This window comes from Azospirillum brasilense (assembly GCF_007827815.1).
In the GTDB taxonomy this organism is placed as follows: Bacteria; Pseudomonadota; Alphaproteobacteria; order Azospirillales; family Azospirillaceae; genus Azospirillum; species Azospirillum brasilense_C.
Map to the genome: position 1 here is coordinate 340740 of NZ_VITH01000003.1, position 56080 is coordinate 396819.

The window sequence follows — 56080 nt, forward strand, 5'->3', positions numbered from 1 at the left end:
CGGTCATGGCGGCCTCGTTGACGGTCGCCTCTCCGCTCAGCACCGTACCGTCCACCGGGATCACCGTCCCGGCGCCGATGACCACGCTGTCGCCGACCAGGACGGTGTCGGCGGGCACCTGGATTTCCACGCCGTCGCGCAGCAGCCACACCTGATCGCTCGACGGGCGCAGCAGCCGCTTCAGCAGCGCGTCCGACCGGCGGGCGATGGAGTCCTCCATATACTCGCCGAGCGCCAGCATGAAGACGGTGGTGTTGGCCGCGGTGAAATCCCGTCGCGCCAGGGAGATCGCCACCGCCGCCGCTTCCAGCACGTGCGAGTTGACGCCCTCCCGCCCGTAGATCGCCATGCCCTCGCGCAGCATCGGCAGGGCGACGGCCAGCGACAGCGGCAGGCGCAGCGGCATGGGCAGAAGGAAACCGCCGGCCAGCGTGGCGAGGCTGCGGACCAGCGTCGCACCGTGATTGTCCCCGCCCTCCGCCGCCGTGGCGGGCGGCGCCGGTTCCGGAATCGGCAGGGCGGCCAGCGCGAGGCACAGCGCCGTGGCGTCGGTCACCGCCGGATCGTAGCGGACGGCCAGCGACCGCGCGGCGCGGCTCGCCCGGACCGACGTCACCCCGGCGACCGCCTCCACCACCCGGTGCAGGGTCGCCGCGTCGTCGGGAGTGCCGGGACGGCAGGCGTAGCGCAGCCGGATGCGCCCCGGAACCCGATGGACCGGCTCCAGCCGCAGGAACCAGGGCAGGCCGCTCATAACGCTCCGGCCTGTTCCGCCTCCAGCTCGGCCTGGAGGTCGGCCATCTGCTCCTTCATCTCGGCAAGGCCGCCGGCGAGGTTGCCGTACAGCTTCAGGCCGGACTTCACGATCTTGCCGCGCAGTTCCTCGTCGGACAGCACATAGGCGGCGGCCGCCCCGACCAGGAGCCCGACCAGGAACTGTTCGGACCGGCGCGACGGCAGCAGGCCGGTCAGCCCGCTGAGAAGCCCCTGCCCCCGCGCCGCGTTGGCGCCCATGCCACCTCCAATGGGGGCGCCGCCGGCGGCCATGGCGGCTTCGTACTGGCGCTGCTGCTTCTTCAGCTTCTTCAACGCCTTCTTGGTCTTCTTAGCCATGGGGGTCCTCGTGTTTCGGCCGTTCTTGCGGCGGATCGTCCGCCGGATTCAGCAGATGTTCGATCATGACCACGCCCGCCGCCCCGGCGGTGACCGCCAAGGCGAGGCGCGCGTAGTCGCGGTTGCGCAGGGCGTCGGCGGCGACGCTGGCGGCGGCCAGCGCCGCACCGCCCTGCAGGCCGTGGCGCAGGATGGTGCGCGGCGCGGGGGCCTCGGCGCCCGTCACCCAGCGGTCCTGGACGGCGGTCAGCAGGCCGGTCGCCACCATGCCGCGCGTGAAGTCGGCGGCGAGCGTGCCGGAGCCCGGCGCCTTGCCGCGCCGCTTCGCGCGCTTCACGCGGCCCCCGGTGCGGCGGACGGCGGCGCCTCAGACTTTGCCGGCTCCGCCACATCGTCCTTTGCGGGCTCCGCCTCGGCGGGCGCCGCATCCACCGGGGCTTCCTCGACCGGCGCCGCCGCCGCGTCCACCGGCGTGGCGAGGCGGGAGCGCAGACCGGCGGAGGTCCGCTCGATGGCCAGCAGGCCGGTGACCGCGGCCTCGCGCACCGCGGTCTGGGCCTTGCCGGCGCCCTCGCGGGCGGCGGCCTTCACATCGACCGACGTGAGGTCGGCGATCTTGGGATCGGCCTTGGTCTTGGCGGATTTCATCATCCGGACGCCGATGGCCCCGGCGATCACGCCGGACGCGAATGTCAGAAGCGGCAGCATCATGGTCTCCTTTCCGGCGCACCGCCCGCAAGGCCGGCGGTGGCGATGCGCAGCAGCGTCCCGGCCGCCGCGCTGGCTTCCCCGCGCAGCAGATCCGGCCACGCCGAGGGCGGGATCACCGCGGGGTCGTATTCGATGGTGCAGGAGCGGGCGAGCGGGTTCAGCGCGACGGAGCGGATGCCCTCCGCCCCGGTGAGCGCCCGGTGCAGCGCCCTGGCGTCGTCGGCCAGCGCCGCCAGACCGCGCTCCGCAGCGCCGTCGAGCTTCAGCCGCACCCGGCCCGGAATGTGGTGCGCGATGGTCAGGGCGGCGGCCAGCCGGCTCAGGAATTCATCGGGCATGCTCGGTTTTCGATCGGTCATTGGAGGCGGACAGTCATTGGAAGAGGCGTTTGCGCTGCACGGTCATGTGGACGAGCATGAAGGCGACGAACAGCGTGCCGAATCCGGCGTGGACGCGCTTGCCCACCCCCAGTGCCGCCAGGGTCGCCGCCATGCTGCCCATCATCCCGATCTTGGCTGCGCGGTTGATCCGCCATTTCAGCTCCGGAGCGGCCGGCTTGCTGTCCGCGACGGGGGCCGGGGCGTCCGGCGGCGGTACGGCCTCAGCGGGGTGCAGAACTGCCGACAGCAGCGCCTCCACCCGGGACCGGGCGTCATCCGGCGTCAACACGGCAGGGTCGTAGCTCAGCAGGACGCTGCCCACCGCCGGGTTGCTCTCGGTCACCCGGACGGCATCCAGGGACTCCAGGCGGCCCAGCGCCTCCTGGAAACGGTCGGTCCGGCGCAGCAGCGGGTGGCGGACGCGGATGCGCCCGGGCACCGCCGATGCGATGGGAGAGGTCCGTCCGGTCATTGCCCGTTCTCCTGCGTCAGCCGCGGTCCGCCCACACGGCCGGGGGCATTCCATGGTTGCGCAGAATATCCATAAATTCATAATGGTGAAACATTTCCTCGGCTTCATGCACAGGCGCCGGACGCAAGGCGGCGTTGCGGAAAAACCGCGTCCTCACCCTAGAAGCGCAGGGAACGGAGCGCAGAGCAGCGCCGCAGGACCGAGCCGCAACGCCGCCCGCGGCGCGTGGGGCAGCAGCAGGACCAGCGCCGCAGCGGCCACCGTCAGCAGCCCCAGCCAAGCCGGAATCCCAATCGCCCACCCCCATGCCGTCACCGTGGGCGGCAGCGACAGCGTGAGCCCCAGCCATCCCGCCCACCCCAGCAGGCGGCTGGTCCGTGCGGAGGGACGCCGGGCGAAGACCTGCTCGTGATGGCGGTCCATGGCGAGCGCCAGGGCGAGCAGCCCCGCGTAGGCGACGCACAGCGACGACAGGATCATGTCGGTTCCTCGACGACCGCCCCGGCGGGCAGGACGGGGGCCGGCACCGTCTTGCCGGCGAAGGCGTTCCGCCCGACCTTGCGCGCGGCGAAGCCCAGCAGCAGACCGACCGCCAGCGCCGTCAGGTCGAAGCCGGCCAGCAGCCAGTTCCCCGCCGGCAGGCTGTTGCCCAGATGGCCGGGGGCGGTGGCGAGGTTCAGCACGGGCAGCAGGGCGAACAGCGCCGCGCCGGCCCACAGCTGCTCCGCCCAGCCCCGCCGCGACGGGCGCAGCGGGGCGTGCAGCAGGGCGGCGGCCCAGGCCAGGAAGAACACCTCGATCTCCCAGCCCGCGCGCTCCCCCAGCCCCGCCGGCAGCAGGCGGTTGGCCCAGAAGTAGGCGGCGACGGCCAGCGGCAGGCCTGCCACCACGCCGATGTTCAGCCGGTCGGCCAGCCGGTGCCCGAACGGCTCGGGACCGTTCCCCCAAGTGTCCGCCCGGCCGCGCTGCGACCGCCGCTTGACCACCCAGAAGATCAGTCCGCTGCCCACCATCACCGTCCCGGCGACGCCGGAGACGAAGAACAGCCAACGCATGCCCGGCCCGGCGAAGCGCGCCAGATGCAGTCCCATCAGGTAATTGCCGGTCGCCATGGCCGCCGGCTGCGGGTCCGCTGCCGGGACCTCCTGCGCCCGCCCGGTCACCCCGTCGAACAGCAGGCGTTCCGTCGCGGCGCCGCGCCCGATGGAGTCGGACTCCGCCGGCCGCAGCTCGATGGTGGCGTTGGCGCGACCGGGGTTGGTGACGGTCAGGCTTCCCACGCCGCCGCGGTCGGCCCAGCGCCGGTCCGCCTCGGCGAGCAGCGGCGCCACCGGAGTCAGTGGGGCGGCCTGCGGCGCCGGACGCGGCGGGGGCGGCGCGCGGCGGAAGCCGCTTTCGGCGAAGTAGGCTTGGCGGTTGCCATCATAGGCGAGATCGACCGCCCAGGGCATCAGCATCGTCATGAACAGCAGCAGGCCGGAATAGGTGATCATCAGGTGGAAGGGCAGCGCCAGCACCGCCGCCGCCACATGCCCGTCCATCCAGGAGCGCAGCGCCGCCTTCTCCGGCCGGAAGGTGAAGAGGTCCTTGAAGATGCGGCGGTGGGTGATGATCCCACTGACGATGGCGACCAGCATCGCCATGGTGGCGATCCCGACGATCCAACGGGCGATCTCGCGCGGCATCCCGTACAGCTCGAAATGGAAGCGGTAGAGGAAGTTGCCGCCCGCCGTCTCGCGCGGCTCCAACACCGCGCCGGTCCCGGCGTCGAGCGTGGCGCGCTTCAGCGCCGCGCGGTCGTTCGGCTTGGCGTCCGCCGGCCGCCAGGAGACCGACACCGCGGGCGACCGCTCGCCGGGCAGCGCGATGGTCCACTGCGCCGCGTCGGGAGCGAGTTGGCTCATGCGCTCGACCGCCCGCTCGGCGGTCCCGGCATCGGGGATGGAACCGTGAAGTTCCGGCTGCATCCAGACCGTCACCTCCTGCCGGAAATAGGCGATGGTGCCGGTCAGGAAGACGGCGAACAGCAGCCAGCCGAGCAGAAGCCCCGACCAGCTGTGCAGCCACGCCATGGACTGGCGGAACCCGTCCTTCATGACGGCGCCCCCGATTGCAGGCCGTGCAGCAGCCAGGTTCCGCCGCCCAGCAGCAGCGTCGGCCCCAGCAGGCCGGGCCACACCCGCCGCGTCCGGACGGAGAAGGCCCAGACGAAGGCCCCGGCGTGGATGGCGAAGGACATCATGGTGGCGGTGTAGACCGCCTCCGCCCGCGGCATCGGAAGCGCCAGGGCCAGGAACATCGCCGCCACCGCCGCCAGCGCGTAGCCGCCGACGATCCCGGCAAGGCTGCGGGACGCCACGTCCAGGCGGCGCAGCCCGTCCGGCCCGAACCTGAGCCGGGAAGGGAGAGTGGTCATCAAAGGAATCACCCAAGCGTTCAGGACGGTCCGCCGCGCGGCGCCGGGGTTGCTCCGGCGGCAAGCGGGAGGACCGACCCGGCTCCCGCGTCACGCTCGCTGGTCATCATCGCGGAAACACGGCGGAGCGTCCATAGAAATGCGAATGACTCGCATTCTCTAGAAAAGAGCGCTGACGGTACGCCCGACCCCAAACATGTGGAATTCTGCAAAAAACAGTTTTGAGTCGCATAGAAAAGCCGCAAACTATACTATGCAAGTAGATTTTATATGAGCGACCCATGCGCGCCCCGATGTCCCGCATCGCCCCCGCCGTGAGCTTCGGCCTGACCACCCTGTCCATTGGCACGCTGTCCACGTTGCTGCTGTGGAGCGTCATGGCGCAATGGCCGCATTGGACCCGCCATGGCGAGCCGCTGGCCTGGTTCAACGTCGGCTATGGGCTGGAACGTCTGGGCCTCGATCTGGCCTGGGTGGAGGCGTGCCGCGCCGACCCGTCCTGGCAGACGTTCCATCGCGCCGCCAGTTGGGTTCTCGGCAGCAACCTGACCGTCGGTCTGCTGGTCGCGGCGGCGGTGCTGATCCCGCTGTCGGTCTGGGGGGCGAACGCCGTCGAGCGCACGCTCCTCCGCCACTCCTGAGCGCGAGTTCCGTCAAGGTTGCCCCCACCCCGGCCCTCCCCCGCTCACGCAGGGGAGGGAGATTAGTCCCCTCCCCTGCGCCAGCGGGGGAGGGTTAGGGAGGGGGCAACACGCCCCCCTACCAGCTCCCAGCAAGGCCCAGCAGTTCCAGCGCCTTGTGGCGCAACTCCACCAGCACCGGGTCGTCGCGGTGGCGGGGATAGGGGCGGTCCACGACGATTTCCGCCTTGATGCGGGCCGGGCGCTCGCTGAACACGATGACGCGGGTGGCCATCAGCAGAGCCTCCTCCACGTCGTGGGTCACCAGCAGGGTGGTGAAGCCGGCGCGCCGCCACAGCGCGACGATCTCGCCCTGCATCTGGATGCGGGTCAGGCTGTCGAGCTTGCCCAGCGGCTCGTCCAGCACCAGCAGGCGCGGGTCGTTGACCAGCGCGCGGGCCAGCGCCGCGCGCTGCGCCATGCCGCCCGAGAGCTGGTGTGGGTAGGCCTTGGCGAAGCCGTCCAGCCCGACCAGCCGCAACGCCTCGTCCACCCGGTTGCGCCGCTGGCGCAGCACGCCCTGCGCCTCCAGCCCCAGCGCCACATTGTCCCAGACGGTGCGCCAGGGGTAGAGCGTCGGGTCCTGGAAGACCACCACCCGCGACGGGTGCGGCCCGGTGATCGGCCGCCCGTCGGCCAGGATCCGGCCCTCGCGCGGCGGCTCCAGCCCGGCGACCAGCCGCAGCAGCGTGGACTTGCCGCAGCCCGACGGGCCAAGCAGCGCCACGAACTCGCCCGGCTTGGCGCGCAGGCCGACCGCGTCCAGCACGGGCAGCGGCGCGCCGTGCAGGTCGAAAGCGTGGCTGACCCCGTGAACCTCAAGGTCCAGACCGGCCGGCAACTCCTGTTCCAGCGCTACCATTTCAGCAATCCCTTCTGCCAGGCGAGCAGCCGGTCACGCGCCTTGAACAGCAGCGTGACGAGGCTGGAGCACACCAGCGCCATCACCAGCAGCGCCGCGTACATGTTGGCGTAGGCCGCCCAGCCCTGCGCCCATTGCAGGTACCAGCCGAGCCCGGCCTTGACCCCCATCATCTCCGCCACCACCAGCACCGCGAAGGAGGCGCCGAGCCCCATGAACAGGCCGACGAAGACGTGCGGCATCGCCGCCGGCACCGCCACCTTCAGAACCAGGAAGCGCGAGGACGCGCCCAGCGTGCGGGCGATGTCGTAATAGGCCGGGTTGACGCCGGCCACGCCCGACCAGGTCAGGATGGTCACCGGCACGCCGGTCGCCAACGCGATCAGGAAGACGCTGGCGCTCCAGCTCGACGGGAAGGCGAAGAAAGCGATGGGCAGCCACGCCGTGGCCGGCAGCGGCCCGATCAGCCGCAGCACCGGATGCACCCAATAGCCCACCGCCCGCGACCAGCCGATGGACACCCCCGTCACGAAGCCGACGAAGGCGCCGATCCCGTAGCCGAGCAGCAGCAGTTGCAGCGACGCCACGGTGCATTCCAGCAGCCGGGGCCACTCGTCCAGATACACCTCCAGCAGCGCCTGCGGCGGCGCGAAGAAGGGGCGCGGCAGCAGGTCGAGCTTGGCGGTGACCAGCTCCCAGCCGATCACGCCGAGCGCCAGCACGACCAGCCAGGGGGCGGCGGCGCGAAGCCGTTCCCCCGCCGCGCCGAACAGGCGCAGCAACGGCACGGCGAAGGCCAGCGCACCGGCGACGACCGCGAGCAGGCTGGCGAACTCGCCGGTGCGCACCCATTCCTCGCCTTCCGGCCACAGGGCGGTCAGGGCGGCGGCGGCCAGCCAGGCGGCGCTGGCCGCCAGCCCGCCCAGCCAGAGGCGCGGGGCCGTGGGGGAACGGTTGCGCTCCCCCGTCAGCACCGCGGCGTCATCGAGGCTGCTCATCTCAGCCCAGCACGTCGGCGTAGACGCGGTCGGCGAACTTCGCCGTGTCCGTGCTTTGCTTGAAGACCTGGACGCTCTTCAGCTCCTCCGCGTAGAGCGCGATCTCGCGCTTGATGTCGGCGCCCACCGGGTTGTGGTCGTGCGTCTGGCTGGAAAGCTGGGCGGCGAGGTCCTCGATGCTGCTCTTGGGCGAATATTGCTGGTAAACCTTGGCGGCCTCGACCGGGTTGGCGGCGGCGTAGTGCTGCGCCTCGAACACGGCGCGGGTCACCGCGGCGGCGGCGGCCTTGTCCTCGCGCAGCAGGCTGCCGCGCGCGCCGAGGACACAGCAGACGCGGTTGGCGAATTCGCCCGACAGGTTGGTGGAAATCTCGACCAGAGTGCCGGACTTCAGGAAGTTGTAGGTCACCGGGTCCCAGTGGGCGACGGCCTGCGCCTCGCCCTTGTCGACCGCGATGGCCAGCAGGTCGCCGGGGAAGACGCGCCATTCCACGTCCTTGTTCGGGTCGATCCCCTGCTTGGCGAGCTGGATGGAGAACAGGTGCTTGGCCGGGCTGGACAGGTCGCTGATCGCCACCGTCTTGCCCTTCAGCCCGGCAAGGCTGGTGATGCCGCCGTTCTTGGCGGCCAGCAGGCGCATGCAGCCGCCGTGCACGCCCGCGATGATGCGCACGTCGAAGCCCTGCTCCAACGGCTTCAGCCAGCGCAACGCCATGCCGTGGCCGATGTCCGCCTTGCCGGTGGCGAGCGCCTCCAGAAGCTGCTCCGTCGTGCCGGCGAAGTTGACGAACTCCACATCCAGCCCGTGCTTCTCGAAAAAGCCGTTGTGCTTGGCCACGGCGACCGGAGCACCGCACACCGCGCCGGTGTTCCAGGCGAGCTTCAGCGGCTTCAGCGCGGCCGGCGTCGGGGCGGCGACCAGCCGGGACGCCACGCCCGCGAAGGGCAGCGCCACCGCGCTTGCCGCCGCCAGCTTCAGCAGCCCGCGCCGCGAGGGCGCCAGCGTCGAAATTCCCGAACCGTTCCGATGCGTGCTCATGGTCGTCGTCCTTCGATCAAGGCGTATTCACTTCTAATGATTGTGAATACATGAATTTCATGGACTATATTCAACGGTTTCGCTCTATAATGTCAACCTATGAAGTAGAGAATTACGCCACGGAGGGTTCCCATGATCACCGCCATCGTCCGCTACCGCCTGCCCGCCGCAATCGGACGGGAGGAATGCCGGGCGCATTTCCTGTTGATCGCGCCGGGTTTCGGCGATGTGCCCGGCCTGATCCGCAAGCAGTTCATCTGGAGCGGGACCGGCACCGCCGGAGGCGTCTACCAGTGGGAAAAGCGGGAGGACGCCGAGCGCTTTTACCAGGGGCCCTGGCTCGACGGCATCCGGACGCGCTACGGCACCGATCCGGAGATCGAGTATTTCGAAACCGTCGCGGTCACCGACAACCCGGGCGGGGTCGTGTCGATACCGGATTGAACGCGCAAGCGCCGCCCATCGCTGAAACGGCCGGCGGCGAGATCCTCGCCGCCCCCGTCGCCAACCGCCCGGCGTCCCGGAACAAGCAATGCTGTCGCGGCGTTGTTTTTTAAAATTGACATCTGTATTTTAAAATATGGATGAAACCTGCTGTTCCGGCACGCTCTTTACTCACTTTCCGACAAATCGTAACGTTTCTTGGTGAATTTTTTCTTTCCAAATTGCGCGAGCGGAGACCGCTGACGGCCGGGCCCGCCCGCTCCGCCACCCCGCCCCCTTGGCCTTGATGTGAAAGCGCGTTTCAAACGCGGCCGCGGTGATTTTCTTCTGGTGCCCCGCCCCGAAATCGCCTACAAGCGGCTTCCCGCTGCAAGGCGGCGACAGGAGTGTAGCTCAATTGGTAGAGCACCGGTCTCCAAAACCGGGGGTTGGGGGTTCGAGCCCCTCCACTCCTGCCATTCGACACAGGTTTCGAATGGCTCCGCGCACGGCAGCGCACCTTTCCTGAATTGTAGAAATCCGGAAACACTCTTCGCCATCGGGGCCGAAGATCCTGTATTCTTGGTTAATAGATCTTCACCCTTGTTCTTCCGAACGGGCTGATCCTCCGCGGCGTTACTAGCCGCCGTCCCTTCCTTTGATGCCAACCGATAGACGCGAGGTGCCCGGACGCGCGCGTATAGCCATGCCTTGATTATCAGGACATAGTGCGGTTGTGGCGATATAGGCCGTTTTTTAGATAAGACAGTCCGAAATACATAGGTATTTCGAAAAAAAGTATATCCAGTTCGTTCACACGTAGAACTTGGCGAGCGTCCCTTGAGCAAAACGCGCAAGGGACGTGATATGCAACAAAGAGCGCAACCTTTGGGGGATATCCCCACCGGAACGGCGTCGGATCGTCGGCGGGAAACGAAACGCCCCTGGCCTTCCCTATCCATGGCCGGATCGCCGCGGCTCCTCTCCCGCAGCGGCGAGGACCTCCACCAGCTGGACGATTCCGGCCTTCTGGAACGCATCGCGACCGGCGATCAGACCGCCTTCTGGGTCTTCTGGTGCCGCCATTACACCGACCTGTTCTGGACATATCACAGGTTGTGCAAAGGAAACAGGCAGGAGATACACGACTGTCTGAGCGGGCTCTGCATCAACCTGTCGGAATCCCTTCCCCTCTACGCGCGTTCCATCATCAAGACGCGCACCTGGCTGCGGCGCACCGCCATCAACCATTTCATCGACCGGCACCGCGCCCACCAGCGCCATCCCGTTCTGGTCGGCTCCCTCGTCGAGATCGCCTCCATCGCCGACGTGTCCAGCGGACGGGACGCCATGGACCCGGAACGCACCAACGCCGACCGCGCGCTGCTGGTCAAGGTCCTGGAATCGCTTGATGGCATCCGGGACGAACGGATGCGCCAAGCCGCCCGCATGCGCTTCATCGAGGAGCAGCCCTACGCGGACATCGCGGCGGAGCTGTCCATTTCCGAAGAGCTGGCGCGCAAGTGGATCCAGCAGATCCGCAGCTATCTGCGCAGCGCCGTTCCCGACCACCGCGACCTGCTGGCGAAACCACCGCCCGACACCGCCCAGGCGCGGCGCGCCACCAAGCACGGTGTGCTGACCAGAACGCGGCCCCCCAAGACGATGAAACCGGCGCCCTGAACCGCCGCGCCGCACGCCCTGCGACGCACGCCGCACGCCTGAGCGCGACCGATCCCACGACCATTCCCAACCCTGGCGACCGCCACCGGGACGCCAACGACCGGAGTCATCCATGCCCGACCAGACCATGCCCGCCCCCGCCGTCCAGCCCGCCAACCGGAAGAGCGCCAAGCCGATCAACCTCGCGCTCCAGGGGGGCGGCGCCCACGGCTCCTTCACCTGGGGCGTGCTCGACCGCATCCTGGAGGACGGGCGCCTGACCATCGACGGTATCGTCGGCACCAGCGCCGGCGCGATGAACTGCGCCGTCACCGCCTATGGCCTGACCATCGGTGGTCCCGAGGGGGCGCGGAGCAAGCTGCGCGAGTTCTGGCGCCGCATCTCCGACGAGGCGAAGAAGGGACCGCTCCAGCCGACCCCGCTCGACAAGATGTTCAGCAAGGGGAACATGGACTTCTCCCCGCTCTGGCAGATGTTCGACGCGCTGTCGCGCATGATGTCGCCGTACGAGCTGAACCCCATGAACATGAACCCGCTGCGCGACGTGCTGTCGGACGTGGTGGACTTCAAGCGGCTGCGCAAGGCGCCGGCCTGCAAGACCTTCATCGCGGCGACCGACGTCTGCGCCGGCCGGCTGAAGGTGTTCGGCCCGAAGGACATCTCGGTGGACGCGGTGCTCGCCTCGGCCTGCCTGCCCTTCCTGTTCCAGGCGGTACAGGTCGGCAACGCCTTCTACTGGGACGGCGGCTATTCCGGCAACCCGCCGCTGTTCCCGCTGATCGACCAGTGCGACAGCCGCGACATCCTGATCGTCCAGATCAACCCGGTCCGCGTGCCGGTGCCGCCGCGCACCGCCCGCGAGATCATGGACCGCGTCAACACGCTCAGCTTCAACTCCAGCATGATGCGCGAACTGCGCGTCGTCGATTTCGTCTCGAAGCTGATCGATTCCGGCGAGCTGAGCCCGGACAAGCACAAGAAGATGCACATCCACACCGTCGATGCCGAAGAGGTGGTGGAGAAGCTGGGCGTCACCAGCAAGCTGAACGCCGACTGGGACTTCCTGACCTACATGTTCGAAACGGGCCGCCACAAGGCCGAGGAGTTCCTGGACCAGCACTTCGACAAGATCGGCCGGGAATCCTCGACCGACATCAGCGCGAAGTTCCTTGCATGACGGGAACGCGGACGGGCCGGCGGGGCAGCACCACCGCCTGGGCGGACATCGATCTGCACGCCCTCGGCCGGAACCTGGAACGGCTGCGCCACGGCCTTCCCGGCCAAGCGGTCTTCGGCGTGGTCAAGGCGGACGCCTATGGCCACGGCGCCGGGCCGGTCGGCCGGGCGCTTCAGCGGTTCGGGATCGACGGGCTGGTGGTCGCCGACATGGGCGAGGGAATCACCCTGCGGCGGGCCGGGATCACCGCCCCCATCCTGGTGATCGACCCGCCGTTGCCCAGCCAGCTCCGGCTGCCCGCCCTGCACCGGCTGGGCGCCACCGTCACCAGCGCGGCGGAGGCGCGGGCGCTCGCCACCGCCGCCAACCGCGCCGGGCGGACGGTGGAGGTGCATGTCCGGGTGAACACCGGCTTCGCCGGTTTCGGGGTGCCGCGGGCGGAGCTGACCGACCTGCTGGCCGCGGTCGCCGCCGCGCCGGCGCTGCGGCTCGAGGGGCTCTACACCCACCTGTCCGGCGCCTACGGCCCCTATGAGGACGGCGGGCTGGCGGAGCTGGAACGGTTCGGCGAGGCGGTCGAGGCGGCGCGGGCCGCCGGACGGCTGCCGGCGCTGGTCCATGCGCTCAGCAGCCCGGCCCTCGACCGGCCTCTGCTGACCGGGGCCGCGGCGCGCATCGGCTGCACGGCGGTGCGCTGTGGTGCGGCCCTGTTCGGCATCCGCATGGCCGACGGGGACCCGCCCCTGCCCCTGGCCCCGGTGATGAGTGTGAAGGCCCGCGTCTCCCGCGTGACGGCCCTGGAACCGGGTGACGTCGCCGATTACGCCGCCGCCGGCGCGGCGCCCCGGCGCACGCCGGTGGCGGTCCTGCCCTTCGGCTTCGCCGACGGCCACCACCTGCACCGGCTGGCTGGCGGGGTCCTGCTGATCCGGGGGCGCCCGGCGCCGGTCCTGGGGCGCGCCTTCATGAGCAGCCTTCTGGCCGACGTGACGGACATCCCCGACGTCCAGCCGGGCGACGAGGCGGTCCTGATCGGGCGGCAGGGTGATCACCGGATCACCGCGGAAACCCTCGCGGCGCGGTCCGGGCTGCGCCCCAGCGCGGTCCCGCTTCTCGGACCGCGGGTCGTCCGCCGCTACCGATCGAACGCCGCGAGGGAGGACCAGACGGAATGAGCAAACCGGTCCCAGCCTCCCACCGCCGAACCCCGGCGGACGCGCCCGGAGCCGCGACGATGACCCGCCGCGACTGGTTGGCCGGGGCCATCAGCACCGGAGCGATCAGCGCTAGGGTCATCAGCGCTGGAGCCGCCGGCCTCGCCGCCCTTTGCCCGCCGTCCCAGGCCCTGGCCGCCCCCCGCCCGCTGCCGTCGGTCCGGGAGGTTCCGCGGCGCTGGCGGATCGGCTACGCCGAATCCATGCCCTACGGCAATTACGCCGCGACGCTCGCCGCCATCCTGGGCGAGCTGGAGCGGATGGGCTGGACCGGCCCGCTGACAGGCCTGCCCTACCGGCCGGGGCAGACCGACACCGCCGGCCTGTGGTCCTGGCTGTCCGCCCGCGCCGGCAGCCCGGTTCTCGACTTCGTCCCCGACGCCCACGCCACCAACCTGACGGCCGAGGGCGCCGCCGCGCTGGTGCGGCGTCTGCAGGACCCGGGCGACATCGACCTGATGATCGTCATGGGCACGGTCGCCGGCGTCGCCCTGGCGACCGACGCCCACCGGGTGCCGGTCCTCGCCTTCTCCTGCACCAACCCGATCGCCGCCGGGATCGTCGAGTCGGAAACCGACACCGGGCGCGACCATGTGTGGGCGCATCTCGACCCGCGGCGGTTCCAGCGCCAGCTGTCCATCTTCCACAGGACCTTCCGATTCCAGCGTCTGGGCATCGCCTACGACGACAGCCCGACGGGGCGGGCCATCGCCTCGCTGCCCGACATAGAGGCGTCGGCCGAACGGCTCGGCTTCGCGCTGGTGCGGCGGCACGTCCGCGCGCCGATCGACCATCTCGACCAGTACCGCTACGAAGTCGAGCTGACCGACGCCTGGGAGGCGCTGTCGCGCGAGGCGGAGGCCGTCTACATCACCTACGGGCGCTGGCCGCTGGACCGCTTCTCCCAACTGGTCCGGCCCTTCCTGAAACGGCGCGTCCCGACCTTCTCGCAGCTCGGCCCCGAGGAGGTGGAGCGCGGCGCGCTGATGAGCATCGCCCGCGCCGACATGGCGGGCATCGGCCATTTCGGCGCCGCCACCCTCGCCCGCGTCATGACCGGCGAGCCGCTGCGCCACCTGCCGCAGGTCTATTTCGACACGCCCTCCATCGCCTGGAACGCCGCGACGGCGGCGGCCATCGGCTACCGCATCCCCTTTCCGGCGCTGCTGGCGGCGGATTCACTGCACGGAGTGCTCTAAGCCATGGCCTCGTCCGGTGCCGCGCAAGGCCGCTCCGGCCCGCTCCGCGCCTTCCTGGTGTCGGTGCTCCTGGTCGGGGTGACTCTGGCCTTCAGCCTGAGCATCAATCTCGGCTCCTTCCGCCAGAACTACGCGGGCGCGCTGATGGCCGCCTTCGCGGTGGTCGGCGGCAAGACCGTCGAGAACGTCCAGGACGCGCTGGGCTACGGCAAGCCGCTCGACGACTTCTACGGGCTGGAGGCGATCCTCGACCAGCTCGCCGCCAACCTGCCCTGGGCGCGGGGGATCGGGGTGGCGGTGGCGGACGGGCGCGTCGTCGCCACCGCCCGGGGGCGGCCCGTGGAGCCGATGCCGGAGGCCACCCTGCGCCGCGCCCGCGCCGAGCTGGAGCGGCGCACCCTCTGGTTCCGGCACGATGCCGACAACGGCACCTACGTCCTCTATCTGCCGATCCGCAACCCCGGCGAGGCGGAGCGGGACGACCGGAAAGCGGACGCCCCCGCCGGCTTCCTGATCATCCAGTCCGACAGCGCCCGGGTCGACGACCGGGTCGAGGAGTTCCGCGACCGCACCCTGCCGCAGCTGCTGTGGACGGGGCTGGGGACGGTCGGCTTTCTCGGCCTGACCGGTCTGGTGATGGCCTTCGGCCTGCGCCGTGCGCCGGAAGGGCGCCGGGTCCGACTGGAGCGCCTGCGCCGGCTGCTGGCGCTCGGCGCGATGCTGGCCGCCCAGACCGCGGCGGCGGCGGAATGCTACACGCTGATCTCCACCGCCCATCTGGAGGCCGCCGAACAGGCGACCCAGATCGTCGCCCGGATGATCCGCAACGACGTCGAGTCGGTGGTCCGCCGTGGGCTCGACTACGGGTCGCTGGCCGGGGTCGACGGCTATTTCGAGCGCATCCGCGCCAGCATGCCGACCCTGCAATCCATCGAGCTGGCCCTCCCCGGCGCCACCCCGCCGAGCCACGACGCCCGCCACATCGTGAGCGGCGTCCCCTTCCTGTCGGACATGCCGGACGTGACGCTGCGCTGGCCGCTCGCCCAGGACCGCGGCGGCGAGGCCCGTGAGCTGGTGGCCGTGGTGGATGGCGACCGGGTGGCCGCGCAGCTGACCGAGTTCGGGCTGGACATGGCGACCATCCTCGTCACCTCGCTGCTGTTCATGTTCGAGATGGACCGCGTTCTCGGCGGGAGGACGCGGATGGCCCGCCGCTCGGGCGACGGTCGCTCCCAGACCGGCAGGGCCGAACCGGGCAGGCCCATGCCGGGCGCGAGCGGCGATTTCGCCGGCTCCATCCGCTTCTCGGCCTTTCTGATGTATTTCGGCGCCTTCTTGCCGGTGTCCTTCGTCCCGCTGCTGATGACCAGCTTCGGCGGGGCCCCCTTTCCCCTGCTCTCGCCGTCCCAGATGGCCGCGGCGCCGCTGACCGCGGAAATGCTCTGCGGGGTCGCCGCAGCGCTGGCCGCCGGACGGCTGACCGGCCGGTTCGGCTGGCGGGCGGTCTCGCTGGCCGGCTTTGCGACGGCGTCGGCGGGGATGGCGCTGGCCGCTGTGGCGGCGGTGGTCGCCGACCCAATGCTGTTCGTGCTGGCCCGCGGGCTGAGCGGCGCCGGCAGCATGGTCGGGCTGATCGCCGCGAACGCCCTGATCGGGCGGCTGCGCGGGGTTTCCGACACGTCCGCTCTGCAATCCGGACTGTTCGCCGGCATGTACGCCGGCGTGAATTGCGGGGCCGTGTCGGGTGCCCTGCTCTCCACCACCTACGGGCCGGTGACGGTGTTCGCCGGGGGGGCGGTGATCCCGGTCGCCGGGCTGCTTTACACCGCGTTCGGCGTTCCCCGCCTGCCCGGAACCGTCCCGCCGGGCGTGCATTGCGTGCCGGCGGCGGTTCCCACCCCGTGCGGGATGGCCCACCCCCGGCACCGGCGCATCAAGGTGCCGCTGTTCCTGGCGCTGATCTCCCTGCCCACCGCGGTGGCGGCGATGTTCCTGCCCTTCTATCTGCCGCTGTTCATCGCGGACCTCGGCCTGTCGTCGGCGACGGTGGGCCGCGCCTACCTGCTGCACGGCCTGTGCGTCGTGCTGGCCGGGCCGCTGCTGACCCGGATGGCAGCGCGTCGCCTGCCGATCCCGGGGGTGACGTTGCTGTCCGCGGCGATGATCGCCGGGGCGCTGGCCCTGTTCGGCCTCCAGGCGTCGCTGTGGACGGCCTTCGCCACGGTGTTCCTGATCGGGCTCGCGGAGAGCTTCGGGCTGTCCGCCCAGGTCCATCATGCCGAGCTTCTGGCGGCGCGCGAGGCGCGGAGGCGCGATTCCGTGCTGGCCCTGCACGTCAACACCCGCAAGCTCGGGCAGGCCGCCGGACCGCTGCTGTTCGGCACGCTGGCCGCCGCCGTCCCGCTGGGCGCCGGACCGGAGGGGGTGGGGATGATCGGCGGACTGCTGGCCGGCAGCCTGCTGCTCTTCGCCCTGCTGACGTGGCGGCGGGCCGCACCGCACCGCACCGGGCGTGCGCCACACGCGCGGACGGAGGGCGGGCGATGACCGGCCTGCGCTTCGCCCTTCTGCCGCCGGACGCGCTGGGCGCCGTCCTGGCGCTGCAGCGGCAGGCCTGCGGCCCCCTCATGCACCCGCTCACCGAGGCCGAGCTGTCGGAGATGCTGGCCGGACCGGCGGAGGGCCATGGCGTGGTGCTCGGCGCCCTGGCCGACCGCGCGCTCGCCGGTTTCCTCGCCGTGCAGTTCCCCGGCCGGTCCGCCCACAATCTGGGCCGTGACTATGGTCTTCCGGACGGGGACCTCGACCGGGCACTGCACTTCACCGGCATCCTGGTGCATCCGGACCGTCGCGGGCAGGGCCTGCACCGGCGCCTGATCGAAGCCGCCGCCCACGGAGCGCTGCCGCCGGACCGGCACCGCTACTGGTTCGCCACCGTCCGGCCCGAGAACACGGCGAGCGTGCGCGGGATGCTGTCGGTCGGCATGCGCGTCTTCGCCCGCAAGCCCAAGCACGACGGGCACGACCGCCTTCTCTTCGTCCGCGACCTGTCCGCCCCGGCCGGCGGCTGAGGCGCCCCTTGTCCCTGCTCCCCTGGCCCTCCGGAGACCGCCCGATGTCCCAAACGCCGTACCGGATACGCCTGCGCGTGGGAATCGCGCTGGTCTTCCTGCTGACGACGGTGCCGCTGATCGCGGTGATGCTCAGCTATCTCTATCATGAGAATTCCCGCACCGCGCTGGAGGTCGCGTCGCAGTCCATCGCGCGCACCACCCAGACGGTCACCAACGACCTGAACGGTCTGGTCAGCCCGGTGGCCCGCGTCGCCGAGGCGATGGCCGGCTTCGGGCGGATCGACCGGAACGGGTTGCGCCGCATCGAATCGCTGCGCTACTTCTCCGACGCCCTGGCCACCCTGCCGCAGCTCGCCTCGCTCTATGTCGGCTTCGCCGGGGACGGCGCCTTCTTCCAGATGGCGCGGCTGGCGCCCGACGGCGGGCGCTTCGGACCCGCCACCCCGCCGCCGGGCAGCGCGCTCGCCCTGCGCATGCAGGATTCCAGTTCGGGCCGGTTCGCCGATTCCTACTTCTATTTGCGCTCCTGGGGGCAGGTCACCGGCGTGGAGCGGGCGGAGGCGACGGAAGACCCGCGCACCGCTCCCTGGTACGTGACGGCGCAGAAGGCCGGAGCGGCGGTGATGTCCGACGCCTTCGTGCTGCCGGCGACCCGGCGGCCAGTGGTCACCGTCTCCTACCGGATGGCCACCGACGACGGGGTGCCCATCGGGACCATCGGGGCCGACGTTTCGCTGGACCGGCTGGCGGCCCGGCTGGACGCCCTGCGCATCGGCCCCTCCGGGGCGGTGTTCGTGATCGACGGCACCGGGCGGGTGATCTGCCACAACCGGGCCGACCTGCTGGTCGGCGGCGACGGGGCGGCGGCGGCGCTCCACACCACCGCGACCTTCCCCGACCCGGTGCTGGCCGAGGCGGTGGAGCGCCGCAACAGCGGGGCCGGCGACCGCTTCATCGCGCCGCTGGGGCCGCAGGGCCGCGACTACATCGTCGAGTTCGCGACGCTGGCCGACGGGATCGGCAGCGGCTGGACCGTCGGCGTGGCGGTGGAGGTGGACGAGTTCGTCGGTTCGCTGCGCCGCGCCACCTACCGCATCGTCGTGATCGGCGCCGGGCTGCTGGCGGTGTCGGTGCTGCTGCTGCTCTGGCTGTCGCACCGGCTGACCCGCCCGATGCAGGACATCGTGTCGGAGACCAAGCGCATCCGTCATTTCGACCTGACCGGCCGCTTCGCCGTCCGCACCCGCGTGCAGGAGGTGGCGGAACTGGCCGGCGCCGTGGAGGCCATGAAGGGCGGGCTGCGCCGCTTCGGCGCCTATGTGCCCAAGGCGCTGGTGCGCGACATCATCGTGACCGGCGACGGCGGCGAGCTGGGCGGCGAGACGCGCCCCCTCAGCATCCTGTTCAGCGACATCGCCGGCTTCACCGCCACCAGCGAGTCCATGCCGCCGCAGCAGGTGCTGGACCGGCTGACCACCTATTTCGAGCGGATGACCGCCTGCATCCACGGCCACGGCGGCACGGTGGACAAGTTCATCGGCGACGCCATCATGGCCTTCTGGAACGCGCCGCGCCCCGACCCCGACCATGCGGAGCACGCCTGCCTCGCCGCGCTCGGCTGCCTGTCGGTCAACCGCGCCATCAACGACGCCTGCCTTGCCGCCGGCATGCCGCCGATGCCGACCCGCTTCGGCCTGCATCTGGGGGAGGTGGTGGTGGGCAACGTCGGCTCCTCCGACCGCATGCAATACACGGCACTCGGCTCCCACGTGAATCTCGCCTCGCGCATCGAGGGGCTGAACAAGGTCTACGGCACCAGCATCCTGGTCACCGGGGCGGTGGAGCACGCGGTGCGCGGGCGCTTCCTGTTCCGGCCTGTCGATCTCGCCGTGCCCTCGGGCCTGTCGGCGCCGATCGAGCTGTTCGAGCTGGTCGGCGCGCTGAACCCGCATTCGGCCTTCGCCCGCCCGCCGGAGACCCACGACCTGTGCCGCCAGTGGCACGTCGCCGTCTCGCTCTACCGCGGCCGGCGCTGGTCGGCCGCGCTCGACCTGCTGCGGCCGCTGGCCGACGAGCCGGAGGTGGCGGCGCTGGCCCGGCTCTACATCGCGCGCTGCGAGCGGCTGATCGCCGACCCGCCCGGCGACGGCTGGGACTCCGCCGAGCATTTCAAGACCAAGTAGCCAGAAGAGGACGCGATGAAAAGCAGATGGACGGCGCGGCTGTTGGCCGCCTGCACGGTACTGGCGCTGGCGCTCGCCGCCGCCGGGGTGTCCGCCGAGACGGTCATCAAGCTGGCCCACCCCAACCGCAACGACGCCTTCGACAACACCGCCGGGGCCATGGCGATCGTCTTCAAGAACCATGTGGAGGTGGCGACCGAGAAGCGCGTGCGCGTGGAGATCTTTCCCGAAGGCCAGATGGGCCGCGACGGCGACGCGGTGAAGCTGGTCCGCCAGGGGACCATCCAGTCGGCCATCTCCTCGGTCGGCGGGGTGGCGCCGCTCTATCCGATGCTGGCGGTCATCGACTTGCCCTTCGCCTATTCCTCGGTCGCCAACGCCTACGACGTCTTCGACGGCCCCTTCGGCCACCGGCTGGCCGAGGAGATCCGGCGCAAGGCGGGCCTCGCCGTGCTGGGCTTCGGCGATCCCGGCGGGTTGTTCACCATCACCAACTCCAAGCGCCCGATCCGCCAGCCCGAGGACATGAAGGGGCTGAAGATCCGCACCATGGATCTGGAGACGCACCGCACCATGATCGGCAGCCTGGGCGGCACGCCGGTCAACGTCGCTTGGTCGGACCTCTACAACGCGCTCGGCACCGGCGCGGTGGACGGCCAGATGAACCCGGTGCCGATCGTCCGCTTCGCCCGCTTCGACGAGGTGCAGCGCCATCTGACGCTGAGCAACCACCTGTTCCTCCCCTATGTCTGGGTGATGAACGCCAAGTTTCTGGACGACCTCGCGCCCAGCGACCGCGCGGCCGTGACGAACGGCGCCCGGCTGGCCGTCGTCGCCAGCCGCGGCCTCAGCCGCCTGATCGAATCGTCGGACCGCGGCCTGCCGCCGCTGGCGCAGCGCATGGAGGTCCACACGCTGACCCCGCGCGAGGCGGAGGCGTTCCGCAAGGTGACCCAGCCCGCGGTGCGGCAGGCCATCGAACGGCGGTTCGGCGCCGAGGGAGTCGAGATGCTGGCCGCCTTCGAACGGGCGATCCGCGAGGAGCGGACGCCGTAGGCGGCGCAGCCGGGCGGTCAGCTCATCCCATCCGCCGGACCGCTCCCCCGGCCAGCGCGCGCAACCGTCCGGCGCGGCCGTGGCCCGTCCCCTCGCCCACGCCGTCTCCAGACGCGCTCGCCGCCGCTGCCGCGATCACCGACAGCCGCCGCGCCAGCGCCCATTCCGGTGCGCAAGCCTCCTCGCACAGCGCCCGCATCTCCGCGATGGACGGGCGCCATTTCTGCGTGCGGCGCCAGGTTCGTGCCGCCGCGTCGACCGCCCAGGCCGGGAACTCGCCGAGGTCCTCCGCCCAGTCGAGCGCGACCAGATGCTCCACCTCCGGCGCGGTTCCCTTGGCCGGGTAGTGGCTGAGCAGGGCCAGGACGCGGGCGAGCAGATGGTCCGGCGACGCCGGGGCCAGGATGGAGCCGGTCAACTCATCGAGCGCCCGCCGCGCCATCAGGGCCTGTTGGTCGGTCACGCCATCGGGTGGGCTCCACTCCTCGGTCACCCCGTCGAAGCCGCGGTCGCCGAAGCGCGGGCGGCGCTCCAGCCGTCCGGAGGCAAGGACGTCCCGGAGGGGTGTTGGCAAGGCTGAAACCAGCGTGGCGCGGCGCTCGGCCGCGGGGGCGGACGGGTCGAAGGCCGGGGGCGGACGGGTTGGCAAGGGCGTTACGACCGAGGGGCTTGGCCCCCTGGGCGGAGCGGAACGCGGCTGTGCGGCCATGGTGTGTCCTTACCTCCAGACGGGTTTGCTGGCTTGCGGACCGTGGTCCTGGGCCGCGTTCAGCTTCGCCGCCGCGGCCATCCAGGCACCAAGCTTCTGTTCGGGAACGGGAACGTTCGATGCCGGCCTTGCGGGGGTGGCGGGGCTCATCGGGCGGAGCATCGGCGCCTTGCCAGCGGCGGCGTCCTGAGTCAGCCACGCTTTCCAGGCGGCCCCGGCGTCGCGGTAGCGGTAGCCGTGGGCTTGGCAGCGCAAGCGGAACCCTTCGGCATGGCGGTCGAGATCCACCCCGGCGAAGCGGCGTTCGGCCCAGGCGCGATCCCCCGCATCCGGGGTCCAGCCGTCCGGTACGGCCTGGGCAGGCCCGCGCGAGGTGTGCGAGTCCGGAGTCTGTTCGGATTCCGGCTGTTTCTGTCGCACCGCCGCACATGGGGAGTCGGCGGGAGCGACATCCTTGGCCGACGGCTGCACAGGGGGCATTGTGGCGGGAATCGCGGTTCGGCCGTCGGCTGTGGCGGCCGTTGGAATCGCGCCGTCGCCGGGGACCAGCCGCAGCCGGTACAGGCATGACAGCCGTCCGCCCGAGGCGGAGCGGCGGGACTCCCTCGCGATCACCCCGGATTCGGCGAGATGGCCGAGGATGCGGTTCACCGTGCTGCGGCTGCGCTTCAGCGCGGTGGCGAGGGTTGCCTGGGACGGCCAGCATTCGCCGCGGGCGTTGGCGTAGGTCGCCAGCGCCGCCAGGACGGCCAGTCCGTCGGCGTCGATGGCGGGATGGCCGAGCCACCAGGCCGGAATCCGGCCCCATCGCCCGCTGTCGGCGGGAGGGCCGGAGTCCGGCGCGTCGTCCAAAGGCGTGTCGTCACGGGGTGTCATGATGCGGTCTCCGCAAGGCAAACGGGACCGGCTCCGCACGGAATGCGGGCCGGTGGCTTTGCGGATCAGGATTCCCAGCGGCGCGCTCTTCTTCAAACCGCGGGCAATCGCTCCATAGCCGGGCATGGAGCGGTAACCCGCGCCGTTGAAGCCCTGGCCCGCGCTCCTGGAGCCTTTGCCCGCCGCTATGGAGCGACAGCCCGCGCTTCATCGCCGAATCGGAATCCTGGAGCGGCAACCCGCAGCCCTGGAGCGATAGCCCGCGCCCTTGGAGTCGGACGCATGGAGCGACAGGCCGCGGCTGGAGCGCCGGAGTATGGAGCAACAGCCCGCGGTTCGGCGGATGATCCTCCGTCCGCTATGGAGCGATATCCCGCGGGTATGGAGCGACAGCCCGCGCCCCGCCCTCTGCACCCGCCCCTGGGTGGGAAGCCGGCGGCGAGCAAAGGATGGAGCTTTTGCTCGCGCTTCGCCGCTCCTCCCCCTGGAGTTCCGACTCGCGGGGAGACTCGCGGCCCTGGAGCGATAGCCCGCGCCTCGCTCCGCGCCATGGCCCCTGCCGGGGCTGAGCGATTCGCACCGGGGGACGGAGTCGCGGACAGAGTCGAAGGATGTCAACGCCATGCCGGGAAAGCGCGGGCTGTCGCTCCATACCCGCGGGCTATCGCTCCATAGGCGCGGGCAAAGGCTCCATACCGAAGGAGGTCGCCCATCACGAAGCGGTTGTCAGCGAGCGCCTCCCGCCGCATGGTCATAGCCGGGCAAGGAGGGATTGGATGAGCAAGATCGCGACACCCGGCGCGCTGCAACTGGTTCTGTTCGAGCTGGAGGACCGCTCCCAGTCGCACCTGATCGCGCTGTACGATCTGGCGCCGCGCTACGTCTTCGCCTCGCGCGACGGCGGGCGGTCCGCGGAAACCGCGCCGGCGAAGGGCAACTTCGTCGCGTCGATCAAGCGCGAGTTCACCTATCACGGCAGCACCTTCCACCTGACCATCCAGCCCGCCCGTCTGACCAAGATGGTCAACCGCGACCAGATCAGCCGCGATGACGGAGCCGCCCAGGCCGACGGCCAGACCGAGATCGAGTATGAGGTCTTCCCCGCCGAGCGCGAGCAGGTGGTGGAGCATGTGGTGCGTCGCCTCGCCATGGACCGCTCGCGCCTGTCGCTGGGTGGCGAGAACCGCGACAAGGTTCAGATGCGCTTCACCCTCTACGAGATCCAGCGCGAGCTGAAGGCGGTCGGCCACACCCTGTCGATCCGCGACATCCGCGAATCGCTGACCATCCTGGCGCGCTCGCGCATCATCATCGGCAAGCCGGCTGAGGGAGTGAAGAAGGGGCGCGGGGCCAACCTGCTGGAATCCACGGCCTTCCCGGTGCTGGCCATCCGCTCCCGCCCGGACCTGATCGGTGACGAGGGGGGCGACGAGGAGACCCACCTGCAGTTCAACCCGCTGGTTTCTTCGGCCATCCGGAACCTGGAGTTCAAGCCGGTCAGCTACCAATGGCTGATGCGGCTGAAAAGCCCGGTGTCCCGCTGGCTCTACAACCGTCTGAGCGCCGAGTACGACTATTCGGGAGCGGAGGCGCCGGGCGATCTGGGCGCCAGGGCGATGACCCTGTCGGCGGACGAGATCATCAAGAACAGCGGCATGAATGTGTGGAGCCGCCGCCGCGACACGCTGCGCGCGGTGACCTCGGCGGTGGACGCCCTGGTCGAGGAAGGCATCCTGACCAGCGCGGAGAAGCTCTACGACAAGGTGGGCGCCCGCATCGAGGGGATCACCTACGTGATGCTGCCCAGCGCCAAGTTCCTGGCCCAGGTGCGCAAGGCGCAGGCGGTGGAGAGCGCCAACGTCGCGGCCATGCGGGCGATCACCGGCGACGACCGTCGGCCGACCGACTTCGTGCCGGTCACCACCGCTGCGACGGTGGAGACCCGCGCCCGCCGTGCCAAGCGGCTGACCGAGGAGCCGCCGCGCCTGCCGATGGCCGAGGCCGGCTGAAAAGAGCTGGTTAACAAGGGCCCGTCGCGGCCGGGCTCAGTCCCGGTCGGCGGCGGCGTTCAGCGAGTCGCGCAGGCGCAGCAGGGCGTCGCGCAGACCGGCGAGGTCGGGCAGCGGGCAGTTCGCCGCGGCCGCGATGTGCTCGGGCAGCGCCATCGCCCGCTCGCGCAGGTCGGTGCCCTGCGGAGTCAAATGGATGCGGACCAACCGTTCATCCGCCGGATCGCGCCCGCGGGTGACCAGCCCCTGCCCTTCCATCCGCTTCAGCAGCGGGGTCAGCGTGCCGCTGTCGAGCATCAGCCGCTCTCCCAGGGCCTTCATGGTCTGGCCGTTCTGTTCCCAGAGGAGGAGCATGACCAGATACTGCGGGTAGGTCAGTTCCAGCGCTTCCAGCAGCGGGCGGTACACCCGCGTCATCGCCAGATTCGCCGAGTAGAGGGCGAAGCAGGCTTGGTTGGCCAGAAGCAGCGGGTTGTCGTTCTCGGTGCTCATCGTTCGGGGGTTCCCAGCCAGGGACGCGTCGCGGGCCTGTTGCGCGCGACCCCATAGCGCATGGGGATATGGCACGCAACACGCCCGCAAGCGAGAAACCCTGTTATGCGCCCGTTACGCGATGACCGTGTTCACCGCGATGTTGCCCTTGGTCGCGTGGCTGTACGGGCAGACCTTGTGGGCGCGGGCCACCAGATCCTCGGCCGCCGCCTTGTCCAGACCGGGCAGCGACACGGTGAGGTCCACCGCGAGGCCGAAGCCCTCGCCGTCGTCGCGCGGGCCGATGCCGACCTGGGCGGTGACGGTGGCGTCCGCCGGAACGGCGATCTTGTCGCGGCCGCCGACGAACTTCATGGCGCCGATGAAGCAGGCCGAATAGCCGGCGGCGAACAGCTGCTCGGGGTTGGTGGCGCCGCCCTTGCCGCCCAGCTCCTTCGGGGCGGCCAGCGCCACCGACAGCAGGCCGTCGTCGCTCTCCGCCTTGCCGTCACGCCCGCCGGTCGCCGTGGCCTTGGCCGTGTAGAGGGTCTTCATTGCGTGCACTCCTTGAACAGATGGATCGTTTCGATCAGGGAAGCGGGTTGCCGCTTGTTGTCGAAAAAGACCATCGCGCAAAATCGAATTGCGCGCAATGTTATTGGTTATGCGCAATCGCATTGCGCGCAATGCATCTTGGGAATGGCCTCCAGGCACGCTCTTCGCAGGGACGGGCCGGAGGGCGCCGTCAGGGACTGCGCCGGTAGCTCCAGAGGACGCTGCCGTTGTGGCCGCACCAATAGCCGCTGGCGGCGCGGTTGGGCTCCAGGTCGGGGATGACGACCCCGCCGTCCTTCGCGGCGACCAGGATCAGGCCGCCGCCCTCGGCGTCGGGCGTGCCGACGATCAGCCGCCCCTGGTCGTCCAGCCGCCCGATGCCGGAGAAATTGCAGATCCAACGCCCCGCCGATGGCTCGGCGCCGCTGACGCTGACGGCGACCGTCCCGTCGCGCAGGGCGATGGCGGCGATGCCGATGAAGCCCTCGTGGTCGAAGCGCCCCACATAGCGTCCGATGGGCGACGCGGGTGCGGCCGGATCGTTGCGGAAGGACAGGACCGCCACGCGCCCGTCATAGGCGCGGCGCAGGCAGGCCGCGTCGGCGCGGCAGGAATCGCGGTCGCGCAGCCACGCCCGCTGGTCGGCCTTCACCGCCGCCCCGGCCGTGCCCTCCTCCGGGCTGGCGCCGGACAGCTGCTCCAGAGCGGCGCGGTAGGACGCGGCCAGCCGCCCGTCCAGCGCGGAGAGCGCCGGGTCGGCGCAGATCGCCTTTTCCGTGGGGGTGGCGGCCTTGGAGCAGGGAAAGCCCGCCGCGCCGGCGGCGGTCGGCAAAGCCAGAAGGCCAAGGGCGAGCAGCGTTGGTCGGAGCATGCGGTTTCCCCGTCGACGGTCGGACCCCGACTCTGCCGTGGCGGCGGATCGTGGTCAACCCGTCCTCCGGGGATCGCCCGGTCCGATGTCTTTCCACCGGGCCGGAGCAGCAGGAGATCCGCGCCTCGCAGCGCTGCGGAAGTCTCCGTCGTCACAGCGCTGCGACCAACTCTTTTAACAGCGCTGCGAAGACTTGTGTTCTTAAAAGATGATGCGCCGTTTTCTTCCATGTTGTGCGCTGCATCATAGTAATGGAAGCCATGCGTTATCGGCGCGTTGGCTTTCGCGGCGGCGGTGCCATTATATCCAGGCAGGCAGCACCGCCCCTCCGCCGGCATCGCGCAGGCCCCTTACACGGCCAGCCGCCGACCCCGGCGCCCGAGCGGCTCCGCCAGAGACATTCCCATCGAACCGCGGCCCCCGATGCCGCCATGAGGACAGCCATGAACGCCGATAGCTTTGCCAACCCCCTGTCGTCCACGGAACTGCGCAACATCCGCCGCCAGGCGGAAGCCCTGCGGGCCGCCTATCTGCGCAGCCTGTTCCGCCGTCTGGTCGCGGCCTTCAGCCGTCCGGGCACCCCGGCCAACGGCGGTCTGACCGCCGCCCGCTGACGCGGCCCCCCACGGCACAGGCCCGCTGCACGCGGCCGGACAGTCCGGCCGCGACTTTTTCGCGCTCATATGACCAATTTTAGCAAGATTCTTTAAGATTTTGCCGTGTATCATTTTCTAATGATACCCGAAATGGTGGTCTGGGGCGGGCGCAAAAATGCAGGTTGTAATCGTCGATGACGATCCGTCCACGCTGTTCATCACCAGCGCGGTCATCCGGCGGATCGACGACGCGGAGCCCATCGGCATGGGCAGTCCGCTGGACGCACTGGACTGGCTGGCCGTCAACACGCCCGACCTGATCCTGATCGACCATGTCATGCCCGATCTCGACGGCATGGTCGTGCTGGAGCGCATCCGCGCCCAGCGGCATCTCGCCGACGTTCCGGTGGTGATGATCACCGCCGACACGTCGGTGAAGCTGCGGGTGGCCGCCCTTGAAAGCGGCTGCACCGACTTCCTGACCAAGCCCATCGTCGTGCCGGAACTGCTCGCCCGGGCGCAGAATCTCCTGCGCCTGCGGCTGGGCCAGCGGATGATGCGCGACCAGGCCGCCGTGCTGCGCAGCCGGGTGGAGGAGGCGACCGCCCAGCTCCGCCAGCAGGCGCAGGAGCTGGTGGCCCGCCTCGCCCGCGCCGCCGAATACCGCGACCCGGAAACCGGCCTGCACATCGAGCGCATGGCGAGCTACTCGCGCGTCATCGCCGAGAGCCTGGGGATGGACCCCGACGACTGCGCCCGGCTGGCCGAGGCCGCGCCGATGCACGACATCGGCAAGATCGGCATTCCCGACGCCATCCTGCTGAAGCCCGGCCGGCTGACCGACAGCGAGATGCGGGTGATGCGCGAGCATCCGGCGATCGGCCACGCCGTGCTCCAGGGAAGCGAACACCCCCTCATCTGCGAGGCCGCGGAGATCGCGCTCGGCCATCACGAGAAGTACGACGGCACCGGCTATCCCAAGGGCCTGCGGGGGGAGGAGATCCCGCTGGCCTGCCGCATCGTCGCCATCGCCGACGTCTTCGACGCGCTGACCACCGCCCGTCCCTACAAGAAGCCTTGGCCGCTCGACACCGCGAAGGCCTACATCGTCGAGCACAGCGGCAGCCACTTCGACCCGGTCTGCGTCGACGCCTTCCTGCGCGCCTGGACGTCCATCCTCGCCATTCACGACGCCCACCCCGACCCGGATTACACCGGGACGGACGGCGCCGCGTTCCGCTAGACGGGAGGACGCGATGCCGGACACCCCCGCTTCCCTACCCCTGCCCGAACACGGCCACCGCGCCTACGCGTTCCGATCCAGGGCGCTGGTCTCCGGGGTGTGGATGGCGACGCTCCTGCTGACCGCGGCGGCCTGGACCGCGGCCCTCTACCTGACGGAGCGCGATCGGCGCGATGCGCTCCAGCGGGCCGAGCGCGACACCGGCAACCTGGCCCACATCATCGCGGAACAGACCACGCGGGCGATCGCCGGGACCGACCGCATCCTGTCCTTCATCGGCTACGACCTGTACCGGCTGGGCAGCCAGAGCCCGCTGCTGCGCGACGTGATGCGCAACGCGACGCTGGATTCGGACCTTCTGCTCCAGCTCGCCTACGCGGACGGCAAGGGCGACCTGATCCAGACCAGCGTGGACAACGCCCCGGCCCGGGTGAATCTGGCCGACCGCGAGCATTTCCGCGTGCACAAGGAGGGCACGGTCGACGGGCTGTTCATCAGCCGGCCGGTCTTCGGGCGGGCGTCGGGCAAATGGTCGATCCAGCTCAGCCGCAAGGTCACCGCCCCGGACGGCGGGTTCGGCGGGATGATCGTCGCCTCGCTCGACCCCTTCTACTTCGGGCGCACCTTCGACAACCTGAATGTGGGCCATGACGGCGTCATCTCCATCATCGGCCGCGACGGCATCCTGCGCGCGCGCAGCGTCATGGACGACCGCATCATCGGATTGGACCTTGGCAGATCGCCGATCCTGCAGGAGGCGGAGGAGAAAACACAAGGTTTCCTCCGTTCGGTCAGTCCCGTCGACGGGGTGGCCCGCCTGACCAGTTTCCGGAGCCTTCAGAATTACCCGCTGATCGTCAGCGCGGGCTTCGGCGAGGCGGAGTTCATGGCCGAAACCTGGGCGCGGCAGCGGGCCTACACCGTCGGGGCGGGCCTGACCACCGCCCTGCTGTTCCTCATGGCCGCGCTGGTGACGCTGCAGAGCCGGGCCCAGGAACGCGCCCACGCCACTCTGGATGAAGCCGCCCGGCACCTGCGCGCCAGCAAGACGAAGCTGCGCGACATCGCGGAGACGGCGTCCGACTGGTTCTGGGAGATGGACGCCGACCTGTGCTTCGCCGGCGTGTCGGGAGCTTACGCCGGGTCGATCCGCGATCCGGAGCTGTACCGTGGCCGGCGCTGCGAGGACATCGCCCTGCGCGAGGCCGGCGACGGCGCCCATTGGGAGGAGCACCGCCACGCACTGGAGGACCGGCAACCCTTCCGCGATTTCGAATTCGCGGTTCGCGGACCGGACGGCGACATCCGCATCTGGTCGCTCAGCGGCAAGCCGGTCTTCGACGACCAGGGCGTCTTCGCCGGCTACCGCGGCTCCGGCTCCGACGTGACGGAGCGGCGGCGGGCGGAGCGCTCCCTGACCGACAGCGAGGGGCGCTACCGCGCCATGTTCGCCGCGGTCGGCCAGCCCATCGTGGTGACCGACGAGAACGCCGTGATCACCGGCTTCAACCCGGCGGCGGAGGCCCTGTTCGGCTTCCACGAAGGGGAGATGATCGGGCGCAACATCAGCGCCCTGATGCCGGACGGCTATGCCGCCAACCACGACCGCCTGTTCCGGGATTACCAGACGAGCGGACGGAACAGCCCGAGCGGCATGATCCGCGAGGTGCCGGTGCAGCGCGCCGACGGCCGGCTGGTCCCCACCGAGATCGCCCTGTCGAGCTGGCGGGCCGGCGGGCGGGAGCATTTCATCGGCGTCTTCCACGACCTGTCCAAGGCCAAGCAGATCGAGGCCGACCTGCGCCGCGCCCGCGACAGCGCCGAACACGCCAACCGGATGAAGAGCGAGTTCCTGGCGACCATCAGCCACGAGATCCGCACGCCGATGAACGGCGTGCTGGGCACGCTGACGCTGCTGGACGGCGAGGGGCTGGACGCCGAGGAGCGGCGTCTGGCCGGCGTCGCCCGCCGCTCGGCGGAAAGCCTGCTGCGGCTGCTCGACGACATCCTCGACTTCTCCAAGCTCGAAGCCGGGCGCATCGCCATCGAGGAGGAGACCTGCGCGCCCGCCGACCTTGCGGAGGCGGTGATGGCGGTGTTCCAACCCTCGGCGGCGGACAAGGGGCTGTCCCTGTCCTGCCACATGCTGCCCACCGTGCCGGAGGCGGTGGTCACCGACCCGGCCCGTCTGCGGCAGATCCTGTTCAATCTGGTCGGCAACGCGGTGAAGTTCACCAGCGCCGGGCATGTGGCGGTCCGCGCCCGCCGCGGCGCCGATCTGCCGGATGGGCGTTTCCTGCTGGAGTTCGAGGTGGAGGACAGCGGCATCGGCATCGCCGCGGAATCCCTTCCGTCGCTGTTCGACCGATTCACCCAGGCCGACAGCTCGATCACCCGCCGTTACGGCGGCACCGGTCTGGGGTTGGCGATCTGCAAGGAGTTGTGCGGGCTGCTCGGCGGGACGATTTCCGTCACCAGCGCGCCGGGCAAGGGCAGCCTGTTCCAGTTCTCGGTCGCCTGCGCGCCGGGCGATCCGGCGGCGCTGCGCCACGCCGCGGAGGCCCCGCCGGCCGCCCCCTTGCCCCCCTTGCGGGTCCTGGCGGTGGACGACAACGCGGTGAACCGGGACATCGTGCGCGGGTTGCTGGTGCGCGGCGGGCACAGCGTCGTCACCGCCGTGGACGGGGACGAGGCGGTGCGCAGCGTGGAACGGGCGGAGGAGCCCTTCGACGTGGTGCTGATGGACATCCAGATGCCGGGAATGGACGGGCTGACCGCCACCCGCCTGATCCGCGCCCTGCCGGCGCCGCGCAACGGCGTTCCGGTGATCGCGCTCACCGCCCACGCCTCGGGCAGTTCGCTTCCCGAATGCATGGCGGCGGGGATGAACGGGTTCGTGCCGAAGCCCTTGCGCCCGGCGGCGCTCGACGCGGCGATCCGTGCGGTGGTCGGCGCGGTGGTCGGCGCGGCGGTCGGCGGCCCCGCTCCCAAGGCGGTTGCCGAGGCGGCTCCGGAGGCCCTCCCGGCCGCGGAGCTGCTGGACCGCGAACAGATGGACAGCGTGGCCGAGGCGCTCGGTCCGGAATGCTGGTCCGAGGCCGTGGAAGGCTTCTCCCGCACCGCGTGGGAGCAGGTGGCGCGCATCAGCGCCGCCCTGGCCAGCGGCGAGGAACACCGCCGCGCCGCCCACACGCTGAAGGGACTGTCCTGGAACGTGGGGGCGAAGCGGCTGGGCGACCTGGCGCTGGCCCTGGAGAAGGCCCCGCCGGACGAGGCCCTGGCCCTGGCCGGAAGCCTGGAGGGCGTGCTGAAGGACAGCGTCGAGGCCCTGTCCGAACCTTTGTAAAGGTCCGGACAGGGCCTCGGGCTGGGTCAGGAGGCCGGCATTTCGCCGGTCACCCAATAATCCACGCGCTGCTTGTTGTTGGCGATGTAGGTGTCGATCGCCTTGTCATAGGAGGTGGCGTCGGCCTCCAGCATGATCTTCTCCAGATCCTCCAGCGGCAGGTACATCCGGGTCAGGAACTCGGCGACCTTGGGGTGCTCCTGGTAGAAGTTCTTGCGGGCCATGACGTGGACGCGCTCCAGCCCGCCCAGCGAGCCCTTCGGGTCTTCCAGGTAGCGCAGCTTCCACTTGGCGAACATCCAGTGCGGGCTCCAGGCGGTGACGGCGATCCAGTCCTCGCGCCGATCGGCCCGGCCGAGCGCGGCGGTCATCGCCGCACCGCTGGCCGACACCAGCTCGTAGCCGTCGAGGCCGTAGTCCTTCAGCGCCTTCTCCGACGCCTGCATCAGGCCCGAACCGGGGTCGATGCCCTGGATCTTGCCCTTCAGCTTCTCGCGGATCTCCGGCTTGGCGAGGTCGGCGATGGTCTTCACCTGATCCTCCGGCACATAGTCCGGAACGGCCCAGCCCAGGCGGGCGCGGGTGTAGAGCATGCCCAGCGGCACGATGTCCTTGCCCACCTTGTCCAGGTAGGAGGCGTGGGTGGTCGGTAGCCAGGACATCATCATGAAGTCGAGGTCGCCCTTGGCGAGCCCCTGATACTGCAGGCCGATGTCGGCCAGCACCAGCTCGACCGGCTGATCCAGCCGTTCCTGGATGAGGCGCTGCGCGAGCTTGGTCACCGCTTCGGCGTCGGACCAGGCGGTCCAGCCGATGCGGACCGGCTTCTTGTCCTCAGCCGCCAAGCTGGCGGAGGAGAGGGCGGTGCTGCCGATCACGGCGGCGACGCCGAGGGCCATCATCTTCAGAAACGTGCGTCTCATGCGAACAATCCTTTGTCTTGTATGGTTTTGGGGATGGCGGTTCATCCCGCTTCGGTGACTCCGTGCGTGGGAGACGTGTGCGTGTCGTCCTTGGGCTGCTCCGCGCGGCGGCGGGTCAGCAGGGAGCGCAGGGCGGACCGGGGGGAGCGACCCCCCGTGTCCGGGGTTCCGAAACTCTGGGTGATGCGGTCGAGCAGGATCGCCAGGATCACCACGGCCAGCCCGCCCTCGACGCCGAGGCCGATGTCCAGCCGCTGGATGCCGCGCAGCACCTCGTTGCCGACGCCGCCCGCCCCGATCATCGAGGCGATGACGACCATCGACAGCGACAGCATGATGGTCTGGTTGATGCCCGCCATGATCGACGGCAGCGCGGTCGGCATCTGCACCTTGAACAGGAGCTGGCGCGGCGTGCAGCCGAAGGCGAGGCCGGCCTCGACCAGCTCGTGCGGGACCTGCCGGATGCCCAGGCTGGTCAGGCGGACGACCGGCGGCATGGCGAAGATGATCGTCGCGATGATGCCCGGTACGCGGCCGAGCCCGAACAGCATGGCCGCCGGGATCAGATAGACGAAGGCCGGCATGGTCTGCATCAGGTCGAGCGCCGGGCGCACCACCGTTTCCACCCGGTCGTTGCGCGCGGCGACGATGCCCAGCGGAACGCCGATGGCCAGGGCGATGGCAGTCGCCGTCAGCACGAGCGCCAGCGTGTCCACCGTCTGGTGCCACATGCCCAGCCCGGCGACGACGAACAGCGCGGCCGCGGCGAACAGCGCGAAGCGCCAGCCGTTCCGCCACAGCCCGATCAGCACCACGATGGCGGCCAGCGCCACCCCGGGCAGCGCGGTCAGGGCGGACTGGACGCCGTCGGCGACCGCGCCGACCACGAGGTCGATGCCGTCGAACAGCCATTGCGCGTGGTCCAGCAGGAACATCACCGCGGCGTCGGCCCAATCGCCGATGGGAAGCTTGAAGTCCATGGTCAGCGCGTCCGTCCAAGGGTTTCCAGATAGGCGGTCTTGGAGATCGCCCCGACATAGGCGCCCTGCCCGTCCACCACCGGCAGCGGGCACGGGGCGGACGCGATGCGCGGCAGCACCTCGTCCATCGGCAGGTCGACGGGAAGCGGCTCGATGCCCGGAAGCAGCGCCTCGTCCAGCGTGGCGGAGCCGTTGTGCCGCTCGATGGCGGCGACCAGGGTCTCGACCGACACCACGCCCTGGAAGCGGCGTCGCCCGTCCTGGACATAGCCGAACTCGCGGTCGCGCTCGCGCAGCTGGCGGACGGCGGCGCGCGGGCCCTCGCCGGTGTGGCGGATCAGCGTCACCTGATCGCGCCGGGCGATGTCGCCCGCCGTCAGGATCTTGGTGACGTCGATGTTGCGGAAGAAGGAGCGGACGTAGTCGTTGGCCGGCTGCTTCAGGATCTCGTCCGGGCGCCCGACCTGGATGATCTGGCCGCCTTCCATGATGGCCAGCCGGTCGCCGATGCGGATCGCCTCGTCCAGGTCGTGGCTGATGAAGACGATGGTGCGCTGCCGTTCGGCCTGAAGGCGCAGCAGCTCGTCCTGCATCTCCGTCCGGATCAACGGATCGAGGGCCGAGAAGGCTTCGTCCATCAGCAGGACGGACGGCTCGTTGGCGAGCGCGCGGGCCAGGCCGACGCGCTGCTGCATGCCGCCCGACAGCTCCCGCGGGTAGCTTTCCGCGTAGGCGCCGAGGCCGACCGCGTCCAGCGCCTGCTGCGCCTTGTCGCGCCGCGCCTTCAGGCTTTCCCCGGCGATCTCCAGCCCGAAGGCGGCGTTCTCCCACACCCGCAGGTGCGGCAGCAGGGCGAAGGACTGGAACACCATGCCGAGGTCGCGCCGCCGCAGCTCAGTCAGTTCGGCGCGCGACAGCTTGGTGATGTCCCGCCCGTCGATCCGGATCTCGCCCGCGGTCGGGTCGATCAGCCGGTTGAGCATGCGCACCAGCGTCGATTTGCCGGAGCCCGACAGGCCCATGATGACGAAGATTTCACCGGCCTCGACCTCGAAGCTGGCGTCGAGGACGCCGACGGTCTGGCCGGTTCTTTTAAAGATCTCTTCCTTGGAAAGACCTGCCTTCAGCAGGTCGAGCGCCTGACGTGGGTGGCGCCCGAAAATCCGGGTGACGCCGTTTACGGCAATTTTCGCGGTCATCCGCTGATGCCTCCGCTCTTGGCAAAATGCGTGTGGTTCCGGAGCCCGAACGGGACCGGTCCGTCTTGCAGCCTTCATTGGAAGCAGGGAGAGGCAGGGGCGTGCCGGGGGTGGAGAGGCACGCAAGGCAAGGACTTTCGTCCGCACGCCAGCAATTTCGACAGCCGCGTCGCGACTGCCTCCCGCCAACCACAGGGAAAGTAAAGCTACATGAGAAAACGCAAAAACAGCGAAGACTCATGAAATTGAAGGCCATATGAACAAGAAAACAGATTTATCTATGCATGCATACCGATGTCACCTCTGAAACAGACTGGGGTTGTAGGGAAATTGGCACACGAAATGGCGCTCCTGAAGCGCGTTCAAGAGAGCAATTCCTGGCCGCCACTGACAAGAGGCTAACAAACTTTAGGGGAGATTTGAAGCCTTTTTATGTCTCGGTTGGATATGGTACCGGATCAATGTCGTTTGGGTGTGGGTTTAAAGGCTTATTGTCCTATTTTTTTGGGCTTCCCCCCTCTCCGGGGACGGGAGAGGGATTATCAAAAGCCCCGTGGCGACCGGCGTGTTGTGGCGGCGGGCCGGTTGCGGCACCATGTCCTTGCATGTCTTCCGTTTCCGGTCAGCAAGGGGCCTTGATGAGCAACCCGTTCTTCGAAACCTGGACCACGCCCTTCGGCCTGCCGCCCTTCGACCGCATCCAGGCCGAGCATTTTCCGCCTGCCTTCGACCATGGCATGGCGGAGAGCATCGCGGAGATCGCGGCGATCACCGGAAACCCCGACGCTCCGACCTTCGCCAACACCATCGAAGCGATGGAGCGCGGCGGGCGCTTTCTGAACCGGGTCGGCGGCGTGTTCTGGAACCTGAACTCCAGCAACACCACCGACGCGCTGGAGACCATCGCCCGCGACTACGCGCCGAAATTCGCCCAGCATTCCATGCGCATCGCGCTGGACCCGGCGCTGTTCGCCCGCGTCGCCGACCTGTACGAGCGGCGCGCCACGCTGGACCTCGCCCCCGACCAGCTGCGCCTGCTGGAGCGCCAGCATTTGGGATTCGTGCGCAGCGGCGCGCTGCTGCCGCCGGACGCCAAGGCGCGAATGACCGCGATCACCGAGCGGCTGGCGACCCTGCACACACTGTTCGGCCAGAACGTGCTGCACGACGAGAAGGACTGGCAGCTTGTGCTGGAGGAGAGCGACCTCGCCGGCCTGCCGGACTTTGCGCGCAACGCCGCCGCCCAGGCCGCCAAGGAGCGCGGGCAGGAGGGCAAGTACGTCATCACGCTGGCCCGCTCCTCGGTGGAGCCGTTCCTGACCTTCTCGGCCCGCCGCGACCTGCGGCAGGTGGCCTACGAGGCCTGGATCCGCCGCGGCGAGCATGAGGGCGAGCACGACAACCGCCCGCTGATCCGGGAGATCGTCGCGCTGCGCACCGAGCAGGCGAAGCTGATGGGCTACGCCAGCTACGCCGACTTCAAGCTGGACGACAGCATGGCGAAGGACACCTCCGCCGTCGAACGTCTGCTGCTGCAGGTCTGGGGTCCGGCCAAGGAGAAGGCCGCCGCCGAGCGTGCGGAGCTTCAGGACTGCGCCCGGGCGGAGGGCATGAACGAGCCGATCGCCCCCTGGGACTGGCGCTACTACGCGGAGAAAGTACGGCAGGCCAAGTACGACATCGACGAAGCGGAGGTGAAGCCCTACTTCGTGCTGGAGAACATGGTGCGCGCGGCCTTCGACACCGCCGGGCGCCTGTTCGGGCTGACCTTCACCGAGCGCCCCGACCTGCCGGTCTACCACCCGGACGTCCGTGTCTACGAGGTGACGGAAAAGGACGGGCGTCATGTCGGCATCTTCCTGCACGACAATTTCGCCCGGTCGTCCAAGCGCTCCGGTGCCTGGATGAGCAGCTACCGCGACCAGGAGAGTTTCGACGGGGCGGTGTCGCCGATCATCGTCAACAACAACAACTTCTCGAAGGGTGAGCCGACCCTCCTCAGCTTCGACGACGCCGAGACGCTGTTCCACGAGTTCGGCCATTTCCTGCACGGCTGCCTCAGCAACGTCCGTTACCCGAGCCAGTCCGGCACCTCGGTCCGCCGCGACTTCGTGGAGCTGCCCTCGCAAATCTACGAGCACTGGCTGGCGGTTCCGGAAACGCTGTCCACCTACGCCCGCCATCACCAGACCGGGGAGCCGATCCCGCAGGACTTGCTGCGCCGCCTGCTCGCCGCCCGCAACTTCAACCAGGGCTTCGGCACGGTCGAATACACCGCGGCGGCGCTGCTCGACCTGGAATTCCACACCCGCAGCGACGCCGCCGACACGGATGTCGCCGCCTTCGAGCGGTCGGTGCTGGACAAGATCGGCATGCCGGCGGAGATCGCCGTGCGCCACCGCCCGACCCATTTCCAGCATCTGTTCGCCGGCAGCGGCTACGCCGCCAGCTATTACGCCTATCTGTGGGCCGAGGTGCTCGACGCCGACGGGTTCGAGGCGTTCCTGGAGGCGGGCAACCCCTTCGATCCCGACCTTGCGGCGAAGCTGAAGACGATCTATTCGTCGGGCGATACCCGCGACCCGATGGAGCTCTACACCGCCTTCCGCGGACGCGAGCCGCGCATCGAGGCGCTTCTCAAGCACCGGGGCCTGACCCAGTCGCTCGGGGACGCCTGACGGCACCGCCCATCGGCGCCGCCGACACACTGACGAGGACAAGGGACGGGGGACCGGGCCGGACGCCCTCCCCCGTTCCGTGAGGATTCTTATGGCTGTTTCTCTTCTCGACCCCGCCCGCTACCGCCGCATGCCCTGGAAGAACGGCGGCGGCACGACCACCGAAATCGCCCTCCAGGAGCTGCCCGGCGCCGCCGGCCGCTTCCTCTGGCGGGTCAGCATCGCCGACGTGGCGGAGGCCGGTCCCTTCTCGGCCTTCACCGGCTACGAGCGGCTGATCGCCGTGGTCGAGGGCGCCGGCATGCGGCTGACCGTGGACGGCGTGCCGGCGACCGTGACCAACCGCGCCGACCCCTTCCGTTTCTCCGGCGACGCCGTGGTGGATTGCGCCCTGCTGGACGGGCCGATCCGCGACTTCAACCTGATCTTCGACCGCGAGCGGGCCGACGCCCGGCTCGACATCCTGCCGGCCGACACGGTCGCCGACATTCCCGCCGGCGGCGTGGCGCTGGTCCACGCGCTGGACGGCGAGGTGATCCTGCGCAGCGGCGACAGCGTGGCGCGGGTGTCGCCGGGCTGGAGTGCTCGTCTGGACGCCGCCGCCACGCTGGAGACCGGACCGGGAGCCTGCGCCGTCCTCGCCCGGATCGCGGTGCGCGGGTAAGGGACTCCGGTACGCGGGGCTACGGCGCCTTCCGGCAGGTCATCTCCGGAGCGCCGTAGCCCCAGGTCACCCGCGCTTCGCCCTGATGCTCCCAAAAGCTCTCGTTGCGGCCCTGGTAGCGGGCGCCGGAGGCCGCCGGCTGTCCGATCATCAGCGACACGGCGTCGCCGCGCTCGGCGATCATCGTTGGCGGGTCGGTCTCGAAGAAGGTGGCGGTCAGCGCGTTGGCCGCGTGGCCGTCGCAGGCGAAGCGGACCGGACCGATGGCGGGCACCAGCCGGTATCTGGCCTGAAGCTCGGCGATGCGCAGGCGGTATTGCTCCTCGACGCAGGCGCGCTGGTCGGCGGCCTTCCAGCAGTCGTTCCGGCCCTTGATCCAGCCGCGCTGCTCCGCCTTCAGGGAAGGGGGGTGCTCGTTCTTCACCTTGCGCGCCGCCTCGCCATAGACGCCCGCCAGCTTGCGGTCGAGCGCTGACAGGGCGGGGTCCGTGCAGATCATGCGCTCGATGCCGCCCGGTTCCACCCTGGCGCAGGAGAAGGAGGGGCCGGAGGGTTCGGCGGCAAGGGCGGTGCCGCCGACCAATGCCGCCGTCATGAGGACAATCCGCAATCCATTGCGACGCGCGGGCATCGGGCCTCTCTCTCTCTCCGTTTCCCTGGGCCGGGTCAGAATGCCGCGTTCCGTGCCCCGGCAGAAGACACGCTTTCGCCGCCCCTCGACGCTGTTACCGAGCGTTACAAATCTAATCCCTTCTGGACATATTCTGCGCGCGGCGCCGTGATAGCGTCCCGCCGGGATGGGGGCTGGGCCATCGGCACCCCTCCCGACGCGACTTTCCCGACGACGCCCGCAGGCGATGAAGGACCCGATGGATTTGGACACGCCCCTCAAACCGCCGCCCGCGCCCGGGTCGGACCGTTCCGCCACGGCAGCGCCGGAAGCCCGCCGGGACCGGACGGAGCCCGAGGTCCAGCGGACCGACACGGCCAAGCGCCGCTCGATCCTGGGCCGGGTGCTGGCGTGGCTGGTCGTGCTGGCGCTGATCGGCGGCGGGGTCTGGTGGTTCGCCTTCCGCCCGGCGCCGGAGACGGCGGCGCGCGGCGGCCCCGGCGGCTTCCGGCCCGGCATGCCGACCGCCGCGCCGGTGGTGACCGCGACGGTCGAGAAGGGCGACATGCCGATCCGGCTGAACGGGCTGGGCACCGTCTCGTCGCTCGCCACCGTCACGGTGCGCCCGCAGGTCGGCGGCCAGCTCACCCAGGTCGCCTTCACCGAGGGGCAGGCCGTCCAGAAGGGCGATTTCCTGGCGGAGGTCGACCCGCGCCCCTTTCAGCTCGCCGTCGAGCAGGCGGAGGCCCAGCTTCTGCGCGATCAGGCGCTGCTGAAGAACGCCAGGCTGGACCTGGAGCGCTACCGCCTGCTGGTCAAGCAGGACTCCATCGCCAAGCAGCAGCGCGACACCCAGGAATCGCTGGTCCAGCAGTATGAGGGCACGGTGAAGGCCGATCAGGTGGCGGTGGAGAACGCCAAGCTGAACCTGTCCTACACCCGCATCACCGCCCCCGTTTCCGGCCGCGCCGGGCTGCGGCTGGTCGATCCCGGCAACTACGTCACCGCGGGCGAGGCGGGCGGCATCGTCGTCATCACCCAGGTGCAGCCGATCTCCGTCCTGTTCACCCTGCCGGAGGACAACATCCCGGCGATCATGGCGCGGCTGCGCGACGGGGCGAAGCTGCCGGTCACCGCCTACGACCGGACGCGCGACCGTGTGCTGGCGACCGGCAAGCTGACGACGGTGGACAACCAGATCGACGTGACCACCGGCACGGTGAAGCTGCGCGCCCAGTTCGACAACGCCGACCAGTCGCTGTTCCCCAACCAGTTCGTCAACGTCCAGCTTCTGGTGGACACGCTGGCCGGGGTGCCGATGGTCCCGGTGGCGGCGGTTCAGCGCGGGGCGCCCGGCACCTACGTCTATGTGGTGAACGGCGCCGATAGCACCGCCTCGGTCCGGCCGGTGACGCTGGGCGCCAGCGACGGGGCGAAGACCGTCATCACAAAGGGCGTGCAGCCCGGCGAGACGGTGGTGGTCCAGGGCGCCGACCGGCTGCGCGAGGGCGCCAAGGTCGCGGCGACCGACGGCGCGGCCCCGCCGGCCCCCACACCGTCCAGCGAGGGGCCGCGCCCGCAGCGCCGTCCCCAGCGCAACGCGTCGTAACGCGCGCCACCGCGAACTCCGGCCATGAACATCTCCCACCCCTTCGTCGTCCGCCCGGTCGCCACCTCGTTGCTGATGCTGGCGATCCTGCTGGTGGGGGCGGTGTCCTACCGCTTCCTGCCGCTGTCGGCGCTGCCGGCGGTGGAATACCCGACGATCCAGGTCCAGACCTTCTTCCCCGGCGCCAGCCCGGAGGTGATGACCTCCTCGGTCACCGCCCCGCTGGAACGCCAGCTCGGCCAGATGCCGGGGCTGGTCCAGATGTCCTCGGTCAGCGCCGCCGGGGCGTCGGTCATCACGCTCCAGTTCGGGCTGGACCTCAGCATCGACATCGCGGAGCAGGAGGTGCAGGCGGCCATCAACGCCGCCGGGAACCTGCTGCCCTCCGACCTGCCCGCCCCGCCGATCTACGCCAAGGTCAACCCGGCCGACGCGCCGATCCTGACGCTCGCCCTGACCTCCAAGACGCTGCCGCTGACCCAGGTTCAGGACCTCGCGGACAGCCGCTTCGCTCAGAAGCTGTCGCAGCTTCCCGGCGTCGGTCTGGTCAGCCTCAGCGGCGGGCACCGGCCCGCGGTGCGCATCCGCGCCAACGTCCAGGCGCTGGCCGCCTACGGCCTGAACATCGACGACCTGCGCAGCACCATCAACACGGCCAACGTCAACTCGCCCAAGGGCACCATCGACGGGCCGACCCGCAACTACACCATCAACGCCAACGACCAGCTCCGCCGGGCCGACGAGTACAAGAACCTCGTCGTCGCCTACCGCAGCGGCGCCCCGGTGCGCCTGTCCGACGTGGCCGAGGTGCTGGACAGCGCCGAGAACACCCGGCTGGGCGCCTGGATGAACGACACGCCGGCCATCCTCCTGAACATCCAACGCCAGCCCGGCGCCAACGTGATCGAGGTGGTGGACCGGGTGAAGGAGATGCTGCCCAACCTGACCGCCGCCCTGCCCGGCTCGGTCGACGTCGCCGTGCTGACCGACCGCACCGTGACCATCCGCGCCTCCGTCGAGGACGTGCAGATGGAGATGATGGTGGCCATGGGGCTGGTCGTCCTGGTGATCTTCCTGTTCCTGCGCAACATCCCGGCGACGATCATCCCCAGCCTGTCGGTGCCGCTGTCGCTGGTCGGCACCTTCGCGGTGATGTATCTGGCGGGCTTCAGCCTGAACAACCTGTCCTTGATGGCGCTGACCGTCGCGACCGGCTTCGTCGTCGACGACGCCATCGTGATGATCGAGAACATCGCCCGCCATGTGGAGCGCGGCGAGCCGCCGCTCCAGGCGGCGCTGAAGGGGTCGAAGCAGATCGGCTTCACCATCGTGTCGCTGACCGTCTCGCTGATCGCGGTGCTGATCCCGCTGCTGTTCATGGGCGACGTGGTGGGCCGGCTGTTCCGCGAGTTCGCCATCACGCTGGCCGTCACCATCCTGATCTCCGCCGTCGTCTCGCTGACGCTGGTGCCGATGCTCTGCGCCAAGCTGCTGCGCCACCGCGAGCCGCGGGAGATGTCCGCCATCGCGCGGCGCAGCGAGGCGTGGTTCGACGCGGTGATCGCCGGCTACGCCCGCACGCTGCGCTGGGTGCTGGACCGCCAGGGGGCGACGCTGCTGGTCGCCGTGGGCACGCTGGCGCTGACGGTGGTGCTTTACACCGCCATCCCCAAGGGCTTCTTCCCGGCCCAGGACACCGGCCTGATCCAGGGCGTGACGGAGGCCACCCAGTCCGTCTCCTACGCCGCCATGGCGGAGCGGCAGCGGGCGCTGGCGGTGGAGGTGCTGAAGGACCCCGACGTGGTCAGCCTGTCCTCCTTCATCGGGGTGGACGGCAGCAACACCACCATGAACAGCGGGCGCCTCCTCATCAACCTGAAGCCGAAGGAGCAGCGGACGGATCCTGTGGCCGACATCATCCGCCGCATCCGCCACAACACCGCCGCCGTTCCGGGGATCGAGCTGTTCATGCAGCCGGTGCAGGACCTGACCATCGACGCCACGGTCAGCCGCACCCAGTACCAGTTCGTGCTGGAGGACGCGAATCCTGAGGAGCTGCGCGTCTGGGCGCCGAGACTGCTGGACCGGCTGGCCGCGGTGCCGGAGATCACCGACGTCACCAGCAACCTCCAGGAAAAGGGTCTGTCGGCCGCCATCACCATCGACCGCGACACCGCCGCGCGCTACGGGGTCACCACGGCGGCCATCGACAACGCGCTGTACGACTCCTTCGGCCAGCGCATCGTGTCCACCATCTTCACCCAGGCCAACCAGTTCCGCGTGATTCTGGAGGCCGACCCCGACCGCATGACGGTGGACCAGTTGCTCACCTCCATCCATCTGCCGTCGGCGGGCGGCGGGCAGGTGCCGCTGGCCGCCTTCGCGCGGATGGAGGTGCGCAACGCGCCGCTCCAGATCAACCATTTCGGGCAGTTCCCGGCGGTCACCGTCTCCTTCAACCTGGCGCCGGGGGTGTCGCTGGGCGCCGCGGTCAAGGCCATCGAGGCGGCTGAACAGGAGCTCGGCCTGCCGGCCAGCGTGCTGACCCGCTTCCAGGGCGCGGCCTTGGCCTTCCAGGCGTCGCTGGGCAATCAGCTCCTGCTGATCCTGGCGGCCATCGTCACGATGTACATCGTGCTGGGCGTCCTCTACGAGAGCTACATCCACCCGATCACGATCCTGTCCACCCTGCCCTCCGCGGGCGTCGGGGCGCTGATCGCGCTGATGCTGGCCGGGCACGACCTGGACATCATCGCCATCATCGGCATCATCCTGCTCATCGGCATCGTGAAGAAGAACGCGATCATGATGATCGACTTCGCGCTCGACGCTGAGCGGGAGGAGGGCAAGCCGCCGCGCGAGGCGATCTATCAGGCCTGCCTGCTGCGCTTCCGGCCGATCCTGATGACCACCGTGGCGGCGCTGCTCGGCGCCCTGCCGCTGATGCTTGGCTCCGGCACGGGGTCGGAGCTGCGCCAGCCGATGGGCGTGTCCATCGTCGGCGGGCTGATCCTCAGCCAGCTTCTGACCCTCTACACCACGCCGGTGATCTATCTGGCCTTCGACCGGCTGGCCGCGCGCCTGCGTGGGCGTCCCGACGGGCAGACGGAAGAGGCCGCGCGATGAGCTGGGCCGCCAACCTGTCGGCGCCCTTCATCCGGCGGCCGGTGGCGACGACCCTGCTGACGCTCGGGCTGGCGCTGGCCGGGGCGCTGGGCTTCGTCGGGCTGCCGGTGTCGCCGCTGCCGCAGGTGGACTTCCCGACCATCTCGGTCACCGCCTCGATGCCCGGCGCCAGCCCGGAAACGATGGCGGCCAGCGTCGCGACACCGCTGGAACGGCATCTGGCGCAGATCGCCGACGTGACGGAGATGACCTCCTCCAGCTCCGCCGGATCGACGCGCATCACGCTGCAGTTCGGGCTGAACCGCGACATCGACGGCGCGGGACGGGAGGTGCAGGCCGCCATCAACGCCGCCCGCGCCGACCTGCCGTCCAGCCTGCGCAGCAACCCGACCTACCGCAAGGTCAACCCCGCCGACGCCCCGATCATGATCCTGACCATGACCTCGGCGACGCTCAGCCAGGGGCAGCTTTACGATTCCGCGGCGACCGTGCTCCAGCAGAAGCTGTCGCAGGTCGAGGGCATCGGACAGGTCAGCATCGGCGGCAGCTCGCTCCCCGCCGTGCGGGTAGAACTGAATCCGCGCGCCTTGTTCCAGTACGGCATCGGGCTGGAGGACGTGCGCGCCGCCATCGCGTCGGCCAACGCCAACGCCCCCAAGGGCGCCGTCGAGGACGGGGAGCTGCGCTTCCAGATCTACACCAACGATCAGGCCCGCAAGGCGGGGGAATACCGGTCGCTGGTCATCGCCTACCGCAACGGGGCCGCCGTCCGCCTGTCGGACGTGGCCGAGGTGTCGGACAGCGTGGAGGATCTGCGCAACGCCGGCATCACCAACGGCAAGCCGTCGGTCCTGCTGATGCTGAACCGCCAGCCGGCGGCCAACATCATCGAGACGGTCGACCGGGTGAAGGCCATGCTGCCGGTGCTTCGCGCCTCCATCCCCGCCGACATCGACCTGTCGGTTTCCAGCGACCGCACCACGACCATCCGCGCCTCGCTGGCCGAGGTGGAGCACACGCTGATCATCGCCGTCGGACTGGTGGTGATGGTGGTGTTCCTGTTCCTGCGCAACGCGCGGGCCGCGCTGATCCCCAGCGTGGTGGTGCCGGTGTCGCTGGTCGCCACCTTCGGCGCCATGTATCTGCTCGGCTACAGCCTGAACAACCTGTCGCTGATGGCGCTGACCATCGCCACCGGCTTCGTGGTGGACGACGCCATCGTCGTGCTGGAGAACATCGCCCGCCACATCGAGAACGGGATGTCCCGCACCCAGGCCGCGCTGCGCGGCGCGCGGGAGGTCGGCTTCACCGTCCTGTCGATGAGCGTGTCGCTGGTCGCCGTCTTCATCCCGATCCTGCTGATGGGCGGCATCGTCGGGCGGCTGTTCCGCGAATTCGCCCTGACCCTGTCCATCGCCATCCTGGTCTCGATGGTCATCAGCCTGACCACCACGCCGATGATGTGCGCCGTCCTGCTGCGCGAGCCGCGCAAGGCCAGGGAGCCGGGCCGCGCCGTGGCCGCCCTGCGCCGGGTCGGCGCCCAAATCGGTGGGGGCACGCTGCGCCTCTACGACCGGACGCTGACGGCGGCGCTCGACAACAGCCTGCTGACCATGGTGGTCTTCGCGGCGACGGTGGCGCTCAGCGTCCATCTCTTCACGACCATCCCCAAGGGCTTCTTCCCGCAGCAGGACACGGGACGGCTGATCGGCTTCGTCGTGGCGGACCAGAGCACCTCCTTCACGCTGATGAAGGAGAAGATGGAGCGCTTCGTGGCGCTGGTGCAGGCCGACCCGGCGGTGGACACGGTGGTGGGCTACACCGGCGGCAGCCGGACCAACAGCGGCTTCATGGCCGTGTCGCTGAAGCCGCTGGCGCAGCGCGACGTCACCGCCGACGCGGTGATCGCCCGGCTGCGCACCCAGCTCACCCAGGTTCCCGGCGCCAACCTGTACCTGTCGGTCATGCAGGATTTGCGGGCGGGCGCGCGGCAGTCCAACGCCAACTACCAGTTCACGCTCCAGGGCGACACGCTGGACGAGCTGCAGACCTGGGCGCCCCGCCTGACCCAGGCGCTTCAACAGGTGCCGGAGCTGACGGAGGTGAACTCCGACCAGCAGCAGCGCGGGCTGGCGCTGGAGGTGACGGTGGACCGCGACGCCGCGGCGCGGCTGGGCCTGTCCTTCAACCAGATCAACAACACGCTCTACGACGCCTTCGGCCAGCGCTCCGCCTCGACCATCTACAACCCGCTGAACCAGTACCGCGTGATCATGGAGGTTGCCCCCCAGTATCGCGAGGACCCGGAGATGATGAAGGACATCCTCATCAGCAAATCCGGCGGCGCGGTCAGCGGGACGCAGGCGACCAGCGCCATCGCCGGGGCCGCCACCGCCGACACCGAGGCCGCGCGCAACCAGCGCATCAACCAGATCGCCACCACCGGCCGCACCGCCGCCTCCACCGGGTCGGCGCTCAGCACGGGGGTGGAGACGATGATTCCGCTCTCGGCGATCGCCCGCGTCTCGCTGGAGAACACGCCGCTGTCGGTGAACCACCAGGGGCCGTTCGTCGCCACCACCCTCTCCTTCAACCTCGCCCCCGGCGTCTCGCTGGGCGAGGGACTGGCCGTCATCCGCCACACCATGGACCGGATCGGCGTGCCGACCACCATCCAGGGCAGCTTCCAGGGCACCGCGCGGGTGTTCCAGCAGTCGATCGGCGACCAGCCGGTGCTGATCCTGGCGGCGCTTCTGGCCGTCTACATCGTGCTGGGCGTGCTCTACGAGAGCTACATCCACCCGCTGACCATCCTGTCCACCCTGCCCTCCGCCGGGGTGGGGGCGCTGGTCGCGCTGATGGCGCTGGACAAGGAGCTGAGCATCATCGCGCTGATCGGCGTCATCCTGCTGATCGGCATCGTCAAGAAGAACGCGATCATGATGATCGACGTGGCGCTGGAGGCGGAGCGGAGCGAGGGGCTGGACCCGCGCACCGCGATCCACCGCGCCTGTCTGCTGCGCTTCCGCCCGATCATGATGACCACGGTCGCCGCCCTGCTGGGCGCCCTGCCGCTGGCGCTCGGCTCCGGCGACGGGGCGGAGCTGCGCCAGCCGCTGGGCATCGCCATCGTCGGCGGTCTGGTGGTCAGCCAGATGCTGACCCTCTACACGACCCCGGTCACCTACCTGTACCTCGACCGCTTTCGGCTGTGGTGCCGCCGGCGCTGGCGGCGCCCCGAGGCGGGTGTCGCGGCATGATGGACGCTTTCGGCCATAATAACCCTCTCCCCTCTGGGGAGAGGATGCCCGCGAAGCGGGCGGTGAGGGGGGTTCGCATATCGGTATGCCCGACAAAAGCGCAGCCCCCTCACCCTAACCCTCTCCCCAGAGGGGAGAGGGATGTTGTCCTCTGGATGGACCTGACATGACGACGATCTTCGGGCGGCGCGCCCGTCTCCTGGGCACGGCGCTCGGCGCCCTCACGCTGTTGTCGGCCTGCGCGGTGGGACCGGATTACGAGCGGCCATCCGCCGCCGTGCCGCCGGCTTACAAGGAGGGCGGTATCACCCCCGTGGCCTTCGCAGCTCCTCCCGTCCCGCGCGACGACGGCTGGCGCCCCGCCGCCCCCGGACAGGCGGAGGCCGGGCCCTGGTGGACCGCCTTCAACGATCCGGTGCTGGACGGGCTGATGCGCCGGGTGGAGGTTGACAACCAGAGCCTGAAGGCGGCGGAGGCCGCCTACCGGCAGGCGAAGGCGCTGTCGGATCAGGCCCGCTCCTCTTTTTTCCCCATCCTGTCGGTCAGCGGCGGCGCCGACCGGGCGGGAACCGTCGGGTCGGGCAACCGCAGTGTTTCCGGCACCGGCGTCAGCCGGAGCGGCACGCCGGTGACCACCTACGACGCCGGGCTGGGGGCGAGCTGGGCGCCGGACCTCTGGGGCCGCATCCGCCGGTCGGTGGAAAGCAACGACGCCAATCTCCAGGCCAGCGCCGCCGACCTCGCCGCCGCCCGCCTGTCGGCGCAGGCGCAGCTCGCCACCGCCTACGTCCAGTTCCGCGTGGCGGACGAGCGCAAGGCGCTGCTGGAGCGAGCCATCGCCGCCTACCGCCAGTCGCTGGAGATCGCCCGCAACCGCCACGCCGTGGGCACGGCGACGCTGGCCGACGTCTTCACGGCCGAGACCCAAGTCCGCTCCACCGAGTCGCAGCTCGTGGCGCTGGGGGTGCAGCGCGCCCAGTTCGAGCACGCCATGGCGGTTCTGGTCGGGCAGGCTCCGGCCGCCTTCACGCTGGCCTCGGCGCCGCTGACTGCCGCCGTTCCGGCGATCCCGCCCGGCGTGCCCTCCGCCCTTCTGGAGCGCCGACCGGACATCGCGGCGGCGGAACGGCAGATGGCTCAGGCCAACGCCCAGATCGGCATCGCGGAGTCGGCTTGGTACCCGGACGTGGTGCTGTCCGGCTCCCTCACCAACAGCGCGACGATCCTGCCCAAGCTCCTTCAGGCGCCGGCGGCAATCTGGGCGGTCGGGGCGCAGGTCGCCCAGACCCTGTTCGACGGCGGCACGCGGACGGCCGAGGTGGAGCTGCGCCGAGCCGCCTTCGACCAGAGCGTGGCGCAGTACCGCCAGACCGTGCTGACCGCCTTCCAGGAGGTCGAGGACCAGCTCGCCGCCCAGCGCATCCTGGCCCAGCAGGCCGCCGTGCAGGACGACGCGGTGCGGCTGGCGCGCGAGGCGGAGCGGCTGACCCTGAACCAGTACCGGGCCGGCACCCTGCCCTACAGCAGCGTCCTGACCGCCCAGACCGCCGCCCTGTCGGACGAGGAAAGCGCCCTGTCGGTGCGGCAGAGCCGCCTGCTCGCCGCCGTGTCCCTGCTCCAGGCGTTGGGGGGCACTCCGCCGAATTTTTAATCCGGAGAAAGGCCGGGCTACCCCTTTGGACTCCGCATCGGAAGTGGTGCGGGAGGGAGGCGGCCAGTCCTTTGAAAAAAGGGGTAAAATCCGCGCGATTGCCGGGGATGGGGATGGCGCCGGGGCTATCCCGCTGGACGGGCTAGCCCGCAATTTCAGTAACGGCATGGGGAACTTGGGATTTATCTGAGTCCCGTGCGTTCAACCCCAAAGAAAAGCAGGCGCAGCATGATCCTCGATGCTCGCTCGGTGTCCTCGGGCACCAACCTTGACGCGGACCTCTGCATCGTCGGCGCCGGCGCCGCCGGGCTCGCCATAGCCCGTGCCTTGGCCGGCTCGCGGTGGAAGATCGTCCTTCTGGAAAGCGGCGGGCTCGACCCCGACGGCCACACCCAGTCGCTCTACGCCGGCGAGAATCTCGGCCTGCCCTACGAGCGGCTGTCCACCGCGCGCAGCCGCTATTTCGGCGGCAGCACCAACTGCTGGGGCGGCTTCTGCCGGCCCTTCGAGCCGATCGACATGGAGGCGCGGCCCTGGGTGCCGAACAGCGGCTGGCCCTTCGGGCCGGAGATGCTGGCTCCCTACTACGCCCGCGCCCACAGCCACCTGAACCTGCCGTCGAACATCTACGACAACGGCCATTGGGAACAGACCCTGGCGCCCGACGGGATCGAGCTGATGCCGGTCGAGGGCGGCGCCCTGGAGAACCGGATCGCCCAGATCAGCGACCAGCCGCGCGTCGGCGTGACCTCCGTCGACGAGATCGTCCAGGCCGCGAACATCGCCTGCTACCTGAACGCCAACGTCACCGAGTTCGAGACCAACGACTCCGCCACGGTGGTCGAGCGGGTGCGCTGCGCCGCCCTCAGCGGCGCCCGCTTCACGGTCACCGCGCGGCAGTTCGTCCTGTGCTGCGGCGGCATCGAGAACGCCCGCCTGCTGCTGCTGTCCAACCGGGTGCAGAGCGCCGGTCTGGGCAACGGCCACGATCTGGTCGGCCGCTACTTCACCGACCACCCGCGGATCAAGGCCGGCTCCGTCCGCCTGACCGATCAGGCGCGGCACCGCCGCCTCTACGACATGACGCTGACCCTGTCGCGCCGCCGGCTGAACGCCAAGCATCTGCCGGTTTCCGCCTCCCTGTCGCCGACGGTGGAGACGCAGCGCCGGCTGGGGCTGATGAACTCGCGCAGCTATCTCGTGGCGCAGTATCATGGCGAGGCGACCGCCGGGGTGCGCGCGCTGCACGACCTGCGCATGCTGATGTCCGACCGCCGCAAGTTCGGCCACGCCGAGGGCGACCTCAAGGCTCTGCTGCGCGAGGCGGTGCCGCAGATCGCGCTGCATCTGCCGAATCTCGCTTACGCGATGTTCGACAATGTGGTGAACCCGGCCTGGGTGACGCGCAGCTTCCTGCTGGAGACCATCGTCGAGCCGGTGCCCAACCCCGACAGCCGCGTGACCCTGGCGGCGGAGCGCGACGCGCTGGGCCTCAACCGGGCCGACACGGTGTGGCGCCTGACCGAGCAGGACCGCGACAACTTCCTGCGCACCAATGAGCTGGTGCGGACGGAGCTGACCCGCAACGGCCTGATCACGGTGACCGAGGCCGACCCGCAGGAGGCCGCCGAGCGCGCCTGGGCGGAGCGCATCTCCTGGTGCTGGCACCATATGGGCACCACCCGCATGCACGACGACCCGAAGCAGGGCGTGGTGGACGCGCGCTGCAAGGTGCACGGGATGCACAACCTCTACATCGGCGGCAGCTCGGTCTTCCCCAGCATGGGGTGCGACCACCCGACCATCAACCTCGTGGCGCTGGCCTTCCGCCTCGCCGAGGAGGTGGCGGCCCAGCTTCAGCACGACCGCGCGGTCACGCTGGAGGGCCAGCAGGCGGCGTGAACAGCCGGTCCGGCACGGGCGGGGAGCGATCTTCCCGCCCGCAACCCCCAGTCCCCGCCTCAATCCCGGTTGACCGAGAAATCAACTCAACTACTCTTGGGTCAAGAACGGTTCGAGGGACAAGAGGCGTTGGGGACGGGGATGGCGGACGATATCGGGACGGGAAATCCGGACCTCATGCTGCGCTTTCAGGCCATGCTGGACACGGTGCCGGACGGAGTCGTCATCATCGACGCCGAAGGGCGCATCCAGACCTTCAACCCGGCCTGCGAGCGGCTGTTCGGCTGGACGGCCGCCGAGGTGATCGGCCACAACGTCAAGATGCTGATGCCGCCGCCCTACCGGGAGGAGCATGACGGCTATCTGGAGCGCTACCACCGGACCGGGGAGCGCCGCATCATCGGCATCGGGCGCGAGGTCACCGGCCTGCGCCGCGACGGCACCACCTTCCCGATGGAGCTGTCGGTCGGCGAGGCCTGCCGGGAGGCCGGCGGCGACGGTGTCTACATCGGCATCATCCGCGACATCAGCGAGCGCAAGCGGGCCGAAACCGCCCTGCGCGAGCGCGAGGCCCGCCTCACCTCCATCCTGGAGACCGTGCCCGAGGCGATCATCGTCATCAGCGAGCGCGGCCTGATCGAATCCTTCAGCCCAGCGGCGGAGCGGCTGTTCGGCTACAGCGCCGCCGAGGTGACGGGGCGGAACGTCAGCCTGCTGATGCCCTCCCCCTACCGGGAGCAGCACGACCGCTACATGGACCATTACCTGACGACCGGCGAGCGCCGGATCATCGGCATCGGGCGGGTGGTCTCCGGCCTGCGCCGCGATGGATCGGTCTTTCCCATGGAACTGGCGGTGGGCGAGGTGCGGTTGGCCGGGCACCGCTGTTTCACCGGCTTCATCCGCGACCTGACCGAGCGGCAGGCCACCGAGAAGCGCCTGCAGGAACTTCAGGCGGAGCTTCTGCACGTCAGCCGGGTCAGCGCCATGGGCCAGATGGCCTCCACCCTGGCGCACGAGCTGAACCAGCCGCTGACCGCCGTCATCAACTACGCCAAGGCGGTCAAGCGCCTGCTCGACCGTCCGGACGGGGCGGACAAGGCGCGGGAGACGATGGACAAGGCCACCGCCCAGGCCGCCCGCGCCGGCCAGATCATCCGCCGCCTGCGCAACTTCATCGAGAAGGGCCAGACCGAACACACGGTGGAGAGCATCGGCAAGGTCGTGGAGGAGGCCAGCGCCCTCGCCCTGGTCGGCGCCAAGGAGCGCGGCGTCCATGTCCGGCTGGAGATGAGCGGCGACGAGCGGCCGGTGCTGATCGACAAGATCCAGATCCAGCAAGTCGTCCTCAACCTCGTCCGCAACGCCATCGAGGCCATGGCCGAGTCGGGGATTCGGGAATTGACCGTCGCCACCGGCCCCGACCCGGAGTCGGCGGCGCTGATGCGCGTCACCGTCCGCGACACCGGCCCCGGCCTCAACGAGACCGTCCTGGCCCAGCTCTTCCAGCCCTTCGTGACCACCAAGGAGAAGGGGATGGGGCTCGGCCTGTCGATCTGCCGGTCGATCATCGAGGCCCATGGCGGCCGTCTGTGGTTGGAACCGGGCGACGGAGGGGCCACCTTTGCCTTCACCGTGCCGGTTGCCGGAGAGGATGATGCGCCCTGAGACCCCCTTGCCGCCCCTGTTATCCCCGTCGGACATGACGGTCTTCGTCCTGGACGACGACGAGGCGGTGCGCGATTCCGTCGTGATCCTGCTGGAATGCGAGGGCTTCCGGGTCGAGGGCTTCGCGTCCCCCCTCGCCTTCCTGGAATCGGACGCGCCGTCGCGTCCCGGCTGCCTGCTGGTCGATGTGCGGATGCCGCAGATGAGCGGGCTCGACGTGCAGGAGCGTCTGGTGCAGGAGGGGCGCGGCCTGCCGGTGATCGTCATGACCGGCCACGCCGACGTGCCCCTGGCGGTGCGGGCCATGAAGGCCGGCGCCATCGACTTCGTGGAGAAGCCCTTCGACGAGCAGGCCCTGATCGGCAGCGTGAAGGCCGCCCTGGCCCGCGCCGTTCCGCCCCCGGCCGCGCCAGCCGCCCAGGCGACGGCCCCCGCCCCCACTGCCCCCGCCGTCTCTCCGGAGGTGCTGGAGCGGCTGTCCAGCCTGACGCCGCGGGAACGCGACGTGCTGCAATGGCTGGTCGAGGGCAAGTCGAACAAGGTCATCGCCTTCGAGCTGTCCATCAGCCCGCGCACCGTGGAAATCCACCGCGCCCGCGTGATGGAGAAGATGCGCGCCGACAGCCTGCCCTCGCTGGTCCGCATGGCCCTGGCCGCCGGGATCACCCCCAAAGGGGAGTGAGTCCGGCCGCCGGACGGCCCCGGCGGCGACTGATCCACATCAAAACCACGCCCGATAAGGGGAACTCCGTATTCCGGCACCGCCGGTCGGCTTCTATCTTCCCTGTAACGCCCGGACGACGGGCGTCATTCCGCGTGATTTCCGATGCTGGAGGCAGTCTTGGCCGAACCGGGCGATAGCATCGTCTACATCGTCGACGACGACGAGCCGGTGCGGGACTCGATGAAGGCGCTGCTCGAAGCCTGTGCCTTCGAAGTGCGCGACTACGCGTCGTGTCAGAGTTTCATGGACCAGTACAACGGCAAGCCGTCGGGCTGCCTCGTCCTCGACCTGCACCTGCCGGTGATGAGCGGGCTGGAGTTCATCGAGCGTTTCGGCGCGACCCTGCACGGCCTGCCCGTCATCATGGTGTCGGGGCGCGGCGATCCCGCGACCTTCGCCCGCGCGCGGGAAGCCGGCGTGACCGCCTTCCTGGAAAAGCCGTTCGAGGAGGACCAACTCCTTGACGCGGTGCAGCGCCTGCTGCCAGCCTGACCGTCCTTCTCGGTCCTGAGAGGGCCGCCGTTCCCCGGACAGGGTTCATGAGACACCGTCCGCAGCGGAGCGCGCCCATGGCGTCCGAAGACCCCACTCCCCGCCCTCTGTCGGCCCTGGAGGCCGTGCGCAGCCGCCGCAGCGTCCGCGCCTTCACCGCCGAGCCGGTGCCGCGCGCCGTGGTGGAAGAGATCCTCGCGGCCGCCAGCCGGGCGCCCAGCGGTTCGAACATCCAGCCCTGGAAGGTCCACGCGGTGGCCGGCGCGGCGCGCGAGGCGCTGTCGGCGGAGCTGCGCGCCGCCCATTTCGACCCGGCGGACGATCAGGCCGAGGCGGAATACACCTACTACCCGACCCAGTGGTTCGAGCCCTATCTGGGGCGGCGCCGGAAGATCGGCTGGGACCTCTACGGCCTGCTCGGCATCGCCAAGGGCGACCGCGCGGCGATGGCGGAGCAGCACGCCCGCAATTACGACTTCTTCGGCGCCCCGGTCGGGCTGTTCTTCACCATGGACCGGCGGATGGAGCAGGGAAGCTGGCTCGACGTCGGCATGTTCATGGAGAATGTGATGGTGGCGGCGCGGGGCTTCGGGCTGGACACCTGCCCGCAGGCCGCCTTCATCACCTATCACCGCATCGTCCGCCGCCATCTCGACATTCCGGACAGCGACATCCTGCTGAGCGGCATGGCGCTGGGCCACGCCGACCCCGACGCGCCGGAAAACCGCCTGGAAACCGAGCGCGCCCCGGTCGCCGACTTCACCCGCTTCCACGGATTCTGATGGCGCTTCCCGATCCCGGAGGGGAGAAGGATGCCTCAGGCACGGAGCCCTTGCGTGACGGCGCTGGTCAATGTTGACGCCCGGATGGTCGGCGCTCGCCTTGACGCGGAGCACCACTGGTTCAGCAATTGCCTACGGATCACTCTCAAACTTCAGAAACTGACCGATAGCATTGGAAAACTCACCGGCCCGGCGAAACGAGAAATATTCCGTCTTGCCTTGACCATATCGGGCTGCAGCATTGCTTTGGCGGCAGAAAAACGATGTGTTATTGTGTGGAAACGGCTATGAAGCCCTCACCAAGGTGTTTTTCAACAATATCGACTCATAGCGGACGCTTGTCAGAAATGGAAGTCACGTTTTCCAATCCATTGGCTTTTGGCTCGAAGCGTTTTTACGTCTCATAGTAGTCTTCCACGAAGGCAGAAAAGCAATTTTAAAAGAATAAATTTAATACGGGAAAAGGTGGCTTTGGATTACCAAAGAGTTTTGCTTGGAAATGCATGGCTTCCGTGCTTTAATAACCCAATATCTGTCGCAATAACCAAATGAGTGAGAAAGCGATCAACTCTTTCTAGGGAGCGGTCATTAAGCTGAACTTTTCCAGATGGTGTTTGCGTCCATTGAAAGGTTGGAATAGAGAACCCATGAGCAAAGCTATGACGAACCTTTAGTATTTGATTTAAGAAATCTTGCGATTGCTGTCTATTAAACTGCGCGGCACGCCAAACCCAGTCCGCAATAGGATCATATCCTGTACATGAAATAAGTAAATCTCGAGAATTATCCCAATTTGGCGTATTGAATTTCTTTAACTTTTGCTCCGTCATTGGCTCCAAAATGGAATGCAAGCTTGCAAATTCGACATCATGAGGATTGTATATTTTCTGAACAAACTCCTTTGTCACCTGCTTCAGATAAGCATCCCATCCTGCTACATATGCCGCTAATGCTGCATGTAAAAAATTTGTCTTATGCTCACGACTGATTGGCCGCAACCTAGAATCCTTTGCAGTTTCACGAATTTTACGGGACAATGCCACAGATGATAAAAATCGAGTCTGCGACAAACTGCTCATGATCTAAAGCCTCTCCACAAAATTTCTGAGAGCTGTCTTGTAATTATCAAGCGGCTCTTTGTTCAATTGAACACGTTCGCCATCAAAACTTTTGGGGCCAGGGGTCAGATGAAAAATTGGGGTTCCTGTGGCTGCACAATACACGCACGCGCCATGATAATCGGGAATCTGAACGAATGAAGAGCTTGGAGTTTCCTTTGGAACTGCATAGAAATGCCTATGCCTTTTGTGAATTCGGTCAACTGTTTCCTTAACGCGCTCATTTACAACACGAAAAGCTTTGCTGGGTTGTCCATCATAAAGCGTAACACGATTTGATACAAATGTGTGAAGCTTAGGTTGAGAGATGCCTTCATCGATAGCCTTCTTGGCAAAGCTGATTTTAGCGTAGGTTTCCGTATGCTTATCACCTACGCCGTATAGCAGAGCAATAACATTCTCAATTCCCCGCCGCGAACTATCGTCTGCGGTAAATGGCACCACCACGTTGTCAGCCGCCGCGAGCCCAAGCTGGGTGTACACGGCAAAACTTGGATTGCAATCGATGATAAAAATAGCCTCGCGGTCACCGCTACGCTTCTTCAAAGATTGCCGAAGGTCATTGACCCACCCAATCACCTTTCCCCAAGCATCAAACGGAACCGACAATTGCGAAGTCTGGCGAATTGCCTCGGCAAGAATTTCAAGAAGGTTATCCCCGCATACGAGCCACAGATTCTCCGGGATTTTCGAGTTATATTTTTTCGGATGAGAGATATATTGATCTATATTATCAATCATTTTGAATGGGCTATTCAAGCGCTCTTCCAGATATCCAGCAACTGTTTGTCGCGGCTTCGCAGTAGTGAGCTCCAAAAGCGCTTTTGCATCTGGATCAAATCCCCCAAGCAGGGTCTCGGAGAGATTTCCTTGGGGGCAAAGATCAATTACATAAACGTCACTGTCTTGATGCAAATGAGCATATTCAGTTGAGGCAATAAACGCCAGAAAGCTTTTCCCAACGCCACCCTTATTATTCCAAAATGCATAGCTCGTCATTGGAATGCGCCTTATCTAGTAACAAAGTTACGCTGCGAGCATAGATGCTCCAGGAAGCGTTGTCGATAACGCGAGTTCGTGAACAGGCCTCATAGTCATTGAAGAGGCGACTCTGTCTGCTTTGAGCGCTGAACCGACATACGCAACTGGCTGCACAAGGGAGCAGCCCCGACCGTTGGAACGTAGTGGCCATCCCCCAACCCGACACGGACGGCACGAAGGAGCTGAGCCGACGTTCCGCTCCAACGACGCCGCTCACGCCCAAAAACCCGCTTGCGCCACGTTCGCGATGTGCGTTTTCGCACAGGCGTCGGCGGGCCGTGACGGCACTCTCCAGCC

The 56080-nt window shown here is 68.9% G+C and carries 49 protein-coding genes and 1 tRNA gene (1 of these 50 running past the window's edge); 27 read left to right on the plus strand and 23 right to left on the minus strand.

The annotated features are described in order from the left end of the window. The 9 genes from FBZ83_RS08255 to FBZ83_RS08295 form a co-directional block, all read right to left on the minus strand. Positions 1 to 754, minus strand: partial view of a heavy metal translocating P-type ATPase gene (locus FBZ83_RS08255; protein WP_145681985.1) — the 5' portion only. It extends 1355 nt beyond the left edge of the window; only the first 754 of its 2109 coding nucleotides appear in the window; its start codon is at positions 752 to 754; the stop codon falls past the left edge of the window. Beyond that, positions 751 to 1113 (minus strand): YtxH domain-containing protein, encoded by a 363-nt coding sequence (locus tag FBZ83_RS08260; RefSeq protein WP_145681986.1) that lies wholly within the window; start codon positions 1111 to 1113, stop codon positions 751 to 753. The genes FBZ83_RS08255 and FBZ83_RS08260 overlap by 4 nt, the downstream gene beginning before the upstream one ends. Continuing rightward, positions 1106 to 1450, minus strand: coding sequence for a hypothetical protein (locus tag FBZ83_RS08265; protein WP_145681987.1), 345 nt, complete (start codon positions 1448 to 1450; stop codon positions 1106 to 1108). Before FBZ83_RS08265 ends, FBZ83_RS08260 begins: the two co-directional genes overlap by 8 nt. After that, positions 1447 to 1821: a hypothetical protein gene (locus FBZ83_RS08270; protein ID WP_145681988.1), complete on the minus strand. Its 375-nt coding sequence runs from the start codon at positions 1819 to 1821 to the stop codon at positions 1447 to 1449. The genes FBZ83_RS08265 and FBZ83_RS08270 overlap by 4 nt, the downstream gene beginning before the upstream one ends. Next, positions 1821 to 2162 (minus strand): cation transporter, encoded by a 342-nt coding sequence (locus FBZ83_RS08275; protein WP_145681989.1) that lies wholly within the window; start codon positions 2160 to 2162, stop codon positions 1821 to 1823. Before FBZ83_RS08275 ends, FBZ83_RS08270 begins: the two co-directional genes overlap by 1 nt. 34 nt (positions 2163 to 2196) lie before the next feature. Next, complete coding sequence (locus FBZ83_RS08280; protein ID WP_145681990.1) at positions 2197 to 2676, minus strand: HMA2 domain-containing protein; 480 nt, start codon at positions 2674 to 2676, stop codon at positions 2197 to 2199. Positions 2677 to 2829: 153 nt separating this feature from the next. Further along, a complete protein-coding gene (locus FBZ83_RS08285; RefSeq protein ID WP_145681991.1) occupies positions 2830 to 3156 on the minus strand; it encodes a DUF3325 domain-containing protein in 327 nt (108 codons plus the stop codon). After that, positions 3153 to 4772 carry a PepSY-associated TM helix domain-containing protein gene (locus FBZ83_RS08290; protein WP_145681992.1) on the minus strand — a complete coding sequence of 540 codons (1620 nt, stop codon included), beginning with the start codon at positions 4770 to 4772 and terminating at the stop codon, positions 3153 to 3155. The genes FBZ83_RS08285 and FBZ83_RS08290 overlap by 4 nt, the downstream gene beginning before the upstream one ends. Then, positions 4769 to 5092, minus strand: coding sequence for a DUF3649 domain-containing protein (locus FBZ83_RS08295; RefSeq protein WP_145681993.1), 324 nt, complete (start codon positions 5090 to 5092; stop codon positions 4769 to 4771). The genes FBZ83_RS08290 and FBZ83_RS08295 overlap by 4 nt, the downstream gene beginning before the upstream one ends. Before the next feature lie 281 nt (positions 5093 to 5373). On the opposite strand from FBZ83_RS08295, the gene FBZ83_RS08300 reads away from it, so the two are divergent. Beyond that, complete coding sequence (locus FBZ83_RS08300) at positions 5374 to 5733, plus strand: hypothetical protein (RefSeq protein ID WP_145681994.1); 360 nt, start codon at positions 5374 to 5376, stop codon at positions 5731 to 5733. 118 nt (positions 5734 to 5851) lie between these two features. Here the strand turns inward: FBZ83_RS08300 and FBZ83_RS08305 are convergent, their stop codons facing one another. The 3 genes from FBZ83_RS08305 to FBZ83_RS08315 are packed head-to-tail and all read right to left on the minus strand — an operon-like array spanning position 5852 to position 8671. Continuing rightward, complete coding sequence (locus FBZ83_RS08305) at positions 5852 to 6634, minus strand: ABC transporter ATP-binding protein (RefSeq protein ID WP_145681995.1); 783 nt, start codon at positions 6632 to 6634, stop codon at positions 5852 to 5854. Then, on the minus strand, positions 6628 to 7632 hold the full coding sequence (locus FBZ83_RS08310; protein ID WP_145681996.1) for an ABC transporter permease: 1005 nt from the start codon (positions 7630 to 7632) through the stop codon (positions 6628 to 6630). Before FBZ83_RS08310 ends, FBZ83_RS08305 begins: the two co-directional genes overlap by 7 nt. 1 nt (position 7633) lies before the next feature. Continuing rightward, complete coding sequence (locus FBZ83_RS08315; RefSeq protein ID WP_145681997.1) at positions 7634 to 8671, minus strand: ABC transporter substrate-binding protein; 1038 nt, start codon at positions 8669 to 8671, stop codon at positions 7634 to 7636. 132 nt (positions 8672 to 8803) lie between these two features. On the opposite strand from FBZ83_RS08315, the gene FBZ83_RS08320 reads away from it, so the two are divergent. From FBZ83_RS08320 to FBZ83_RS08365, 10 genes are all read left to right on the plus strand, one after another. Further along, positions 8804 to 9115, plus strand: a complete 312-nt coding sequence (locus FBZ83_RS08320) for a hypothetical protein (protein WP_145681998.1) — start codon at positions 8804 to 8806, stop codon at positions 9113 to 9115. A 382-nt stretch (positions 9116 to 9497) separates the two neighbouring features. Then, positions 9498 to 9573, plus strand: a tRNA-Trp gene (locus tag FBZ83_RS08325). A gap of 481 nt (positions 9574 to 10054) precedes the next feature. Next, positions 10055 to 10777, plus strand: coding sequence for an RNA polymerase sigma factor (locus tag FBZ83_RS08330; protein WP_145681999.1), 723 nt, complete (start codon positions 10055 to 10057; stop codon positions 10775 to 10777). A 112-nt stretch (positions 10778 to 10889) separates the two neighbouring features. Then, positions 10890 to 11954 carry a patatin-like phospholipase family protein gene (locus tag FBZ83_RS08335; RefSeq protein WP_145673995.1) on the plus strand — a complete coding sequence of 355 codons (1065 nt, stop codon included), beginning with the start codon at positions 10890 to 10892 and terminating at the stop codon, positions 11952 to 11954. Then, entirely contained in the window at positions 11951 to 13129 is a 1179-nt protein-coding gene (alr, locus tag FBZ83_RS08340; protein WP_145682000.1) for an alanine racemase, read from the plus strand. Before FBZ83_RS08335 ends, alr begins: the two co-directional genes overlap by 4 nt. Beyond that, complete coding sequence (locus FBZ83_RS08345) at positions 13126 to 14367, plus strand: ABC transporter substrate binding protein (protein WP_247888215.1); 1242 nt, start codon at positions 13126 to 13128, stop codon at positions 14365 to 14367. The genes alr and FBZ83_RS08345 overlap by 4 nt, the downstream gene beginning before the upstream one ends. A 3-nt stretch (positions 14368 to 14370) precedes the next feature. Further along, positions 14371 to 16914, plus strand: a complete 2544-nt coding sequence (locus FBZ83_RS08350; RefSeq protein WP_145682001.1) for an MFS transporter — start codon at positions 14371 to 14373, stop codon at positions 16912 to 16914. Next, on the plus strand, positions 16911 to 17438 hold the full coding sequence (locus tag FBZ83_RS08355; RefSeq protein ID WP_145682002.1) for a GNAT family N-acetyltransferase: 528 nt from the start codon (positions 16911 to 16913) through the stop codon (positions 17436 to 17438). The genes FBZ83_RS08350 and FBZ83_RS08355 overlap by 4 nt, the downstream gene beginning before the upstream one ends. Positions 17439 to 17482: 44 nt before the next feature. Then, entirely contained in the window at positions 17483 to 19624 is a 2142-nt protein-coding gene (locus tag FBZ83_RS08360) for an adenylate/guanylate cyclase domain-containing protein (RefSeq protein WP_145682003.1), read from the plus strand. Positions 19625 to 19639: 15 nt separating this feature from the next. Continuing rightward, entirely contained in the window at positions 19640 to 20680 is a 1041-nt protein-coding gene (locus FBZ83_RS08365; RefSeq protein WP_145682004.1) for a DctP family TRAP transporter solute-binding subunit, read from the plus strand. Positions 20681 to 20702: 22 nt separating this feature from the next. On the opposite strand, the gene FBZ83_RS08370 is transcribed toward FBZ83_RS08365, so the two are convergent. Next, positions 20703 to 21254: a hypothetical protein gene (locus FBZ83_RS08370; RefSeq protein WP_247888216.1), complete on the minus strand. Its 552-nt coding sequence runs from the start codon at positions 21252 to 21254 to the stop codon at positions 20703 to 20705. A gap of 144 nt (positions 21255 to 21398) precedes the next feature. Beyond that, on the minus strand, positions 21399 to 22265 hold the full coding sequence (locus tag FBZ83_RS08375) for a helix-turn-helix domain-containing protein (protein WP_247888217.1): 867 nt from the start codon (positions 22263 to 22265) through the stop codon (positions 21399 to 21401). A gap of 776 nt (positions 22266 to 23041) precedes the next feature. Between FBZ83_RS08375 and FBZ83_RS08380 the strand changes: the two genes are divergently transcribed. Then, positions 23042 to 24274, plus strand: a complete 1233-nt coding sequence (locus tag FBZ83_RS08380; protein WP_145682007.1) for a plasmid replication protein — start codon at positions 23042 to 23044, stop codon at positions 24272 to 24274. A 36-nt stretch (positions 24275 to 24310) separates the two neighbouring features. On the opposite strand, the gene FBZ83_RS08385 is transcribed toward FBZ83_RS08380, so the two are convergent. The 3 genes from FBZ83_RS08385 to FBZ83_RS08395 all read right to left on the minus strand — a co-directional run bounded on the left by FBZ83_RS08385 (position 24311) and on the right by FBZ83_RS08395 (position 26171). Continuing rightward, entirely contained in the window at positions 24311 to 24766 is a 456-nt protein-coding gene (locus FBZ83_RS08385; RefSeq protein ID WP_145682008.1) for a MarR family winged helix-turn-helix transcriptional regulator, read from the minus strand. Positions 24767 to 24880: 114 nt separating this feature from the next. After that, entirely contained in the window at positions 24881 to 25300 is a 420-nt protein-coding gene (locus FBZ83_RS08390; protein WP_109068709.1) for an organic hydroperoxide resistance protein, read from the minus strand. Positions 25301 to 25490: 190 nt separating this feature from the next. Continuing rightward, a complete protein-coding gene (locus FBZ83_RS08395) occupies positions 25491 to 26171 on the minus strand; it encodes a lysozyme inhibitor LprI family protein (RefSeq protein WP_145682009.1) in 681 nt (226 codons plus the stop codon). A 443-nt stretch (positions 26172 to 26614) separates the two neighbouring features. Between FBZ83_RS08395 and FBZ83_RS31380 the strand changes: the two genes are divergently transcribed. The 3 genes from FBZ83_RS31380 to FBZ83_RS08405 all read left to right on the plus strand — a co-directional run bounded on the left by FBZ83_RS31380 (position 26615) and on the right by FBZ83_RS08405 (position 31356). Beyond that, complete coding sequence (locus tag FBZ83_RS31380) at positions 26615 to 26785, plus strand: RSP_7527 family protein (RefSeq protein ID WP_186466010.1); 171 nt, start codon at positions 26615 to 26617, stop codon at positions 26783 to 26785. Positions 26786 to 26942: 157 nt separating this feature from the next. Continuing rightward, on the plus strand, positions 26943 to 28010 hold the full coding sequence (locus FBZ83_RS32295; protein ID WP_145682010.1) for an HD domain-containing phosphohydrolase: 1068 nt from the start codon (positions 26943 to 26945) through the stop codon (positions 28008 to 28010). Positions 28011 to 28023: 13 nt separating this feature from the next. After that, complete coding sequence (locus FBZ83_RS08405) at positions 28024 to 31356, plus strand: PAS domain S-box protein (protein ID WP_145682011.1); 3333 nt, start codon at positions 28024 to 28026, stop codon at positions 31354 to 31356. A 26-nt stretch (positions 31357 to 31382) separates the two neighbouring features. On the opposite strand, the gene FBZ83_RS08410 is transcribed toward FBZ83_RS08405, so the two are convergent. Genes FBZ83_RS08410 through proV form a run of 3 tightly spaced genes read right to left on the minus strand, consistent with a single transcriptional unit; the run spans position 31383 to position 34458 of the window. Then, positions 31383 to 32279, minus strand: coding sequence for a glycine betaine ABC transporter substrate-binding protein (locus tag FBZ83_RS08410; RefSeq protein WP_247888218.1), 897 nt, complete (start codon positions 32277 to 32279; stop codon positions 31383 to 31385). 41 nt (positions 32280 to 32320) lie between these two features. After that, positions 32321 to 33259, minus strand: coding sequence for an ABC transporter permease (locus FBZ83_RS08415; protein WP_145682012.1), 939 nt, complete (start codon positions 33257 to 33259; stop codon positions 32321 to 32323). 2 nt (positions 33260 to 33261) lie between these two features. Beyond that, entirely contained in the window at positions 33262 to 34458 is a 1197-nt protein-coding gene (proV, locus tag FBZ83_RS08420; RefSeq protein WP_145682013.1) for a glycine betaine/L-proline ABC transporter ATP-binding protein ProV, read from the minus strand. A gap of 638 nt (positions 34459 to 35096) precedes the next feature. On the opposite strand from proV, the gene FBZ83_RS08425 reads away from it, so the two are divergent. Beyond that, positions 35097 to 37136, plus strand: coding sequence for a M3 family metallopeptidase (locus FBZ83_RS08425; protein ID WP_145682014.1), 2040 nt, complete (start codon positions 35097 to 35099; stop codon positions 37134 to 37136). Positions 37137 to 37227: 91 nt separating this feature from the next. Further along, on the plus strand, positions 37228 to 37800 hold the full coding sequence (locus tag FBZ83_RS08430; protein WP_211101632.1) for a HutD/Ves family protein: 573 nt from the start codon (positions 37228 to 37230) through the stop codon (positions 37798 to 37800). Between the two features lie 19 nt (positions 37801 to 37819). Here FBZ83_RS08430 and FBZ83_RS08435 read toward each other — a convergent pair whose 3' ends face one another. Further along, positions 37820 to 38395 carry an MliC family protein gene (locus FBZ83_RS08435; RefSeq protein ID WP_211101633.1) on the minus strand — a complete coding sequence of 192 codons (576 nt, stop codon included), beginning with the start codon at positions 38393 to 38395 and terminating at the stop codon, positions 37820 to 37822. A 274-nt stretch (positions 38396 to 38669) separates the two neighbouring features. On the opposite strand from FBZ83_RS08435, the gene FBZ83_RS08440 reads away from it, so the two are divergent. The 10 genes from FBZ83_RS08440 to FBZ83_RS08485 all read left to right on the plus strand — a co-directional run bounded on the left by FBZ83_RS08440 (position 38670) and on the right by FBZ83_RS08485 (position 53915). Continuing rightward, complete coding sequence (locus FBZ83_RS08440) at positions 38670 to 40019, plus strand: MdtA/MuxA family multidrug efflux RND transporter periplasmic adaptor subunit (RefSeq protein ID WP_145682016.1); 1350 nt, start codon at positions 38670 to 38672, stop codon at positions 40017 to 40019. Between the two features lie 24 nt (positions 40020 to 40043). Further along, positions 40044 to 43145 (plus strand): MdtB/MuxB family multidrug efflux RND transporter permease subunit, encoded by a 3102-nt coding sequence (locus FBZ83_RS08445; protein ID WP_145682017.1) that lies wholly within the window; start codon positions 40044 to 40046, stop codon positions 43143 to 43145. After that, positions 43142 to 46405: an efflux RND transporter permease subunit gene (locus FBZ83_RS08450; protein ID WP_145682018.1), complete on the plus strand. Its 3264-nt coding sequence runs from the start codon at positions 43142 to 43144 to the stop codon at positions 46403 to 46405. Before FBZ83_RS08445 ends, FBZ83_RS08450 begins: the two co-directional genes overlap by 4 nt. Before the next feature lie 166 nt (positions 46406 to 46571). Then, positions 46572 to 48056, plus strand: coding sequence for an efflux transporter outer membrane subunit (locus FBZ83_RS08455; RefSeq protein WP_145682019.1), 1485 nt, complete (start codon positions 46572 to 46574; stop codon positions 48054 to 48056). Positions 48057 to 48284: 228 nt separating this feature from the next. Continuing rightward, positions 48285 to 49958: a GMC family oxidoreductase gene (locus tag FBZ83_RS08460; RefSeq protein WP_145682020.1), complete on the plus strand. Its 1674-nt coding sequence runs from the start codon at positions 48285 to 48287 to the stop codon at positions 49956 to 49958. Positions 49959 to 50135: 177 nt separating this feature from the next. Beyond that, the gene (locus FBZ83_RS08465) at positions 50136 to 51626 is read left to right on the plus strand and encodes a PAS domain-containing sensor histidine kinase (RefSeq protein WP_145682021.1); all 1491 of its coding nucleotides are present in this window, start codon (positions 50136 to 50138) and stop codon (positions 51624 to 51626) included. A 7-nt stretch (positions 51627 to 51633) separates the two neighbouring features. After that, entirely contained in the window at positions 51634 to 52308 is a 675-nt protein-coding gene (locus FBZ83_RS08470) for a response regulator transcription factor (protein WP_432612488.1), read from the plus strand. Positions 52309 to 52467: 159 nt separating this feature from the next. Beyond that, complete coding sequence (locus tag FBZ83_RS08475) at positions 52468 to 52842, plus strand: response regulator transcription factor (protein ID WP_114862073.1); 375 nt, start codon at positions 52468 to 52470, stop codon at positions 52840 to 52842. Between the two features lie 77 nt (positions 52843 to 52919). Continuing rightward, on the plus strand, positions 52920 to 53624 hold the full coding sequence (locus FBZ83_RS08480) for a nitroreductase family protein (protein WP_145682022.1): 705 nt from the start codon (positions 52920 to 52922) through the stop codon (positions 53622 to 53624). Between the two features lie 54 nt (positions 53625 to 53678). After that, a complete protein-coding gene (locus FBZ83_RS08485) occupies positions 53679 to 53915 on the plus strand; it encodes a hypothetical protein (RefSeq protein WP_145682023.1) in 237 nt (78 codons plus the stop codon). 185 nt (positions 53916 to 54100) lie between these two features. Here FBZ83_RS08485 and FBZ83_RS08490 read toward each other — a convergent pair whose 3' ends face one another. Next, a complete protein-coding gene (locus FBZ83_RS08490) occupies positions 54101 to 54703 on the minus strand; it encodes a HEPN domain-containing protein (RefSeq protein ID WP_145682024.1) in 603 nt (200 codons plus the stop codon). A 3-nt stretch (positions 54704 to 54706) separates the two neighbouring features. Beyond that, on the minus strand, positions 54707 to 55741 hold the full coding sequence (locus FBZ83_RS08495) for a ParA family protein (protein WP_145682025.1): 1035 nt from the start codon (positions 55739 to 55741) through the stop codon (positions 54707 to 54709). Positions 55742 to 56080: the final 339 nt, after the last annotated feature.

Excerpts from the sequence above, each read along its gene's own strand:
- FBZ83_RS08260 (WP_145681986.1), bottom strand. The coding sequence starts at position 1,113 with ATGGCTAAGAAGACCAAGAAGGCGTTGAAGAAGCTGAAGAAGCAGCAG.
- FBZ83_RS08270 (WP_145681988.1), bottom strand. The coding sequence starts at position 1,821 with ATGCTGCCGCTTCTGACATTCGCGTCCGGCGTGATCGCCGGGGCCATC.
- FBZ83_RS08275 (WP_145681989.1), bottom strand. The coding sequence starts at position 2,162 with ATGCCCGATGAATTCCTGAGCCGGCTGGCCGCCGCCCTGACCATCGCG.
- FBZ83_RS08280 (WP_145681990.1), bottom strand. The coding sequence starts at position 2,676 with ATGACCGGACGGACCTCTCCCATCGCATCGGCGGTGCCCGGGCGCATC.
- FBZ83_RS08285 (WP_145681991.1), bottom strand. The coding sequence starts at position 3,156 with ATGATCCTGTCGTCGCTGTGCGTCGCCTACGCGGGGCTGCTCGCCCTG.
- FBZ83_RS08290 (WP_145681992.1), bottom strand. The coding sequence starts at position 4,772 with ATGAAGGACGGGTTCCGCCAGTCCATGGCGTGGCTGCACAGCTGGTCG.
- FBZ83_RS08295 (WP_145681993.1), bottom strand. The coding sequence starts at position 5,092 with ATGACCACTCTCCCTTCCCGGCTCAGGTTCGGGCCGGACGGGCTGCGC.
- FBZ83_RS08300 (WP_145681994.1), top strand. The coding sequence starts at position 5,374 with ATGCGCGCCCCGATGTCCCGCATCGCCCCCGCCGTGAGCTTCGGCCTG.
- FBZ83_RS08305 (WP_145681995.1), bottom strand. The coding sequence starts at position 6,634 with ATGGTAGCGCTGGAACAGGAGTTGCCGGCCGGTCTGGACCTTGAGGTT.
- FBZ83_RS08310 (WP_145681996.1), bottom strand. The coding sequence starts at position 7,632 with ATGAGCAGCCTCGATGACGCCGCGGTGCTGACGGGGGAGCGCAACCGT.
- FBZ83_RS08315 (WP_145681997.1), bottom strand. The coding sequence starts at position 8,671 with ATGAGCACGCATCGGAACGGTTCGGGAATTTCGACGCTGGCGCCCTCG.
- FBZ83_RS08320 (WP_145681998.1), top strand. The coding sequence starts at position 8,804 with ATGATCACCGCCATCGTCCGCTACCGCCTGCCCGCCGCAATCGGACGG.
- FBZ83_RS08330 (WP_145681999.1), top strand. The coding sequence starts at position 10,055 with ATGGCCGGATCGCCGCGGCTCCTCTCCCGCAGCGGCGAGGACCTCCAC.
- FBZ83_RS08335 (WP_145673995.1), top strand. The coding sequence starts at position 10,890 with ATGCCCGACCAGACCATGCCCGCCCCCGCCGTCCAGCCCGCCAACCGG.
- alr (WP_145682000.1), top strand. The coding sequence starts at position 11,951 with ATGACGGGAACGCGGACGGGCCGGCGGGGCAGCACCACCGCCTGGGCG.
- FBZ83_RS08345 (WP_247888215.1), top strand. The coding sequence starts at position 13,126 with ATGAGCAAACCGGTCCCAGCCTCCCACCGCCGAACCCCGGCGGACGCG.
- FBZ83_RS08350 (WP_145682001.1), top strand. The coding sequence starts at position 14,371 with ATGGCCTCGTCCGGTGCCGCGCAAGGCCGCTCCGGCCCGCTCCGCGCC.
- FBZ83_RS08355 (WP_145682002.1), top strand. The coding sequence starts at position 16,911 with ATGACCGGCCTGCGCTTCGCCCTTCTGCCGCCGGACGCGCTGGGCGCC.
- FBZ83_RS08360 (WP_145682003.1), top strand. The coding sequence starts at position 17,483 with ATGTCCCAAACGCCGTACCGGATACGCCTGCGCGTGGGAATCGCGCTG.
- FBZ83_RS08365 (WP_145682004.1), top strand. The coding sequence starts at position 19,640 with ATGAAAAGCAGATGGACGGCGCGGCTGTTGGCCGCCTGCACGGTACTG.
- FBZ83_RS08375 (WP_247888217.1), bottom strand. The coding sequence starts at position 22,265 with ATGACACCCCGTGACGACACGCCTTTGGACGACGCGCCGGACTCCGGC.
- FBZ83_RS08380 (WP_145682007.1), top strand. The coding sequence starts at position 23,042 with ATGAGCAAGATCGCGACACCCGGCGCGCTGCAACTGGTTCTGTTCGAG.
- FBZ83_RS08385 (WP_145682008.1), bottom strand. The coding sequence starts at position 24,766 with ATGAGCACCGAGAACGACAACCCGCTGCTTCTGGCCAACCAAGCCTGC.
- FBZ83_RS08390 (WP_109068709.1), bottom strand. The coding sequence starts at position 25,300 with ATGAAGACCCTCTACACGGCCAAGGCCACGGCGACCGGCGGGCGTGAC.
- FBZ83_RS08395 (WP_145682009.1), bottom strand. The coding sequence starts at position 26,171 with ATGCTCCGACCAACGCTGCTCGCCCTTGGCCTTCTGGCTTTGCCGACC.
- FBZ83_RS31380 (WP_186466010.1), top strand. The coding sequence starts at position 26,615 with ATGAACGCCGATAGCTTTGCCAACCCCCTGTCGTCCACGGAACTGCGC.
- FBZ83_RS32295 (WP_145682010.1), top strand. The coding sequence starts at position 26,943 with ATGCAGGTTGTAATCGTCGATGACGATCCGTCCACGCTGTTCATCACC.
- FBZ83_RS08405 (WP_145682011.1), top strand. The coding sequence starts at position 28,024 with ATGCCGGACACCCCCGCTTCCCTACCCCTGCCCGAACACGGCCACCGC.
- FBZ83_RS08410 (WP_247888218.1), bottom strand. The coding sequence starts at position 32,279 with ATGAGACGCACGTTTCTGAAGATGATGGCCCTCGGCGTCGCCGCCGTG.
- FBZ83_RS08415 (WP_145682012.1), bottom strand. The coding sequence starts at position 33,259 with ATGGACTTCAAGCTTCCCATCGGCGATTGGGCCGACGCCGCGGTGATG.
- proV (WP_145682013.1), bottom strand. The coding sequence starts at position 34,458 with ATGACCGCGAAAATTGCCGTAAACGGCGTCACCCGGATTTTCGGGCGC.
- FBZ83_RS08425 (WP_145682014.1), top strand. The coding sequence starts at position 35,097 with ATGAGCAACCCGTTCTTCGAAACCTGGACCACGCCCTTCGGCCTGCCG.
- FBZ83_RS08430 (WP_211101632.1), top strand. The coding sequence starts at position 37,228 with ATGGCTGTTTCTCTTCTCGACCCCGCCCGCTACCGCCGCATGCCCTGG.
- FBZ83_RS08435 (WP_211101633.1), bottom strand. The coding sequence starts at position 38,395 with ATGACGGCGGCATTGGTCGGCGGCACCGCCCTTGCCGCCGAACCCTCC.
- FBZ83_RS08440 (WP_145682016.1), top strand. The coding sequence starts at position 38,670 with ATGGATTTGGACACGCCCCTCAAACCGCCGCCCGCGCCCGGGTCGGAC.
- FBZ83_RS08445 (WP_145682017.1), top strand. The coding sequence starts at position 40,044 with ATGAACATCTCCCACCCCTTCGTCGTCCGCCCGGTCGCCACCTCGTTG.
- FBZ83_RS08450 (WP_145682018.1), top strand. The coding sequence starts at position 43,142 with ATGAGCTGGGCCGCCAACCTGTCGGCGCCCTTCATCCGGCGGCCGGTG.
- FBZ83_RS08455 (WP_145682019.1), top strand. The coding sequence starts at position 46,572 with ATGACGACGATCTTCGGGCGGCGCGCCCGTCTCCTGGGCACGGCGCTC.
- FBZ83_RS08460 (WP_145682020.1), top strand. The coding sequence starts at position 48,285 with ATGATCCTCGATGCTCGCTCGGTGTCCTCGGGCACCAACCTTGACGCG.
- FBZ83_RS08465 (WP_145682021.1), top strand. The coding sequence starts at position 50,136 with ATGCTGCGCTTTCAGGCCATGCTGGACACGGTGCCGGACGGAGTCGTC.
- FBZ83_RS08480 (WP_145682022.1), top strand. The coding sequence starts at position 52,920 with ATGGCGTCCGAAGACCCCACTCCCCGCCCTCTGTCGGCCCTGGAGGCC.
- FBZ83_RS08490 (WP_145682024.1), bottom strand. The coding sequence starts at position 54,703 with ATGAGCAGTTTGTCGCAGACTCGATTTTTATCATCTGTGGCATTGTCC.
- FBZ83_RS08495 (WP_145682025.1), bottom strand. The coding sequence starts at position 55,741 with ATGACGAGCTATGCATTTTGGAATAATAAGGGTGGCGTTGGGAAAAGC.